Below are 57,172 nucleotides of genomic sequence, written 5' to 3' on the forward strand. Positions count from 1 at the left end.
TTGCAGGTCGACCAGGCCGTAGCTGATTTCCCGCAGCCAGTGGTCGACGGAAGCGGCGGCGGCGCCGAGGTCTTCGCTGAGGAGGGTGTCGAGGGGGGCGATGGCGATCTGGATTTCGCGCTCGCTGGGCGCGGGAACGGCGGGTGCGGCAGACATCGTGAAAGGGCCTTCCTAGGCGGGGGACGTTGAGGTCCCGGGTGGTCCGTGAGGGCGAAATGATACTAAGGCAGGGGCGGTCCGGCCATGGGGGAAACCCTGAGGCCTCTGTAGGAGCGGCTTCAGCCGCGATGCAGGCGACGCGGTGCCAGGCACCCGCTTTGCGGGTGATCGCGGCTGAAGCCGCTCCTACAGAGGTCGCGCCGAATCTTGGTTCGGCGCGGGGCTGTGGGGCGGCCTTCGCCAGCAAGGCTGGCTCCTATCGGTGAGTGGGTCGAATCCTCAATGCCCTCAACTGCCTTTCACCTCCTGCGCCAACACCGCGGTTCCCGGCATCTGTGCACGCGCCTCGCGCGTCTGCCGGTTGACGATCAACTCCATCCCCAGGTACATCGCGAAGGTAGCCGCCGCCAAACCAATGGCCAGGCCGGCCCAGATGTAGCGCGGCCCCAGCTCCAGGTGGATGCCGAGCACATAGGCGGCCGGCAGGGCGATGGCCCAGTAGAAGATCGCCACCAGCGCCAGTGAGGTCTTCAGCGCCTTCAACCCCCTGAGCGCGCCCAGCAGGATGTTCTGCGCACCGTCGAACAACAGGAACCACACCGCCACGGCCAGCAGGCTGGCCACCGTGCTCTTGAGCAGCACGCTGTCGGCGGTGCCAGCGTGCACGAACAGGCTGGCGATCTCGGTGGGGAACACCAGGAACAGCGGGGCGAAGATCAACGAGGCGACCGCGCCGCAGGCCAGGCCGATGCGCGCCACGCGCTTGGTCTCGGCCACGCGGCCGGCGCCCACTAGCTGGCCGACCCGGTAGGAGGTGGCGCTGGACAGGCTGATGGGCACCACGAAGGCGATCAGCACCGCCTGCATCGCCACATGGTGGGCGGCCTGCACCACCACGCCGAAGTGCCCCATCATCAGCGCCGCGCAGGTGAACAGGCTCAGCTCGATGGCGAACGACAGGCCCACCGGTATGCCGAAGCGCAAAGCCTGGCGCAGGATGCCCCAGTCGATATCGAGGATGCCCTCGAAGATGCGGTACGGCTGATAGCGCGGCGTCATGGCGATATAGCCGGCCAGCGAAACCGCCATCAGCAGCGACACGCTCGCAGTGACCGCGCCGATACCGCGAAGGCCGAGGAAGGGGATGCCGAACCACTGGTTGATGATCACCAGGTTGAGGGCCAGGTTAAGCACCGCGCCGGCCATGCTGATGACCATCACCGGCTTGGTGTCGCCCAGGGCGCTGACGAAGTTGCGCAGGGCCATGAACACCAGGTAGCCCGGCAGTGCGAAGGCCACCGCGTGGGTGAAGGCGATGAACGCATCGATGCTTTGCGGTGGCTGGCCGAGGCTGCGCAGCAGTGGTGCGGCCAGCCACAGCACCAGCATGCCCAGGGCCGCCAGCAGCAGGGCGATGAGCAGGCCGCTCTGGCAGGAGCGCCGCACGCCGGTGATGTCCCGCGAGCCGTGGGCGATGGCGATCAGCGTGCCGATGCCGGAGATCACCCCGGAAAACGAAAAGGTCAGGAACGAATAGATCGACGCGCCGACACCGCCGCCGGCCAGGGCCTCGGCGCCCAGGCGGCCCATCATGTAGGTGTCGGTGAAGACCATGACCACCTTGGACAGCTGGGCAGCCATCAAGGGCCCTGCCATGGCCAGCAGGATCATCAGCTCGCCCGTGGGGCGGCGGGTCGGGGATTTGTGTTCAAGCATGCAACGGCCTCCGATGCCGGGTGAAGCAGTCCATTTGATGACTCAAGCGAAGCTCGGGTTCAGATTCAAGTCCCTTTTTCCTGTACGGGAATTCAGGGTCACAACCTCATGAAGAATCATGATATCACGCGATGTTTTAATTTCTTATGGTTATATGACGGAGTCATAAATAAAGAAATCGATATTTTGCACGGCTCGGTTATCTGGTCTAGTTTGTTTTACCGCACGTATATATCGATCTCCCCAAGCATAACATCCTGTGCGTGGCGAGATGATCCAAGTCAATTAAACAGGCGCTGTCGCTCAGGATCGGGTGATGGCCAATTGATCGCAATTAGTGTGTTCATTTTTATATAGTCGCTGCAGGGAAGCGAACTGGCCAGGGATCAGGCTGTCGAGGAAATAACTATTGAGCGTGAATAGTTTTGCTCAAGTTTTCTATCCGCTTGCATCTGTTTATCTGGAAACTTCCCTGCCTGCTGACGCTTTATCAGCGTGCGCCTCTTCATTGTCGGAGGGCGTATTGCAGTCAACAGGGAGTGGGTATGTTTGGCGAGAACCCCATAAGAAAGAAAGCGCCTGACAGCGACACCCTTTGGGTGGAAGAGGTGTTCAGGACCTTGCAAGGCGAGGGCCCCTATTCGGGGGTGCCGTCGACCTTCGTCCGGCTGTCGGGATGCAACCTGCAATGCTACTGGTGCGACACCCAGTTCGAGGCGTTTCGCTGGTCGATGACCCCGCAGGCCATCGTCGAGATGATCCGCGGCCTAGAAGCACCGGTGCCCGAGCTGGTCGTGCTGACAGGCGGCGAACCCTTTCGCCAGAGCATCGCGCCACTGATCCAGGTGTTTCTCGACGAGGGCTTCAAGGTCCAGATCGAGACCAACGGCACGATCTACCAGGCCATCCCCACGGGCCAGGACGTCACCGTGGTGTGCAGCCCGAAGACGCCGGTGCTGGACCTGCGCATGATCGAGATCATCACCCACTACAAATATGTACTGGCCCATGGCGAAGTCGACGAAACCGATGGCCTGCCGGGCACTTCCACGCAACGGGCCGGTAAAAAGGCCAAGCTGTTCCGCCCGCCCCAGGGCAAACCGGTCTATGTCATGCCGCGCGATGACTACGACGAGCAACGCAACAAGGACAACCTCAAGGCTTGTATCGATGTGGCCACCCGCCAGGGTTACACATTGAATATGCAATTGCACAAGCTGCTGAATCTTCCATAAGGATATGACCATGCAAAACGATAAAGAACGTTCCCACGCCAAAGCCCGCCAAGGCGTTATCGATATTCTCGATTACCTGGGTGAAGACACCACTCGCCAGGGCCTGCATGAAACCCCGGAGCGCTTCTTGAAATCGATGGTCGCGCAGACCGTGGGTTATTCCCAGGACCCGTATCGGGTACTGGAGAAGTTCTTCGAGGAAGTGGCCGGCTACAAGAACCTGATCATGTTGCAGAACATCCACTTCGAATCGATGTGCGAGCACCACCTGGCGCCCATCGTCGGTAACGCCACCGTCGGCTACATCCCCAATGGCCGTGTGGTGGGCCTGTCCAAGCTGGCCCGGGTGGTGGACATCTTCGCCAAGCGCCTGCAGATCCAGGAGCGCCTGACCTCGGAGATCGGCCTGGCCCTCGATGAAGTGCTGCGCCCCAAAGGCGTGGGAGTGATCATCCGCGCCAAGCACAACTGCCTGTGCACCCGCGGCGCCTACAAGCCCAACGCCAACATGACCACCACCTACTTCTCCGGCGTGCTGGACAGCGACTCGGTCAAGCGCGGCGAGTTCTACACCGCCGCCGCGTTGCCATGGGGCAATGGCGTTCACCACTCTCAGTAAGGGAAGACTGTCATGTTCAAGATCGACCGCAAGATCGAAATCGACGCCGGCCACCGGATCCGCTCCCATGGCTCCAAGTGCCGCAACCTGCACGGCCACCGCTATTCGGTGCACATGACCCTCAGCGCCGACGAGCTCGCCACCCATGGCTCGGAAACCGGCATGGTGCTGGACTTCAGCTTTGCCAAGGACGCCATGGTGCAGTGCATCGACGAGCTCTGCGACCACGCGCTGATCGTCGACGCCGAAGACGAGTACCTGCTGCAGGTGCTGGATATCCATGGCCCGGCCCGTGATGTGCGCACCTCCGGCGTGGCGTTGCCGTTGACCAACGGCGAAGGGATGAAGATCTACCTGGTGCCGTTCTCGCCCACCGCCGAGGCGCTGGCCAAGCACTGGTACGAGCTGCTCAGCGACAAGGTTGCCACCCTCGGCCACGGCGCCGCCCAGGTGCGCGTGGACACTATCCGCGTGTACGAAACCCCCAACTGCTGGGCCGAGTACCCGGCCGGCAATCTGGGAGGCGCGCAGCATGTTTAGAAAGGGCTATGTGTTCGACGATGTGCTCTTGGTGCCCAAGAAGACCCACCTGGCCAGCCGCAAGGAGGCCGATATCGGCGTCGAGCTCAAGGGCCTCGGTCGCCTGAGCGTACCCATCATCTCGGCCAACACCCAGTGGTGCACCGAAGACCGCATGGCCATGGAGATGGCGCGGATGGGCGGGCTAGGCATCGTCCACCGCATGTGCAGCATCGAGGACCAGGTGGCTTTCGTGCATGCGGTGAAGAGCGCACCGGTGACCCAGCGCGAGCCTGACTTCGCGCCGACCCTGGACAGCCAGGGCCGGCTCAAGGTCGGCGGCTCGATCGGCATCGTCGACGACTACCTGCAGCGCGCCGCCGGCCTTGCCGCCTGCGATGTCGACTTCCTCACCCTGGACATCGCCCACGGCCATTCCACCCACGCCATCGCCGCGATCGCCAACGTCAAGGAGCGCCTGGGCGATATCCCGATCGTCGCCGGCAACGTCGCCACCCCCGAAGGCGTGCTCGACCTGGCGAAGGCTGGGGCCAGCGTGATCAAGGTTGGCATCGGCCCGGGCAGCGTCTGCACCACGCGCTCGGTCACCGGCGCCGGGGTGCCGCAGCTCACCGCCATCCTCGAATGCGCCGCGGCGGCGAAGGAGGCGGGCGTCAGCGTGATCGCCGACGGCGGCATCCGCAGTTCCGGGGATATCGTCAAGGCCCTGGCCGCCGGCGCCCAGGCGGTGATGCTCGGGCGCATGCTCGCCGGCACCGACGAAAGCGCCGCGCAGCTGCTGGAGGTGTCCGGCAAGCGCTTCAAGCTGACCCGCGGCTTCGTCACCTTTGGCACCAACCTCGAGCTCAAGCGCCTGCAAGGCCAGAAGATCACCGAGGAACAACTGCTGCGCTATGTGCCTGAGGGTATCGAAGCCTGCTTCGAGTACGCCGGCCCCTTGCGCGCCTACCTGTACCAGCTGATCGGCGGCGTGCAGTCGGGCTTCAGCTACTGCGGCGCCAGCGACTACCCGCAGTTGCTGGAACGCCATGAGTTCATCGAGGTGTCGGTGCAGACCAGCCAGGAAAGCCGCCCCCATGCCCTGGACGCGGCCAAGCACCCCATCGACTACAAGGCCGAGGTGCTCAGCCATGATTAACCTGACCTGGAACGATGTGGAGCAACTGTCGCTGGCCATCGCCGAGGCGGTGCGCGAGTCGGGCTACGCCTTCGACACCATCGTCGGTGTGGCGCGCTCCGGCTGGGTGCCGGCAGTGATCGTCGCCCATGAGCTGGGCGTGCGCGAAGTGGCCACGCTGTCGATCCGGCGCAACCTGTCCGATGGCGTCGACTCGCGCAAGGCCGCCCCGCAGCTGGTGGATATCAGCCCCCTGGCGCAGGCCGGCAAGAAATGGCTGGTGATCGAAGACATCGTCGGCAGCGGCGAGACCGTGCGCTTCATCCGCGAGCAGTACGGCGTGGACGGGCGCGACATCTACGTCGCCAGCCTGGTGTTCAACGCCGCCAACGGCGACCGCGCCCAGGTCAACGAAATGGTCGAGTTCCATGCCCGGGAAGTCACCGAGTGGGTGCGCTTCCCCTGGGAAAGAAGGATCGACGCCTGATGAGAAGCTTACTCAGCGCGGCCCGCGTCGACGAAGTCGCGGACCTGTTCGAGACCGACCTCGAGATCTCGCGCTACCTGCACCAGCACTACGACCTCAAGGCCTACCCGGTGGTTAAGTTCAGCAATGTCGCCTGCGCTTCCGGGGTGCCCTATGTCGACAACGCCTTCAAGCGCGAGGCGATGCTGCGCGGGCTGGGCCTGAACGAAGAGAACGTGCAGCCGGAATTCGCCCGGCGCGCGCGCGGGGTGCACGCCGACCAGCGCGCACCCGTGCAAGCGCCCTGGGCGTTGCAGCGGATGGACTGGTCGCTGCTCGACCTGCCGTTTCTCAAGTACCAGCCAGGTGACGGCGGCCGCTACCTGACCTCGTTCGTGTTCTGCGTGCAGGACAAGGCCGGGCGCTACAACCTGGGCTTCTACCGCGGCGAGATCAAGGACGGGCGCACCATCGCGGTGTTCATCGACCCCCGCACCGACGCCCACGCGATCATCCACGAGCGGCTGCGCGAGGAGGGCGAGGTCAAGGTCAGCCTGTTCAACGGCGGGCCGATCTCGGCCTATATCGGTGGGGCAAGCAAGATCCCGGCGGACGTGGACAGCTACGTGTTTTCCTCGGCCATCGCCGACGCGCCCATCGACTTGTGCCGCCTGGGCGACTACCCGGCGGTGCCGGCCGAGAGCGAGCTGGTGCTGCACGCCAGCCTGAACGGCAAGATGATCGACGAAGGGCCGTTCTGCGAGTTCAAGGGCTACTACAGCGAGAAGACCGTGGGCTTCGAGCTGACCGTCGAGGCGATCCACGCACGGGACAATCCGCTGTTCTTCGGGATTTTCTGCGGCAAGGAGTCGGGCCTGGACCTGATGCGCCTGCAGAACGAGACGTTCATGTATGGCTTCCTCGAAAGCAAGGGCATCCCTGTGCGACGGGTGGTGTATCCGACAGCGTACTTCGGCGAGTTCGGGGTGATCGTCGAGTGCGACACGGTGAACGAAGCGACCCTGCGGCTGGTCATGGAATACGACCTGCGCAGCAAGCTGTTCTTCCTGGTCAGGAATGCCGACACCCTGTTCGCCGACCTGTCGACCTTCGCCTTCGAGACGGTGACCGACGACTACCGCAAGCGCGGGGTGCGTATGGGCGGGCGGCTGGGGTTGCTGTGCGACAATGCCAACGACTTCAACTGGAAGACTTACTGATGGATCGATCGATGAGCCCCAGGCTCAGCACCCTGGTGTACTGCACCTACGAGGGGCAGGTACTGCTGCTGGACCGGCAGACCGCGCCTTACCGCGGTTTCCTGCTGCCGCCGGGCGGCAAGTGCGAGTTCGGTGAAATCCCCATCGACTGCGCACGCCGCGAGTTCGCCGAGGAGACGGGCTACGAAATCACCGAGCCGCTGCGCCCGCGTGGGCTGGTATACGACTATTCGCAGTCGCCGGACTGGAACTGGCTGATCTTCGTCTACAGCTTCGAAGCCAAGGCCCGGCCCACGCTGGTCGAGGAGAAGCACCCGCTGGTGTGGGCGGACCTGGACAACCTCGATGCCTACCGGATTCCGGAATCGGACCGGTTCCTGATGGGGCGGCTGTTCGACGAGGGGTGCAGCTACCTGGAGCTGGCCATGGAGTATCGGCAGGCCGAGGCGTTCGTGCGCTGCAGCGCGCATTTCGAAGGGCAGGGCGGGCTGTTCAAGTAAGGGAAGCGGGCTCGCGTAGGAGCGGATTCATCCGCGATTGCCCGCATCGCGGCTGAAGCCGCTCCTACAGAAGCCTCCTGCGTGCGCTTTCACACAATTGCGTCAGAACGCATAGACCAACGTGGCCGTGGCGCTACGCGGGGTGCCATACCAGCCCCGCGAACCGATCGCGGTGTAGTACTTCTCGTCGAACACGTTATTCAGGTTCAGGGCGACGCTGGTTTGCGGCGTGAACGCGTATTGCGCCATCAGGTCGACCACACTGTAGGCGCCCTGGTTGAACGTTTCGCCGTCGGGCCCTGCGTTCTTGGTGTACTCCGCACCTTGCCAGCGCACGCCACCGCCCACTTTCAACTGCGGCAGGGACTGCAGGCGATAACTGGTGAACAGCTTGAGGGTGTCGCGCGGCACGTCCGTGAGCAGGCGCTTGCCATCGGCGTCCTTGGCCACGGCATAGGTGTAGCCGGCGGAGACTTGCCAGCCCGGCAGGATTTCGCCCGCCATTTCCATCTCGAAACCACGGGTCTTGGTGCCGGACTCGGCGCGGTAGGCCTGATTGCCATCGGGGGCGAGCTTGCTGCCGTCCGCCACGGCCAGGTTGTCCTGGTGCACTTCGAAGACACTGAACGCAGTGGTCAGGCGTTTGTCCCAGAACTCGCTCTTGAGCCCCAGCTCGTAGTTCACGCCTTCTTCCGGTTCGATGTAGCCGCCACTGACATCCTGCTTGCTCTGCGGCTTGAAGATGGTGGTGTAGCTGGCATACGCCGACCAGTTTTCGTTGAGGTCGTAGACCAGCCCCATGTAAGGCGTGACGACCCCGGTCTCGCTGCGCGAGGTGTGGCTGGTTTCGCCGGTGGCCAGGGTGGTGTTGGCTTCGTCGCGTTTCCAGTCGATCACCCGCGCCCCGGTAATCAGCGACAGGTCGTCGGCCAGGCTCCAGCGCACCGATGCCACCAGGCCGTCCTGGGTTTCGTCCAGCGCGTCTTTGGTGGACTTGGTGTGGATGGCGTCCGGGATCGCCAGCGAACCGTCCCAGGTGTGGATGTTGTCGATGCTCTGCAGCGACCACAGCGGGTAGCCGTTGTTGCGGTAGTAGGCCCGGTAGTGACTGGCACCGAGGTACGCCTGGTGCTCACGGGTAAACAGCTCGAACGGGCCATTGGCCGAGAGATCGAACGAGGTCTGCCGGGGCTCGCCCGCCCAACGCCCGGTCCAGGTGCTGATACCGCTGCCGTCGGGGTTGACGGTGCCGCTGGCGGCGGTAGCGAAGGCATCGTCGTAGCTGCGGCGGCTGTGCTCGGCATTGAGCTTCAACTGCCAGTCGTTGTCCAACTGGTGCTCCAGGGTGGTGAACAGCGTCTTGGCGCGGCGCTTGTGGTAGCTCCAGTCCGAGGCCGAGTTGAACGAGCGCGAAGGCTTGAAGTGGCTGCCATCGGTGTTGTACATCGGGAAGCCATGGTTGCCGGCTCCGTCGCTGTCCAGCTCCTGGTATTCCGCGCCCACGGTCAGCATGGTGCTGTCGGTGACGTCCCATTCCACCACCCCGTAGGCCACTTCTTTTTTCAGCGACTGGCGGTCGATATGGCTTTGGCTGTCGGTGGTCGATGCCACGAAACGCCCGCGTACATGGCCGCTTTCCGACAACTTGCCGGACACATCCAGCTCGGTGCGGTAGTTGTCCCACGAGCCCGCCTTGAGCGTCAGCTTGCGTTGGGTTTCGAGGGTCGGCTTCTTGCGAATCAGGTTGATGGTGGCGCCGGGGTCGCCGGTTCCCGACATCAGGCCCGTGGCCCCGCGCACCACCTCCACCCGGTCGTACGAGACCATGTCGGCCAGATCGTCGCGAAACCCATATGTGTCGGGGCGGTTGACGCCGTCGACCTGGATGCTGCCGACCTCGAAGCCACGCACATAGATATGGTTACCGTCGCTCCCGGCCGGCCCCATGCTGTTGACCACCACGCCCGGGGTTTGCTCAAGCACCTGGGCAACGTCCGTGAGGTTCTGGTCTTCGATCTGCTGGCGGGTGACCACGCTGACCGACTGCGGCGTCTCGCGGGCGGAGAGGCGCAGCCCGGTCGCGGTGTTGGCCGAGCCGGTGGTGTAGCTGCCCGTGCCTTCAGTGGTGCTGCCCAGGCCCATGGCATCGATGCTGGTCGCGCCCAGCTCGACGGCACCGTCGGTGGGCGCCTTGCTCAGCACATAGCGTTTTTCGCCCATCGGTTGCACCCGCAACCCGGAACCCTGCAGCAACGCGGCGAAGCCTTGCTCCAGTTCGAAGCTGCCGTGCAGCCCCGACGACTGCAGCCCGGTGGTTTCGTCGTGGCTGAAGCTGATGGTCACGCCGCTGGCGGCGGCGAACTGGCTGATCGCCGAAGCCAGGCTGCCGGCCGGAATGTCGTAGCGCTGCGGGGCGGCCCAGGCGGTCGAGGTCGCCAGCGCGGCACCGCAAAGGCTCAGCGCGAGGGTCGCCTGGCGAATGCTGCAGGCTAGCGAGGTACGGCGTGCGGACATGAAAGGGGGTTCCTGTGCTGATTGGCTTGGGCGCGGCTGATGCGCGCGTCCTCAAGAGCCGAAGCAGTGAAAGAAATCTGTCACCCCTGAATGCGAAAAATTCTCAGGTGTGTGAAGGGGGGAGGGTAGTCGCCTTAACCCATGCCGAGGGGTTCCAGGCGCACCCAGTAGCGGGTCATGCGCCGGGCGCGGACGGGCAGGGCGTCTTCCAGGCTGGCCAGGGCGACGTCGGTATCGTCGAGGTTGAAGGCGCCGGACAGGCACAGCCCGGCGACTTCGCCCGCGCAGCCGAGATAACCGAGGCGGTAGCGGGCCAGTTCATCAATCACATCGCCCAGGCGCCAATCGACGGTCACCAGCATGCCCTGGGCCCATGCCTGGGCGCCGGGGCGCAGGGGACTTAGCGGCCCGACGGCGTCGGCGCTGAAACTCAAGCTGTGCCCGGAATCGATGCGCACAACTTGCGCCGTTCGGGTGGGGCGCACTTCCACGGCATGGGCGGTCACTGCCACACAGCTCACGCCATCAGCCTGGCGAACGCTGAACCGGGTGCCGAGCGCAACAATCTCACCTTCAGTTGTGCGCACGCTGAGTGGGCGCGGGTCCTTGGCGGTTTCCACCAGGATCTCGCCCTGGCGCAGGTGGATCAGGCGCCGGCCGGCGTCGAAGCGAACATCCACACGGCTGTTGGTGTTGAGGTCCAGGCGCGTGCCATCGGCCAGGGTCAGCTGGCGCCGCTCGCCGACCTGCGTCGAGTAATCGGCATGCCACGGCGAGGCCCGATAACCCTGCCAGCCGACCACCCCGACCCCGAGCAACAGCGCCAATGCCTTCACGGCATGGCGTCGATCCCGCCGAGCGATTTCGAGGGTTTGCGCAGCGCCGCTGGGGGCGTTGCCCAGGCGGCATTGCAGCTGTTCCAGCCGCGCCCAGGCGGCGGCGTGGCGAGGGTCGGCGGCGTGCCAGGCTTGCCATGCGGCGCGGGTTGAATCATCGACGTGGCTGTCATGCAAGCGCACGTACCAGTCCACGGCGTCGGCGAGAATGGCCTTCATGCACCCTCGACCAGCAGGCAATGCATCAGCGCGCGCGCCAGGTGCTTGCGCACGGTAGTCACCGAAACGCCGAGCCGCTCGGCGGCTTTTTCGTAGCTCAGGCCGTCGAGCTGCACGGCGAGAAAGATCGCCCGCGTGCGTGGGCCGAGGCCATCGAGCATGCGGTCGATGGCCATCAGGGTATCGAGGATGGCGGCCCGGGTTTCGGCGGAGGGCGCGTAGTGTTCCGGCTGCTGTGCCAGGGCTTCGAGGTAGGCGTTTTCCAGGCTGCGGCGGCGGTACAGGTCGATGACCAGGCCACGGGCGATGGTTGCCAGGTAGTGGCGCGGTTGGTTGAGCGTGCCTGCGGTGCGGGCCAGCAGCACCCGGATGAAGGTGTCCTGGGCCAGGTCGGCGGCATCGTCGGTGTTGTTCAGCCGCTGCCGCAACCAGCCGTGCAGCCAGCCGCTGTGCTCGCGGTAGAGCGTTTCCAGGCCAACGTGTGCAGCTCCGTCGGAAACAACGGTGGACATCGAAGCTCCCCCAACGACATATTTGGATGCAAATAAGAATTTGTCGCAAGTGTACTGGGTGAAGGTGGGATTGGGAATGGTGAGCGGTGAGAGAGGTTGTCGTCCTACGTGGATGGATCAGATTTTCCCTATTTCGAGTAGGGCGTTTCCGAAGCATGCTTTGACCGCTTTTGCGCCTTCGCCGTGAGGTCTAGTCTCGCCGGGTCGTTGCCAAATCAACGACCGGGTCTGCAAGCCTGCGCGGTATTACGAAGGTGCTCACCATGAGCCCCGGCGCTTTGCCGTGGGTCTCGCGCCATGGTGGCTACGTGCGGGTGACCTCTTGGTCAGCCGGGTTTTCGCCTCGTAATGCCCCGGTCTTGCAGGCCTGTACGTAGCTGCCACCCTTCACCTGCAAGTGGAGGGGCGGTGGTCCGACTTCCGCATTGCGAGGTGTTTATGCTCAAGATCGTTCCCGATCCACCCCATTCCACCGAGTCTCCTCACTTCCTCGAAGACACCCTGGTCCATGCCACTGAATACGTCGTGTGTGCGTTGGCGGTGACGCATCAATCGTTGACCCACCTGCCCAAATCGCCTGCCACGTTGGTAATGCTGACGGTAATGCACGAACTCGATGCCACCCGCACGTTACTGGAGTCAGCGTTGGCCCAGCTACAACTGAGTGTCCGACCGCCGTCATACACGCTTCACTGACAGGCTTGCGCAGGGCCCCTGTAGGAGCGGCTTCAGCCGCGATGCAGACACCGCGGTGCCTGGCACCAGCGCTGCTGGTGATCGCGGCTGAAGCCGCTCCTACAGGTAGCTCGGTCACCCCCTTCAAATCCTCAGAGGAACCTCGAATGGACAACGATCTCCCAGCAGACCACGGCCAACTCGGCTGGACCGTCGGCGCGTGCACGTTTATGGAAGGCGCCACCAAAGGCACGCGCCTGTTTCGCGTGGAACCCGGCAACTGCGCCAACCACGCCATGGAACAAGCCTCCGTGTTACTCGACAGCGCCCGCCGCGCATCATTCATCGGTGTGATGGACAACGAACCGGTGTTGGTCTGGGCGTCGCATTACCTCAGTGATATGGCCAAGGCACTGATTGACGATGCGCATATGGGCATTTTGAAGAAGGTTTGAACTGACGACACCCAACACATGCTGGCCTGTGGCAAACCCTGTCAGAATCACGACAAGGTAAATGTCACTCGGCCAGCCAGATTGACTGCTTGCGATCAGAGGTAGCGGCCAGAGCTCAAGGTAATGCGATGAACAAAAAAGCAAGAAGAATGGCTGCACTGCTGGCCGCTACAGCCGCCTATCAGGCTGAGCCTGACTGGGTGTTCGATCCCAGCTGCATGACCCGAATCCCCGATTGTCATAGCCTCATCGAAGTGCTTCGCCACATCAAGCACGGCGGGCCGGAGTGGAGGAATCGCACTGTCACCGTGGTGTTTTCCTGTCCGTTGAATGCCTGGATTCGGCTGTATTCGATGTACGACACCGATGCCCCGTACTTTGATTTCATGTACCCCCGTGAAGAGCCGCCTCGGCAAGCCCTCTGCGACGTGCTTCGGCAGTATTCGCAGTGTGCCTTTCTTGATTGGTCGCCCGGGCGCCTGGCCTGCATCGAGGCGCAGGGGGCAGATATTGAGTTGCTGGCGGACATCATTCGCGATGTTGCTGAAGTTGCGTGGGGGGAGTGCGGCACGGCTGTGGTTGCCTGGTATCAGGAAATGGGGAGAGCCTGAGGTAGGGGAGCGCGTCCTACAGGGATGAATCAGATTTTCCCTATTTCGAGTAGGTCGTTTCCGAAGCATGCTTTAGCCGCTTTTGCGCCTTCGCCGTGAGGTCTAGTCTCGCCGGGTCGTTGCCAAATCAACGACCGGGCCTGCAAGCCCGACCGCAAAAGGTTTACTGCCAAGGCATCAACAACATGTAAGCGTGTTGTTTGATGCGTCATGGCGGCTGCGTATGGGAGGCCCTCGGGCCTGCCGGTTTTCTCTTTTGCGCCGGTCTTGCAGACCTGTACGTAGCTGCCACCCTATCCACTGCAAGGGTGGCGTGGTGGCTGAAATCCAATGCAAAAGAGGATTTACCATGCTCAAGATCGTTCCCGATCCACCCCATTCCACCGAGTCTCCTCACTTCCTCGAAGACACCCTGGTTCACGCCACTGAGTACGTGATGTGCGCGTTGGCGGTGACGCATCAATCGTTGACCCACCTGCCCAAATCGCCTGCCACGTTGGTAATGCTGACGGTAATGCACGAACTCGATGCCACCCGCACGTTACTGGAGTCAGCGTTAGCCCAGCTACAGCTGAGTGTCCGACCGCCGTCATACACGCTGCACTGACAGGCTTGCGCAGGGCCCCTGTAGGAGCGGCTTCAGCCGCGATGCAGGCACCGCGGTGCCTGGCACCAGCGCTGCTGGTGATCGCGGCTGAAGCCGCTCCTACAGGTAGCTCGGTCACCCCCTTCAAATCCTCAGAGGAACCTCGAATGGACAACGATCTCCCAGCAGACCACGGCCAACTCGGCTGGACCGTCGGCGCGTGCACGTTTATGGAAGGCGCCACCAAAGGCACGCGCCTGTTCCGCGTGGAACCCGGCAACTGTGCCAACCACGCCATGGAACAGGCCTCCGTACTGCTCGACAGCGCCCGCCGTGCGTCATTCATCGGTGTGATGGACAACGAACCGGTGCTGGTGTGGGCGTCGCACTACCTCAGCGATATGGCCAAGGCGTTGATGGACGATGCGCATATGGGCATTTTGAAGAGGGTCTGAAACGACAATCGAGGGGGAGGGCCGCTTTGCTTCAGGACTCCATGCAGAGCAACCTCCTCTTCTCTGTACCTGGCATGCTGATTGACGTAGGTATGTCGGATTGGCTGTTGAGTTACCCCGTGAAAGCACATTTGCCATGGATTGTCGTGAACATTGGTTTTCTGGGTGCTGCCTGGGGATTCATGGTCGCCCAAATGAGTCTGTGCAACACCCTGATGTATTGCGGTGTGCTGTCAGTTGAGATGTAACGCTAGAACCGAGCTCTCGCTCCTTGCTGAAGGGAGCCGTTCGTGAACGGCAGCTTTCGACCCATAGCTGCCAGTGGCCAATAATTCCAATTGGCTAACCACCACCTGCCAGTAACCAATCAGTTACTCCTTATTGGACTGTTCCGCCCAATAGCCTCCAGACTGTCCTTTTACTTCCACGCCCTTTGCTGCGAGCATTTATTGCACTGACCCAGCCCTATGGATCTGAATATGATGGACCTTGCTGTCGAATTTCCCGAGTTCTTCCTGCCCAGCTGCACGTTGCGGCGGATTCATTGCAATGATGTTGAGGCGATTTTTGCCGGGCTTTCCAACCCGCAGGTGGTTGCCCACTACGGCGTGTCTTACGACAGCCTCGAAGCGACGGACGAACAGATGCGCTGGTATGACGCACTGCTGGAAGAGCACCGGGGCATTTGGTGGGGCGTTACCTTGCCGGGGCGGGACGAACTGGTAGGCGCCTGTGGTTTCAATGATTGGTCTCACTCTGATCGCAGCCTGGATATCGGCTATTGGTTGATACCGGAACACTGGGGCCGGGGGCTGATGCAAGACTGCCTGCCTACCATCCTCCGCTTCGCCCTGGGCACCCTCGGCGTACACCGCATCCACGCAGAAGTTGAGCCGGAGAACCCCGCCAGCACTCGTTTGCTGGAGCGGCTCGGCTTCGTGCTTGAGGGAACCTTGCGGGATGTGGAATACAAGAACGGACGCTTCCTCAACCTGCACCAGTACAGCCTGCTGGCCACTGACCCGGCGGGGCGAGCTTTGCTGGAGGACGACACGCCGATCCTTCGCCCATCCCGAGGATCTGATGCACAGGCGCTCAGTGCTTTGGCTCAGCGCAGCAAGGCCCATTGGGGATACCCCGCAGCCTGGATGAAGGCATGGGAGGCCGCGCTGACTTTCGACCCCGGGCAAATGACCCAGCAGTACGCGGTGCTGGTAGCAGCGGATGGCCAACTACTGGGCTTTTATGGGCTTGAGAGCGGCGAGGACGGCTGGCAGTTGGAGCATTGCTGGGTAGACCCACAGTCAATGGGAAGTGGTCACGGACGGCGCCTGGTGGGGCATGCTCTGGCCGTAGCGCGCGGGCTTGGCGTGAACAATTTAGCGGTGGAGTCAGACCCGTCGGCTCGTGGCTTCTACGAGCTACTCGGTGCACAGCATGTGCGCGATGTACCGCGCCCAGTATGTGGCGAGCCCCGTCATCTACCGATACTTAAGTGGGAGTTCAGTGACTAGACCTTATTGAAGAGTAACGTGTGTAGATCGATGGGCTGCTGGCAGGCTACTCACCGTTTGCTGCACCTTATGAAAGACAGCTATGGGTCGAAAGCCGCCGTTCGCGATTACCTGTTGTTAGCCCATAGCTCCCGTTTGCGGAGTGCAGACAAGAGGTAGGGGATTGCGTGCTGGTTATCTGTCAGCTCTATAAGCCCCCGGATTACCCCGTCGGCCAAACGGTCATGCCGAATTGCCTAGCGGGGGCTATCGTTGCTTCTCCGGGCAACGACTACCGACCGAGGGCGCTGCAATGAACACCAGTGATCTACTCGAACAGTTACTTCGGGCCGGCCAGGCCTCGCAATCGCAACAAGGGAGCGGCGGCCTGTCATCGCAAGACGGCCTGGGCGGTTTGGGCGGGTTGCTGGGTGGTCTGCTTGGCGGCAGTAGTGCAGCGGGTGGCGGTGGTGGCCTTGGTGGTTTACTCGGCGGCCTGTTAGGTGGCGGCAGCGCAGGCGGCGCTAACCAGGGGCGCCCCGCGGGTGGCACCAATTACGCGGCCCTGGCGTCGTTGGGCATGCTGGCGTTCCAGGCCTATCAAAGCTGGCAGCGCAGTCAGGCGGCAGCCCCGCAACAGGCCCTGCGCACTGTCGATCAATTGTCCGGCGCCGAGGCCGACGATCACAGCCATGCCATCTTGCGCGCGCTGATTGCGGCAGCCAAGGCTGACGGTCGCATCGACCAGAGAGAAGAACAGTTGATCTACGCCGAAATCAAACGTCACACCAACGACCCGCAGCTGCAGCAATGGCTGGATGAGGAAGTCGCCAAGCCACTCGATGCTGCCGAGGTGGCACAGTCGGCACTGGACCCGGCCATGGCCGCGGAAATGTACCTGGCCAGCGTGATGCTGGTGGATGACCAGCAGACCGCAGAGCGGGCCTACCTGGACGAGTTGGCCAGCGCACTGCAAATCGACCCGACATTGCAGGTGCACTTGGAGCAGCAGGCCAAGGGCGCCGCTTGACCGGGCTGGGGTGGCCAACTTCCGACCCAACTATCCTAAAAACCTGAGCGTCATGAGAAGGTCTGGAATGGCCGCTGGGCGGGCAGGGGCGCCGCCCGGTTTTATCTCGGAGAGTTGAGTGTCCGTTAATGTTTCGTACAGATGTTATGGCAAGGTGACTGCTGGGTAATAGCAAGGTGTAGTGGTCAACATGCTCTATGGCTAAGCACGTGCTCTGCTTGCCAAGCGACGTTTGATCGCCTCTACTGTAGATGACTGGGCCTACGTTTTACCCATATCCATAGGGGGCGTTATGACGGCGGATAACAGCGAGCATTCGCTTCATAATTTCTTGGGCGCTGCGCGATCTATAAAAAAATGCTTTGTTGATCCGCGGCGTGAGTGGTATGCAAAGCACCAGTCTTACCCTTTCTATATGTTCAGGGTGTGTGGTGTCGTCACAATACTGCTTGGCGTTATCCTTCCAGTTGTTGCTGTGACCTATTTCCAGTATAAAACCGAGGTTATGTCGGTGATGAGCTTAACAATCGCGGCACTGACAGGGTTGAGTAATTTTTTTCGTTGGGAAAGAAGCTGGCGCGGGCGGGAGCAATCAAAATTTGCAATCGATGCACTCGAAGCCAAGTGGGAATTGGAGCTAGCAAAAGCCAGTCATGTACTTTCGGAAGAAAAGCGGCTGGAACACGTGTATATCGCGACCAATGATTTTTTTACCAATGTTCGAATCATCTCTGCTGCCGAGACTGACGAATTTTTTAGTGGTATGCAATTTCCTCAAGTAGAAAAACCAGGTAAATCCAAGGCGCCATGAGGTTTTGTTGACGCTCGATAATGAATGCGTATTTGCAGTGTGGGAGGCTGAGTGTCATACCCTCAGCTAATAAAAATAATCTTAGAAACCAACTCCGCACTGTTCTTCGCCTGCAACTTCTTCATCAACCGCGCCCGATGCACCTCTACCGTCCGGTGCGAGATCCCTAGCTGCCGCGCCACCTCCTTGCACGTCAACCCATTCACGATATGCAACGAAATCTCCCGCTCCCGCGGCGTCAACTGCACCGTCGGCGCCGGTTGCCGATCCAGCCGTTCAAAGTGCCATATCATCAGCTCGAACGGATCCTCCGTCGTCAACGTGAACCCATGCGCTCGCGCCCAGAACACCTCGCCATTACGGTGCTGCATGAAACGCTCATCGGTATAGAAAGCCCCCAGCCCATTGCGCAGCCAGTGCTCGCTACGTTCGCCGATGGCCTGGTAATCCGCATGGGAGGGGTACAACAACAGGGTCAGGTGCCCTTGCAGTTCTTCACGGGTATACCCGAACAGCCGCGCAAACGCCTGGTTGCAATCGAGCATCCGCCGATGCCCGGTAATCAGCTGCGGCGCGGGCGACACCTGGAACGCCAGGCGCTCGAGGTCGGGGTAGGGTGGGGTGTGTACGGTCATTCAGGCGTCCTGCCTCGGTGTCATGGTCATGCCCCGTAGCGCTCACTACTTACTCACGTACGTAGTTGCCCCAACTAGCGTGGGATTCGGGTGCTGACACATTGTATGGATTACCCGCTTCAAGGACAGAAGAAAATCACCATGTTTCACGATTCCGTTTCCATCGTCGCTGCCGCGCACAGTCCTTTTGGTCGCCTGGATGGCCTGAACCTCGAGGATTTGATCGTCAAGGTCACCCGTGACGCCCTGGCCGATGCCGCCATCGAGGCGGCCGAGATCGACGCGTTGTTCCTCGGCCACTTCAACTCGGGGCTGGTGGCCGATGGCTTTCCCGCCTCGCTGATGTTGCAGGCCGACCCGCAACTGCGCTTCAAGCCCGCCACCCGCTGCGAGAACGCTTGTGCCTCGGGGGCGGCGGCGATTCAGGCGGGGATCCACGCCATCCGCAGCGGCGCCGCCGAGCTGGTGCTGGTGGTGGGGGCCGAGAAGATGACCGGCAACAGCACGGTCGAGGTCACCCGGGCGCTGGCCGGCGCCGGTTACCAGAACGCGATGTCGGAAGCTGGGTTGAGCTTCGCCCAGCTGTTCGGCCAGGTGGCGCAGCAGTACACAGAGCGCTATCACAGCCCGCTGGCGTCCATGGCGGCGATCGCGGTGAAGAACCACGCCAACGCCATGGCCAACCCGCTGGCGCAGATGCACCGGGTGATGGACTTCGAGCACTGCAACAACCCGTCGCCGAGCAACCCGCTGATCGCGCCGCCGCTGCGCCTGACCGACTGCTCGCTGATCAGCGATGGCGCGGCGGCGATCATCCTGGCGTCGCCGCGCCGGGCGCGGTCGATGCGGCGCCAGGTGGCGATCCGTTCGATGGTGCAGGTCAACGACTTCCTGCCGTTGTCGCGCCGCGACATGCTGGCCTTCGAGGGGCCGCAACGGGCGATCCACGGGGCACTGCGCGAAACCGGCGTGACCCTGAACGACCTGAGCTTCGCCGAGGTCCACGACTGCTTCACCATCGCCGAACTGCTGATCTACGAAGCCATGGGCCTGGCCCCCAGAGGGGAAGGGCACCGCGCCATCGACGATGGCACCGTGCGCCCGGGCGGGCGCCTGCCGGTGAACCTGTCTGGCGGGCTCAAGGCCAAGGGGCACCCGGTGGGCGCCACCGGGGTGTCGATGCATGCCCTGGGCTTCGCCCAGCTGGTTGGCGAGCCCATTGGGCTGGGCGTGCCAGGTGCCGAGTTCGGGCTGCTGTTCAACATGGGCGGCATGGCGGTGGCCAACTACGCCAGTGTCCTGCAGGCGGTGCGGGTGTGACATGAACATCGCCAACTGGCTGTGCGACACGGCCCAGCGCTGGCCGCAACGCGCGGCGCTGTTCGAGGGCGCGCGCCAGGTGGCCGATTACCAGGCGTTCGCCGCGCGGGCCCGTGCTCGGGCCCTGCAACTGCGTCACGAATACGGCATCTCACCGGGCGACCGGGTGGCGCTGCTGATGAAGAACAGCTGCGGCTACCTGGAACTGCTGTACGCCATCTGGTGGAGCGGGGCGGTGGCGGTGCCGATCAACAGCAAGCTGCACGCCCTGGAAGCCGCCTGGATTGCCGGCAATGCCGGGGCCTGGCTGATCTATACCGATGACGGCCAGGTGTTCGATGGTATCGCCTTGCCGCTCGGTTGCCGGGAACTGGCCGCGTCCGGGCTGGGCGAACTTCAGCAGGTGGCGGGTGAGGAACTGCTGCGGCCGCACCCGCGCACAGACGCCGACCTGGCCTGGCTGTTCTACACCTCTGGCACCACCGGGCGCTCCAAGGGGGTGAAGCTGTCCCATGGCAACCTGGTCGCCATGTCCCTGTGCTACCCGCTGGATGTGGACACGGTGGGCGCGGACGATGCGGTGGTGTATGCCGCGCCGATCTCCCACGGCGCCGGGCTCTACAACTTCATCCATGTGCGCTGCGGCGCCCGGCATGTGGTGCCCGCGTCGCGCGGGTTCCAGGCGGCGGAGCTGTTCGAGTTGGCCCAGGCGCTGGGCAATGTCAGCCTGTTCGCCGCGCCAACCATGGTCAAGCGCATGGTCGAGCAGGCCCGGCAGCAGGGCTATGGCGGCGAAGGGCTGAAGACCATCGTCTACGGCGGCGGGCCGATGTACCTGGCCGACCTCGAACAGGCTTTGGACACCTTCGGCCCGCGCCTGGTGCAGATCTACGGCCAGGGCGAGTGCCCCATGACCATCAGCGCGCTGTCCCGCGAAGCCATCGCCGACCGTGCCAACCCCGATTGGCCGCGCATCGCCGCCTCGGTGGGGCGTGCCCAGGCCTGTGTCGAGGTGCAGGTGCTGGGGGCTGACGGACGCCCCTTGCCGCCTGGGGAAGCCGGCGAGATCGCCGTGCGCGGCGCGCCGGTGATGCAGGGCTATTGGGACAATCCGCAGGCCACCCGCGCCGCCCTGGTGGACGGCTGGCTGCTGACCGGCGACATTGGCCAGCTCGACGAGCAGGGCTACCTGACCCTCACCGACCGCAGCAAGGATGTGATCATCTCCGGTGGCAGCAACATCTACCCCCGGGAAGTGGAAGAGGTGCTGATGCAGCACCCCGGCGTATTCGAAGTGTGCGTGGTGGGTGAGGCCGACCCCGAATGGGGCGAGTCGGTGGTAGCCTTCGTGGTGCCGCGCAAGCCGGGTTGCCTACAGGCCCAGGCGCTCAACGACTGGTTCCTGGCGCGCATGGCCTCGTTCAAGAAACCGAAAAAATACCAGTTCTGCACAGAGCTGCCGAAAAACAGCTATGGCAAGATTCTCAAGACCCGCGTGCGCCAGTGGCTGCAAGACCCGAAAGGGGCCTTGAGCAGCCCCTGAAACACGCTATTCATGGACAGCAACACGACAGGAGTTCCCTTGATGGGCATGTCACCCAGCACCCCCCAGCGCCAGCGGCGCCGGGCGTTTCTCGGCGCCACCACCGGCCACTTGATCGAGTGGTATGACTACGGCGTCTACGGCTTCCTGGCCTTGTATATCGGCAAGGCCTTCTTCGTCTCCGACGACCCCACCAGCAGCCTGCTGGCCAGCTTCGCAGCCTTTGCCCTGAGCTTCTTCATCCGCCCCCTGGGCGGTTTGTTCTTCGGCCCCCTGGCAGACCGCATCGGCCGCCGCCGCACACTGATCACGGTGCTGGTGCTGATGGCCGGCTCCACTTTCCTGCTCGGCCTGTTGCCAACCTACGCCAGCATCGGCATCGCCGCGCCGGTGATCTTGGTGCTGATCCGCTGTGTGCAGGGCTTCTCCGCTGGCGGCGAGATCGGCACCATCACCAGCTTCATTTCCGAATACGCCGGCCCCGGGCGCCGTGGCTTCGCCACCTGCTGGCTGATGGTCACCGCAGTGCTTGGCCTGCTGCTGGGCGGCGCCGTGGCCAACGGCATGACCTGGGCCCTGGGCGCCGAGCTGATGCAGGACTGGGGCTGGCGGATTCCGTTCCTGCTTGCCGGGCCCCTGGGCTTCATTTCGCTGTATATCCGCCTGAAGCTGGAAGACAGCCCGGAGTTCATCGCCCTGGTGGAGGCCGGAGAAACCTCCAAGGCGCCGCTGCGCGAGGTGTGGCAGTGGAAGCGCGCGATCGCCCTGGTGTTTTTCATCATCACCCTGCACAGCTCGATCTTCTACCTGGTGCTGACCTTCGCCTCGACCTACATGTCCAATACCCTCAAGTTCGACAGCGGCACCACGTTGCTCTATGTGTTCGTCGCCAGCCTGTCGGCGGCGGTGGTGATGCCGTTTGGCGGCGCCTTCACCGACCGCTACGGGCGCAAGCCGTTCCTGATGGTGATCGGTGTCCTGGCGACCCTGGCCATGTACTGGTTCTTCAAGGCAGCGCCCGGCGCCAAACCGGCCACCTTGTTCTGGCCGCTGATGGCGGTGGCGATCCTGTTCGGGCTGTATGCGTCGTCGACCTATGCGTTGATGAGCGAGCTGTTGCCGACGCGCATTCGCTCCACCGGTATCGCCATGGCCTACAACATTCCTGTGGCGGTGTTCGGCGGCAGCGCGCCATTGATTTCCACCTGGCTGATCAAGGTGACCGGCGACATCACCGCGCCCTGGTATTTCTATGTGGCGACCGGGGTGGCGTCGTTGATTGCGCTGGTGGTGCTGCGCAAGGAAGATTTCGTGGCGTGTGCCCATGACGCGTCGCAGTCGGGCAATGTTGAACCGAGCCCTTTGAACCTGCGTTCGGTTTGATCCCGTGTAGGCGCCGGCCTTGCCTGCTTCGCCAGCAAGCTGGCTCCTACAGGAGAAATTCATCCGTCTTGACAGGAACTTGATAAACCCTGAAAGGAACGTTGAACGTCCCTCGCTAGCATGTTCCCCATACACACTAGCGAGTCATGAACATGTTCGAATCGAAATCCATCAGAAAAGTCCTCGGCGCCTCGTTCGCCTTCAACGCGATCCTGGCATCGACCCAGGCCGGCGCGACTGAAAAAAACGCGCAGGACAGCATCTGGGGTGACGAAACCAAAGTGACCGCAGGCTTCGCCCTGCACACCGCGCCGCGCTACTTCGGCGCCAAGGGCAGCCAGGGTCACTTGCTGCCATCGGTCACCGTCGAGCGCGGCATCTTCTTCGCCGACAGCCTGTCGGGCGTGGGCGTACAGTACCAGTCCGACAATGGCTTCAGCGCCAGCGCCGCCCTGGGCTACGACTTCGGTCGCGCCGACGGCGACAGCAAGTACCGCAATGGCTCGGACAGGCTGAAGGGGATGGGCGCGGTAGGGGGCGCGACAGTGGTCGACATCAACCTGGCCCAGCAGATTCTGCCCTGGCTGGCGGTCACCGCCGAGGCAGAATTGCGTACTGGTGGCTACAAGCGTGGCGACCGCTATCAGTTCGGCTTGCTGAGCACGTTGCACCAGAGCGACCGCGACACCGTCACCTTGAGCCTCAACGGCCATGCGGGGCAGGCGAAGTACAACCAGACCTACTTCGGCGTCACCGCCCAGCAAAGCGAGAACACGGTGTTCGAGCGCTTCAAGGCGGACCAGGGCATCTACGCCTACTCCAGCGAACTGTCGTGGATGCACCAGTTCGACCAGCACTGGTCGACCGTCGCCAGCGTGAATGTCATGCACTACACCGACCAGGTGCGCCAGAGCCCGATCATTCGCCAGGACACGCCGGTGACGTCGACCTTCGGTGTGCAGTACGTGTTCTGATTCCTAAGGCGCGCGGAACGCGTCTTCGATAAAGGCCTCGAGCGCCTGCGCCTCGAGGATCTCGATCGAGAAATGCCCGAAGCGCTTGGGCAGCCAGAGGATGCGCGCACCGGCAGGGGATTGCAGGTGTGCGCGGGCCAGCGGGTTGCCATTCTCGTCTTCGGGCTGCACGCCGTTGGCCATCAGCTGGTCATAGGCCTGCTCGATGTCTGGCGTGGAGTAGCAGTGGCGGTAGATCATGCCTTCGCCGTGGGTATCCAGCAGGTCCTTCAGGTTGCCTGTCAACGGCTGGACCAGCATGAAGCGTTCCTGGCCGAGCAGGGCGATCGCGTAGCGCACGTGCAGGCCGCCGCGTTCCCACACCAGTGTCCTGGAGATGCGAGCGCCCAGCACCTGGGCGTAATAGCCGCAGGCGGCCTCAAGGTCGGTGACCAGCACATCGACATGGCTGAACGTCAGGTCCATCGCATTGCGCTCCAGCTGCGGCTGCGCTCAGGGCTGCGCCGGTGTGTCGGGGGTCGGTTCGGCCTGTTGGCTGGCCTCGGCAGCCAGCTTCGCCCGGTCGGCCTTGGAAATGTAGGTGTTGCGGTTTTTCGGCGCCAGCTTGGCGCTGGCCTTCTTGGCGTGGGCTTTCAACAGCTGGTTGATCTTTTTGCGACGGTTCATGTTCTGTGATCGATAAGAGGCGTTTGAAGACTGTACCCGAGGGCAGCGGAACGCGCGATTATACTTCGCCTTGGCCGCTGGCTGGCCAGCTCGGGCCGACCAGCCACTGACGAATCGTCACATTCGAGGCACACCATCGCCTGGCTGGTACTCAGCACACCCGCGCATGGAGCGCATCGAGCCTGACAAGGAGTTGATCATGGGAAGTCAATCATTGCGTTCGGCCTGGATGAGCGCGCTGTTTTGGGGGGCGCTGGCAGCGTTTGCCAGCCAAGCCAGCGCCGAGCAAGTCTGTGCGTTGCCCGATACCGTGGAACCCGCGCCGCCACGCCCGGTGGACTACGTCAACAAGGACCTGCCCACGGACTACCTGGCCCTGGTGCTGTCCTGGTCGCCGGAGCACTGCGAGGCCCAGCGCAACAAACCCAAGGCGCAACGCGAGAAACACGCCTTCCAGTGTTTCTCTGGCAACCGCTTCGAATGGGTGGTGCATGGCCTGTGGCCGCAGAACGGCTATGCCCGCTCCGACCGGGATCATCCGCGTAACTGCCAGAGCGTCGGCTCGCTGCCGGCCGCGCTGGTCAAGCAGCACCTGTGCATGATGCCGGGCGCGGACCTGATGCAGAACGAATGGCAGGCCCATGGCACTTGCGGCTGGTCGTCCCCCGATCGCTACTTCGCCGATATCCAGCGGGTGTACGACACGCTGCGCCGGCCCACCACGCAAGAGATGCTGGGTACCGACCCAGGCCCGAACCAGCTGGTGGAGACCAAGGCGAGCACGATCAAGCAGGCCTTCCTGTCGCGCAACCCGGCGCTGCCCGCTCAGAGCCTGCGGGTTTCGGTGGGTTCGGGTAACCGCTTGAAGGAGCTCTGGGTCTGCCTCGACAAGCAGCTCGCGCCCATGCCGTGCCCGGCGGGCGGCACCCCTGACAGTCAGGCGATCAAGGTCCGGTCGCCTTATCAGTAGCCGTTGGAGGCCACAGGCAATCTGAGTGGCGTCAGCCCGCCTGGTATCGACGATCGTGTCCCCGCCAGCCTCGGGCACGCCACCGGACATTTCTTTACGCATTCTTTATGCCAGGCATTGTGCGTTGAGCCGATACTGGCGCCGTTTTTTCAAGCCCTCCGCATGCCTGCCTACACTCAGTATTTACGCGATACTGACGAGAAGTGATCTGTGAGCCAATCCGCAATCGTTGAGCATCAATCCCATCCGAACAAGAGCACTGGGGCCGGCCTTCTGATCGCCGCTGTCGGGGTGGTCTATGGCGATATCGGCACCAGCCCCCTGTACACGCTCAAGGAGGTGTTCTCCGGACACTTCGGGGTGCAGGCCAACATCGAAGGGGTGCTGGGCATCCTGTCCCTGGTGTTCTGGTCGCTGATCTGGGTGGTGTCGGTCAAGTACGTCCTGTTCATCCTGCGTGCCAGCAACCAGGGGGAAGGGGGGATCATGGCGCTGACCGCATTGGCCAGGCGGGCGGCACGTCCTTATCCGCGGCTGAGCAGGGTGCTGGTGCTGCTGGGGCTGTTTGGCGCCGCGCTGTTCTATGGTGACAGCATGATTACCCCGGCCATTTCCGTACTATCGGCGGTCGAGGGCTTGCAACTGGGCATCGACGGCATCGACCACTGGGTCGTGCCGTTGTCGGTGGTAGTGCTGGTGGGTCTGTTCGTGATCCAGAAGCACGGCACGGCACGCATCGGCATCCTGTTTGGGCCGGTCATGGTGCTGTGGTTCATGGTACTGGGGGGGCTCGGCGTCTACGGTATCGTGCAGCGGCCCGAGGTGCTGCAGGCACTCAATCCGGCATGGGCGGTACATTTTTTCGTCGCCCACCCAGGTGTCGGCGTCGCGATCCTGGGCGCGGTGGTACTGGCCCTGACCGGTGCCGAAGCGCTCTACGCCGACATGGGCCACTTTGGCCGCAAGCCAATTTCCCGCGCGTGGTTCATCCTGGTACTGCCGGGTCTGGTGCTCAACTATTTTGGCCAGGGCGCGCTGATCCTGAACAATCCGGCTGCCGTGCGCAACCCGTTCTACCTGCTGGCCCCCGAGTGGGCGCTGCTGCCAATGGTCGCCTTGGCCACCCTGGCCACGATCATCGCCTCGCAGGCGGTGATCTCCGGTGCTTTCTCGCTCACCCGCCAGGCCATCCAGCTGGGTTATGTACCGCGCATGTTCATCCAGCACACTTCCAGCGAGGAGCAGGGGCAGATCTACATAGGCATGGTCAACTGGGCGTTGATGGTCGGCGTGGTGCTGCTGGTGGTCGGCTTCGAGTCTTCCAGCGCTCTGGCGGCAGCCTATGGCGTTGCGGTGACCGGTACCATGCTGATCACCACGCTGCTGGCCTCGGCGGTGGTGTTGCTGCTGTGGAAGACCCCACGCTGGTTGGCCATTCCCTTTCTGCTGGGTTTCCTGCTGGTGGACGGCCTGTACTTCGCCGCCAACGCCCCGAAGATCCTCCAGGGCGGCGCCTTCCCGGTGATCGCCGGCCTGGCGCTGTTCATGCTGATGACCACCTGGAAGCGCGGGCGCAGCATCGTCGTCGAGCGGCTGGATGAAACTGCCTTGCCGCTGCCCTTGTTCATCGGCAGTGTGCAGGCGCAGCCACCCCATCGCGTGCAGGGCACGGCGGTGTTCCTCACCGCCCGGTCTGACGCGGTCCCCCATGCGTTGTTGCACAACCTGCTGCACAATCAGGTGCTGCACGAACAAGTGGTGTTGCTGACGGTAGTGTCGGAGGACTCGCCGCGGGTCACGGCCGACAAGCGTTTCGAGGTCGAGGCCTTTGGCCAGGGCTTCTTCCGGGTCAACCTGCACTTCGGTTTCATGGAGGAGCCTGACGTGCCCCTTGCCCTTAGCCAGAACAGCACGACGGAGCTGGACTTCAGCCCCATGCGCACCACCTACTTCCTGAGCCGGGAAACCGTGGTGCCGACCAAGCGGATCGGCATGGCCAAGTGGCGCGAGCACCTGTTCGCCTTTCTGCTGAAGAATGCCAACAGCAACTTGCGGTACTTCAAGCTACCGCTGAACAGGGTGATCGAGCTGGGTACCCAGGTCGAAATGTAAGGCGCGCTCAGGGGATAAACCGGTAGCCCACGCCGGTTTCCGTCACCAGGTGGCGGGGCTGCGAGGGATCGACCTCGACCTTCTTGCGCAACCCGCCCATGAACACCCGCAGGTAGGGGGTGTCGGTGGTGTGCGAGGGCCCCCAGACCGCCTTGAGTAGTTGCATATGGGTCAGCACACGGTTCGGGTGCGAGCACAGGTGCACCAGCAGGCGATATTCCAGCGGGGTCAGGTGCAGGGGCGCGCCTGATCGTTCGACGATGCGTCGTTCCAGGTCGATGCGCACCTCGCCGAATGCCAGCACGGCGGTACTCTCAGTCTCCTTGGTGTGACGACGCAGCAGGGCGCGCACGCGGGCAAGCAGTTCGCCGGTGCCGAAGGGCTTGACCAGGTAGTCGTCGGCACCGGTGTCCAGGGCCAGGATCTTGTCGGCCTCTGCGCCCCGCGCCGACAACACGATGATCGGCACCTGGGACCAGTTGCGCACATCGCGGATCAGGTCGACACCGTCCCCGTCGGGCAGGCCAAGGTCGAGCACGATCAGGTCAGGGCCTCGGGTCCCGGCATCGACCAGGCCACGATGGAAAGTGTCGGCTTCGAACACCACCAGCCCCTCGGTCTGCAGCGCCATGCGCACAAAGCGTCGTATTTCCTTCTCGTCCTCGATGACCAGCACCTGGGATACCGATTCGTTCACGGTACTTCCTCCTCTTGCAACCGGGCATCGAGCTCGGGCGGTTCTTCGCGGGGCAGGCGCAGGGTGAAGCAAGCGCCGCCCTGTGGGCGCGTCTCCCCCGTCAAGGTCGCGCCATGCATGGCGGCGATTGCCCTGCAGATGGCCAGTCCCAGCCCGACGCCAGGGATCGCGCTCTCCTTCTTGCCGCGCACGAATTTGCCGAACAGGGCCTCCTCGTGGCCGCGTGGCAGCCCGGGCCCCTCATCGGCGACCCACAGCTCGATGTACTCGCTGGTCATGCCGGCACCCACCGTAATCGGGGTCTGTGCGGCGGTGTACTTGATGGCGTTTTCCAAAAGGTTGATCAAGATGCGTTCGATCAACACCGCGTCGACATGGACCGGCGGCAGGTCGGCTGCCAGCTCGACGCGGACCGGATGGCCGCCCAGCGCCGGCTGCAAGGCGCGAAGTGCGCTGCCGACCACATCCTCGATGGGTTGCCACTGGCGGTTAAGCACCACTTTGCCGGCGTCCAGGCGGGCCATGTCCAGCAGGTTGTTGACCAGGGTGTTCATGCGCAACGCTGACTCACCGATGGCCGTGGCGATCTCGATCGCTTCGGTACCGAGCGCTGGGCGCGTGAGCTTCAGCGCCTCGGCCAGGCCCACCAACACCGACAAAGGGGTGCGCAGGTCGTGGGAGATCGCTGACAGCAGGGAGTTGCGCAGACGCTCGGACTCCATCTGCACGGTGGTGTCCTGGGCAATGTGGATGTAGTGGATGCGCTCCAACGAAATCGCCAGCAGCGAGGCGCAGGTGTCGAGCAGGCGACGCTGCTCCGGCTCCACCAGTCGGTTGCTGTCACGCGGTTGCACCGCCAGCACGCCACGGGCGCGCATGGGCGCCGACAGCGGCAGGTACAGGACCGGGCTGGAGGGCAGGGTATCGGTGCCATAGCCGGCGGCTTCGACCTTGTCGAATGACCATTGGGCGATGGCCGGGTCGATCTGTGGGGCGTCGCCGCTGCTCAGCGGCGCCTGTAGCCTGTTGTCGTCGTCCGCCACCAGCAGCGCGGAACGGGCGGTGAATTCGGACACCAGGAAATGCGCGGCGATCTCTGCCACCTGTTCAGCCATCAACGAACCGGACAGCTGTCGCGCCATGTCGTAGAGCGCGCGCATGCGCTGCTCGCGACGCTGTGCCACACGTGCCTGATAGGTCAGGCCGGCCGTCATCTGGCCGATGACCAGGGCCACGATGAGCATGACGCTGAAGGTCACCAGGTACTGGACGTCGGCAAAGGCGAAGGAGAATCGTGGCTCCACGAAGAAGAAGTCGAAGGCGGCCACCGACAGGAAGGCGGCAAGCACCGCCGGGCCGCGACCGAACCTGACGGCGATGGCGACCACCACCAGCAGGAACACCATGACGATGTTGGCCAGCTCCAGCACATGCACCAGCGGCATGGTCAGCAGCGCCGTCGCCGCGCACAGGACGGCGCTCCAGACATAGCCTGTCCAGGACACGCCCTGGCCAGGCCTGGCCAGGCTGTCGTCATCGTTTCTTGCCGGTTGGAGCGCCTGCAGGGACACCTGGATCACGTCCAGGTCGGCCCCGAGCCTGCCCACCTGGTCCGCCAGCCGGTGCGGGCGGTACCACGGCCTGCGCCGGTCGTCGCGGCCAAGGATGAGCTTGGACAGGTTGTGTTGGCGGGCGTACTTGACCAGCGTTTCGCCGACATCGTGGCCCGATAGCGTCGAAATCTGCGCCCCCAGTTCCTGGGCCAGCTTCAAGGTCGCCAGCACCCGCCGGTGGCGATCATCGGGCAGGCGTTGCAGGGCCGGGGTCTCGACAAACACCGCATGCCACGGTACATCCAGCTGGGCGGCCAGGCGTGCCGTCGAGCGCACGATCTTCTCGCCTTGATCGTAGGGGCCGATGCAGGCGAGCAGCGAATCCCGGGTACCCCAGACCGGCTTGACCGCACTGCTGTTGCGAAAGTTGAGCATCTCGCTGTCGACACGGTCAGCGGTGCGCCGCAAGGCCAGCTCACGCAAGGCGATCAGGTTGCCTTTGCGAAAGAAGTTCTGCACCGCCCGTTCGGCCTGGTGCGCCAGGTAGACCTTACCTTCCTTCAGACGCTGGAGCAGATCGTCCGGCGGCAGGTCGACGATGACCACTTCGTCGGCGGTGTCGAACACATGGTCGGGGACCGTTTCCCGGACACGGATCCCGGTAATGCCGCCGACGATGTCGTTCAGGCTCTCCAGGTGCTGCACGTTCATGGTCGACCAGACGTCGATGCCGGCGCCGAGCAGCTCCTCCACGTCCTGCCAGCGTTTCGGGTGGCGCGAGCCGGTGACGTTGGAGTGCGCCAGCTCGTCGATCAGGATCAGTTGCGGCTTGCGCTGCAGGGCGGCGTCCAGGTCGAACTCGCTGAGGGTGCGCTGCTTGTCGACCACCTGCCGCAGCGGCAGGCTGTCGAGCCCTTGGGTCAGGGCCACGGTCTCGGCGCGGCCATGGGTCTCGATCACGCCGATCAGCACATCGACCTGCTGCTGTTTCGCGGTCTGGGCCGCGGCCAGCATGGCGTAGGTCTTGCCGACGCCGGCGCTTGCGCCGAAAAAGATCTTCAATCGCCCGCGCGCTGCCAGCTTCTCGGTTTCTTTGAGCTGCGCCAGCAGCTGGTCCGGGTCCGGACGTTGTTCGGCCATCGAGCCCACCCTGTGTGCGTTGGCGCTCAGCGCAAGGCGTCGAGTGCCAGGTTCAAGGCCAGGACATTGACCCGAGGTTCGCCCAGCAGGCCCAGCAGTGCACCTTCGGCGTGCTCCCGGACCAGCTGCTCGACACGCGCCACCGGCACATTGCGCGCCTGGGCGATACGGTCGGCCTGGTAGAGCGCGGCGGCGACGCTGATGTGCGGATCAAGGCCACTGGCGGAACTGTAGACCAGGTCGGCGGGTACCGTCTGGCCGCCGCCCGGGTTGGTGGCACGCTGTATTTCGACGCGGTCCTTGATAGCCTGGGCCAGCGCCGGATTCAGCGGGCCCAGGTTCGAACCCGAGGAGGCGGCGGCGTTGTAGGGCATCGGGCTGGTCGCTGACGGCCGGCTCCAGAAATGCCCAGGGTCACTGAAAGACTGGCCGATCAGGGTCGAGCCAACGACCTTACCGTTCCGTTCCACCAGGCTGCCCGCCGCTTGGTCGGGAAACACCAGGCTGGTCACGGCCACGGTCACCAGCGGGTATGCCAGGCCAGTGAGCAGCGAGAGGGCAATGAATAGAATCAGGGCAGGGCGCAGCAAGGCGAACATGATGGCTCTCCTTCAGGCGAAACCGACGGCGTACAACGCCATGTCGATGAGCTTGATACCAAGGAACGGTACGACCATTCCCCCCAGCCCGTAGATCAGCAGATTGCGCCGCAGCAGCAGGGCGGCGCCGACCGGGCGGTACTTCACGCCTTTGAGTGCCAGGGGTATGAGGAACACGATGATCAGCGCATTGAAGATGACCGCCGACAGCACTGCTGAGTTCGGGCTGGTCAGCCCCATCACATTGAGTGCGGCGGCCTGCGGGTAGGTGGTGACGAACGCAGCCGGCACAATGGCGAAGTACTTGGCGATGTCGTTGGCGATCGAGAAGGTGGTCAGTGAGCCGCGGGTCATCAGCATCTGCTTGCCGGTTTCGACCACTTCGATCAGCTTGGTCGGATTGCTGTCCAGGTCGACCATGTTCCCGGCTTCCTTGGCCGCCTGGGTGCCCGAGTTCATCGCCACAGCCACGTCGGCCTGGGCCAGGGCCGGCGCGTCGTTGGTGCCGTCGCCGGTCATCGCCACCAGGCGACCTTCGGCCTGGTACTGGCGGATCAGCTGCAACTTCTGTTCCGGCGTGGCTTCGGCGAGGAAGTCGTCGACGCCCGCTTCGGCGGCGATGGCGGCGGCGGTGATGCGGTTGTCGCCGGTGACCATCACCGTCTTGATCCCCATGCGCCGTAGTTCGACGAAGCGTTCGCGGATGCCGCCCTTGACGATATCCTTGAGTTCGATCACCCCCAGCACCCGGGCGCCGTCGGCCACCACCAGTGGTGTGCTACCGCGCCGCGCAACGCTGTCGATCTGTGCTTGCACCGCGTCAGGAAAATTGCCGCCCAGGGCCTGTACATGGGCGAGCAGCGCGTCACCGGCACCCTTGCGTAGCTGGCGATCACCCAGGTTGACTCCGCTCATGCGGGTCTGTGCGCAGAAGTGCACGAAGTGCGCGTCCAGCGCCGCGATGTCGCGTTGGCGCAGGTTGAAGCGCTCCTTGGCCAGGACCACGATGCTGCGCCCCTCCGGCGTTTCATCGGCCAGCGAGGCCAGTTGCGCGGCATCGGCCAGTTCCGCTTCCTTGACTCCTGGTGCCGGCAGGAACGCCGAGGCATGGCGATTACCCAAAGTGATGGTGCCGGTCTTGTCCAGCAGCAGCACGTCCACGTCACCGGCGGCCTCTACGGCGCGGCCGGAAGTGGCGATCACGTTCGCCTCCATCATGCGGCTCATGCCGGCCACGCCGACCGCCGAGAGCAGGCCGGCGATGGTGGTGGGGATCAGGCATACCAGCAGTGAAATCAGCACGGTGATCGACACTGGCGTGCCGGCCTGCGCTGCCTGAACACCGAACAGCGAGTAGGGCAGCAGGGTCACGGTGACGCCGAGAAAGACGATGGTCAGGGCCACCAGCAGGATAGTCAGGGCGATCTCGTTCGGGGTCTTCTGCCGCTTGGCGTTCTCGACCATGGCGATCATGCGGTCGACGAAGGTCTCACCGGGGTTGGTGGTGATGCGGATGACGATCCAGTCCGAGAGCACGCGGGTACCGCCGGTCACCGCCGAGAAGTCGCCGCCGGACTCACGGATCACCGGCGCCGACTCGCCGGTGATGGCCGATTCGTCCACCGAGGCCGCGCCCTCGATCACCTCGCCATCGGCCGGGATGATCGAGTCGGCCAGGTCGCCGGCCTCGACCACCACCACATCGCCTTTGCACAGGCCGCTGGACTGCGCCAGTTGCCACTCGGCACCGTAGCGCGGCTCACGCAACTTCTTCGCCCAGGTCTCTTTCTTCAGGCTGCGCAGCGAAGCCGCCTGGGCCTTGCTGCGGCCTTCGGCCAATGCCTCGGCGAAATTGGCGAACAGCACGGTGAACCACAGCCACAGGGCGATGGCGAGGATGAAGCCGGTGCCGGCCTCGCCATGGCCGGCCAGCGCCTGGGCCCATAGCCCGGTGGTGATCAGCGCGCCGACATAGACGACGAACATCACCGGGTTGCGCCACTGCACCTGCGGGTCGAGCTTGCGCAGGGCGTCGAGCAGGGCCGGGCGGATGAGCCTGGCATCGAACAGGGAGAACGCTTTGCGTGTCATGTCCGGTCTCTCACTGGATCATCATGATGAGGTGCTCGACCACTGGCCCCAGGGCCAATGCCGGGACGTAGTTCAGCAGGCCGACCAAAAGCACCGTGCCGATCAGCAGTACGACGAACAGCGGCCCGTGGGTGGGCATGGTGCCGGCGGTGACGCCGAGGCGCTTCTTCGCCGCCAGGCTGCCGGCCACCGCGAGCACGGGGACGATCACGCCGAAGCGGCCGAACCAGGTCATCAGGCCCAGCAGGGTGTTGTAGAAGGGCGTGTTGGCCGACAACCCGGCGAAGGCGCTGCCGTTGTTGTTGGCGGCGGAGGTGAAGGCGTACAGCACTTCGCTGAAGCCATGGCCGCCGGGGTTGGCGATACCGGCGCGGCCGGCTTCGGCCATCACCGCGATGGCGGTACCGAACAGCACCAGTAGCGGCGTCACCAGGATGGCGATGGCGACCATCTTCATCTCGTAGGCTTCGATCTTCTTGCCCAGATATTCCGGGGTGCGGCCGATCATCAGGCCGGCGATGAACACGGCGAGGATGGCGAACACCAGCATGCCGTAGAGGCCCGAGCCTGTGCCGCCGAACACCACTTCGCCCAGCTGCATCAGCACCAGCGGCACGGCGCCACCCAGCGGCGTGAAGGAGTCATGCATGGCGTTGACGGCGCCGCAGGAGGCCGCGGTGGTCACCGCCGCGAACAGGCTGGAGGCGTTGATGCCGAAACGGACCTCCTTGCCCTCAAGGTTGCCGGCCGTGGTGTCCAGGCCCAGCCCGGCGAACTGAGGGTTGCCCAATTGTTCGTAGTGGGTGACGGTGACCACGGCGATCACGAAGATCACCACCATCGTCGCCAGCAGCGCCCAGCCCTGGCGAATGTCGCCGACGATGTGCCCGAACACGAAACACAGCGCCGTGGGGATGAGGAAGATCACCAGCATCTGCACGAAGTTGCTCAGGGGCGTGGGGTTTTCGTACGGGTGCGCCGAGTTGGCGTTGAAGAAGCCGCCGCCGTTGGTACCGAGTATCTTGATGGCCTCCTGCGAGGCCACCGGGCCCATGGCGAGGGTCTGTGTATGGGTGGTAACGGTCTTCAGGACCGGACTGCCCTGGGCATCGAGCGTCGGCTGGCCGGCCTCATTGGTGACCGGAACCTGATACTGGACGGACTCCAGTGTAGAGACCTCCTTGTACGGCTCGAGGTTCTGGATCACGCCTTGGCTGACGAAGAACAGGGCGAGGATCAGCGATAGCGGCAGCAGCACCCACACCGTGACGCGGGTCAGGTCGATCCAGGCGTTGCCGATGCTGTCCGCGTTGTGGCGGGCGAACCCGCGGATCAAGGCGATGGCCACGACGATGCCAGTTGCCGCAGAGAAGAAGTTCTGCACCGTTAGCGCCAGCATCTGGGTGAGGTAGCTCATCGTCGTCTCGCCGCTGTAGCCCTGCCAGTTTGTATTGGTGACGAAGCTGGCGGCCGTGTTGAAGGCTGAGTCGGGCGTTACCGCTGGCATGCCTTGCGGGTTGAACGGCAACCAGCCCTGCAGGCGTTGCAGGGCATAGACGGCGATCAGCCCCAGGGCGTTGAACAGCACCAGCGCGAGAGCGTACTGCAGCCAGGTCATCTGCGCGTCCAGGCGCACACCAGCCAGGCGATAGAGTGGCGATTCGATGCGCGTACAGAGGTTGAACCGGCCTTCCATCACGGCCGTGAGGTAGCGCCCCAGGGGCCAGGCGAGTAGGCCGAGGACGAGCAGGAAGGTTACCAGGAGGATCCAGGCTTGACCGTTCACAGGAAGTCCTCCGCAAACAGCAGGGCCGCGACAAGGTAGACCAGCAAACCGAAGGCAATCAGGCCGCCCAGCAGGTAAAGGCCGCTCATGATGGCCTCCGGTTCAGTGCCGCGCATCCCTTGGCCAGGCCGACGATGCTGAGCACGAAGAAGGCACCAAGTGCGATGAAGATCAGGTCCATGGCGTTTCCTCCAGTGATGGGGGAAGGCTAGTAGTCCTCGGCGCAAGATGTCAGAAGGATTGTGGCCATGGGGATAAAAATCCCATAAAGGCCTTGTGTCTGGATTGACCGTGCCTGGTCAGACACTCAGTTGCAGGAACTCACGCTCCCAGGCACTGATCACTTGCCGGTAGTTCCGGTGTTCGGCGCGCTTCACCGCGACATAGCCTTGCACGAATCGGCTGCCGAGATGCTCCTTAAGGGCGTCGCAATGCTCCATCCGGGCCAGCGCCTCTTCGAGCGTGTTTGGCAGGCGCAGGTCACCCTGGTCGTAGGCACGCCCTTGCGCGGGGACGGTGGGCTGGATCTGTTCAAGCATGCCGAGGTAGCCGCACAACAGGCTGGCGGCCAGCGCCAGGTAAGGGTTGGCGTCGGCGCCGGGCAGGCGGTTTTCCACGCGCATCGCTGCTGGCGTGGAGGCGGGTACACGCAGGCCGACGGTACGGTTCTCGGTGCCCCAGGCGACGTTCACCGGCGCGCAGTTTTCCGGCAGGAAACGGCGGAACGAATTCACATTGGGCGCGAACAGCGCCAGCACGTCCGGAATGTAATGCTGCAGGCCGCCGATATAGTGGAGGAAGCGCTCGCTCATGGCGCCGTCGTCATGGGCGAACAAGTTCTTGCCGGTAGTCATGTCCAGCACACTCTGGTGGATGTGCATGGCGCTGCCGGCTTCATTGGCGATGGGCTTGGCCATGAAGGTGGCGCTGACGCCATGCCTGATCGCGGCCTCGTGCAGCGAGCGCTTGAACACGATGAGCTGGTCGGCCAGGCGCAGCGGGTCACCGTGACGGAAGTTGATTTCCATCTGTGCGGGGCCACTTTCATGGACCAGGGTGTCGAGGTCCAGGCCCTGCGCCTCGCACCAGAGGTAGAGGTCCTCGAACAGGGGCGCGAATTCGTTGGTGGCATCGATGGAGAAACTCTGCCGGCCTCGCTCCGGGCGGCCCGAACGGCCGTCGGGTGCCTCGAGGGGCAGGTCGGGGTCGAGGCAGCGCTTGGTCAGGTAGAACTCGAGCTCAGGAGCGACCACCGGCTTCCAACCGTTGTTGGCATACAGGCCCAGGACGCGTTTGAGCACATTGCGTGGCGACAGTTCGATGGGATTGCCGAATTTATCGAAGGTGTCGTGGATGACCAGGGCGGTCGGCTCTTTCAGCCAGGGCATGACGTAGATGGCCTCAGGGGCAGGGCGGCAGAACATGTCGACCCCCGCCTCATCGAGCAACGCATAGAAGGCCTGGTCGTCGACGAAGTCGCCGGTCACGGTCTGCAGCAGGACGCTCTCCGGCAAGCGCATGCCACCTTCCTCGAGGAAGCGGCCGGTGGAGGCGATCTTGCCACGGGCGATGCCGGTTAAGTCGCTGATCATGCATTCGACTTCGCTGATGCCCTGTTGCTTGAGCGGGCGTTCCAGTGATAGGTCGGGAATGTTCATGCAAGCCTCGGGCTGTTTCATCGTTCATCCTTGAAGGGGGCAAGGATCAGGGCGCCCATCGGTGCCCTGATCGCTTGCAGTGCAGCGCATCAGAACATCAGGCCGGTTTCCACGAGGGCGCGGACCTGGTCCCGCTGGTTTCCGTTGTCACCGAACGCCGATCCCTCGGCGGTGCTTTCGGCCTTGACGTAGGCCAACTCGGCCCGGGCGAAGAAGGGCCCGCTGCGGTAACTGGGCGTGGCGGTCAGTGACCACGCGCCCGAGCCCGGCCCATAGAGTAGGTTGGTCGGCGCGCAGGTGTCGTCCAACCCGCATTCCCCGCCTTTGCTGTCGATGTACTCGGCACGCAAGCCCAGGGCCCAGTGTTCATCGAAGCTGTACTTGCCCAGGATCGCGGCGCCGTAGGTTTCTGCGGCGGCGTCGATGCCGATGTCGCGGTCCTTGTCGACGCGGGTGTACTGCAGGTACGGGCTCAGGCTGAAGTCGCCGTCGGTGTGGGTGTAGATCAGGTTGTAGATCTGGCTGTTGTTCTGCGCCGTGGGGGTGGCGATCGATGATTTGGAGTGGCTGGAAAGGCTGCCTCCACCGACGAATGTCAGGGTGTTGCTGGCATCGAAGGCATAGGCCAGGCTGGTGCTGACCCAGTTGTACTTGTCGGAATAGAAGCCATCGTTGACCGAAAGGCTGCCACTGAGCTGGTCACCGGCATAGTTCAACTGGATGCCACGGCTGATCGCCGGCTCTTGGTTCCACAGCAGGCCACGCTGGATATTGATGTTCTGGAAGGTGAAGGTCGACTCCGCGCCGATCAGTGTCGGCAGCGAACCGGCCATGATCGAGAAGCGCTCGCCGATGGGGGCTTTCAGGTAGCCAACGGGCAGGTTCCCGTAGAGCTCATCGGTGGCCTTGCTCGCCTTCATGTAGGCGCTGCCCAGCGAGGGCAGCGCGTAGCTGCCAGCCTGAAGGTAGAACTGCAGCGGCCCTTCGACGGTCTGGATCTCGACCTGGGCGTTGCTCAGGTCGGTACGGAAGGTGTCATTGCCGTTGCCGGGGGCATCGACCACATGGTTCTGCCAGATACCAAGCCCCGACAACTGGCCGCTGACATAGACCTTGCCCAGCAGCTTGGTATCCAGGGCGAAGGGATTGTCGTTCACCGGCAGGGTGCTGGCGGTCGACGGCGAGGCCAGCGGGGCGGCGAGTGCCGGCCCAGCCATGAGCAGCATCACGAACCCCAGGCGGGCAGGGAGCCAGACCAGGAGCCCTGGCTTGCAGGTGTGAGCGAAGGGGGGGGTTGGGTTCACGCGATGGAAGGTGTGGACGTGCAGCTTCATGTAGCTCTCTCGATACTCCGAAGACGTGGCGAAAGGTTATTGATTCGCGTGTCAAGTTGCTGTCGCTTTCCAGAGTGGCCCCGTAAATTCTTGATAAAGCGCTCTGGCCTGGCACTCTTCGAGGTATGGTCGCCAGCGGACATGTGCCGCCTGTGTGTGTAGGACTTCACCTTCAGGAAGAGTGAGAGAATCAAGGTTGTACTGGATGAATATCCAGTGCTTGTTGGCTTTTCCGCTCCCAGCTTGTCTCAACGCTGAAAATGGCCCCGTGGACAGAAAATCCAGCTCCGTTAGTTTGAAGGCCTCTCCGCTGGAAACGGAGAGTTCTCAAACCAAATGGAGCTACAACGATGAACCAACCACAATCGCAATCCCCACTTCGCCACGGCCGCGTCATGTCCCCGGCCTCCCGCGGCGCCGTCGCCATCGACCTCGGCCTGCTCGGTGGCTGGCAGGTCAACGAAATGGAAGGCGGCAAGAACTTCCCGGCCCTGGCCGCCGGCCCGTTCCCGGCGCCGTTCGAGACCGACAGCCCAAGCGTCGCGCCACCCGCCGATGGCTACATCCTCAGCGGTGGCAAGGCCGATGCCCGTGACTGCGTCAACTTCACCGACGAGGAGATGAGCAAGAAGCTCAACCGCGCCTTCACCTGGCCGCTGCTCAACGTCGACCCAGGCCAGCTGTTCAAGGTGAACTGGGTGTACACCGCGCCGCACACCACCCGTGGCTACCGCTGGCTGATCACCAAGGATGGCTGGGACCCGAAACAGCGCATCACCCGCGCCCAGTTGGAGGCCAAGCCGTTCGCCGAGGACTTCTACCCGCAGGTGCCGTACTACAGCCATGCCGGCGAGTTGAAGGCCAAGATCGATCACGAAGTGAAGCTGCCTTCGAACAAGAAGGGCCGTCACGTCATCGTGCTGATGTGGATCGTGGCCAACACCGGCAACGCCTTCTACCAGGCCTTCGACGTCGACTTCCAGTAAGCCGGCGGATATTCCACACGTTCTGAAGGACTAGAACATGTCTACGTTTGACTTCACCCAACTGAAAACGGCGGAGGATGCCGCTTCGAAAATGCCGAGCCTGGCCGGCAAGAAAATCCTCATGGGCTACTGGCACAACTGGCCGGCCGGCCCCGCCGATGGCTACCAGCGCGGGCAGTTCGCCAACATGAGCCTGGAGGATGTGCCGCGGGACTACAACGTGGTGGCCGTGGCGTTCATGAAGGGCAGCGGTATTCCAACCTTCAAGCCCTACAACCTGTCCGACGCCGAGTTCCGTCGCCAGGTGGGCGTGCTGAACAGCCAGGGCAGGGCGGTGCTGATGTCCCTGGGCGGTGCCGATGCGCATATCGCACTGAACCCAGGCCATGAACAGCCACTGGCCAATGAGATCATCCGCCTGGTGGAAACCTACGGCTTCGATGGGTTGGACATCGACCTTGAACAGAGCGCGATTGACTTCGCTGCCAACAAGACTGTCCTGCCCGCCGCGCTGAAACTGGTCAAGGACCACTACGCCGCCGAGGGCAAGCACTTCATCATCAGCATGGCGCCGGAGTTCCCCTACCTGACCGCCGCTGGCCGCTACGTGCCCTACCTCCAGGCACTGGAAGGCTACTACGACTTCATCGCGCCGCAGTTCTACAACCAGGGCGGCGACGGGCTCTGGGTCGAGGAGGCCAACAACGGGCGCGGCGCGTGGATTGCCCAGAACAACGACGCGATGAAAGAGGACTTCCTCTACTACATGACCGAAAGCCTGGTCAGTGGTACCCGCGGTTTCACCAAGATCCCGGCCGACAAGTTCGTCATCGGCCTGCCGGCCAACGTCGATGCCGCGGCCACCGGCTACGTGATCAACCCGACGGCGGTGTCCAACGTGTTCAAGCGGCTTTATGCCAAGGGCATTTCGATCAAGGGCCTGATGACCTGGTCGGTCAACTGGGACAGCGGGGTGAACAAGAACCACGTGCCCTACAACCAGGAGTTCAGCCGACGCTACGGGCCGTTGACCAGCGGCAGCAACCAGGCTGTGTCGGCGCAGGACGCGCCGTAAGTGCAGACGGCTGAGTAACACGCGATCAAGGCAACATCCGGCAGACGTGCCGGATGTGCCACGGATTTGATTGTCGAGGCCAATCAATCGGAATCCGATGCCGCAAGGCATCGGATTTTTGCCGTGACTCGCCGAGGTATCGAAGCGCCAGACCAGATGTCCGAAAATGGCGAGCCTCATCGCTGCCCAAGGCATAGGATGTCCTCCATGCCAAACATCATCGATCCCCCCGAAAGCGATGCCTGCTACCTGGCCGTGAAGGCGCATGATGCCCGTTTCGACGGTGCCTTCTTCGCGGCGGTGACCAGCACGGGCATCTATTGCCGGCCGGTGTGCCGGGTGAAGACGCCACGGCGCGAGAATATCCGTTTCTACCGCCACGCCGCCCAGGCTGAGGCCGCGGGGTTCAGGCCCTGTCTGCGCTGCCGGCCGGAGCTGGCGCCGCGCGCGGCCGCGTGGAGTACCGAGGACGCGTCGCGCATCCTGGCGCTGCAGGCGGCGCGGCTGATGGATGAACCGGAAGCCTTGCCGGGCGTGACGGGGACGGGCTCGATGGTCGCCATCGCCAACCATTTGGGCGTGAGCGACCGCCACCTACGGCGCATCTTCGAGACACATTTCGGTGTTTCGCCCCTCCAGTACCTCCAGACGCGACGGTTGCTGGCGGCCAAGCAATTGATCGCCGACACGCAATTGCCAATGACCCAGGTGGCCTTGTCCAGCGGGTTTGGCAGCGTGCGTCGGTTCAACGATGCGTTTTACCAGCACTACGGCCTGAACCCGAGTGCGCTGCGCCGCGCCAAGGCCTCGCCGGGCGGGCAGGGCGTCAGCGTGCGCTTGGGCTGGCGCCCACCTTATGACGTGGAGGCCATGCTAGGCTTCCTGCGCCTGCGCGCGATACCCGGTGTGGAATGCGTGGAGGGACTGCAGTACTCGCGCACCCTTCGCTTCGGCAAGGGCAAGCACGAACACAGCGGCTGGTTACAGGTGCACTTCGACGAGGCACATGCCCAGGTGCTGGTCACGATCAGCGAGTCTCTGGCAATCGTGCTGCCCACGCTGATCAATCGCGTGCGCTGCGCCTTTGACCTGGATGCTGATCCGGGCGCCATTCACTGTGTCTTGCACGCCACGTTCCCGTCGGGCGAGGGCGTGCGCGTCCCCGGGGCGATGGACGGATTCGAACTGGCGGTGCGCGCCGTGCTCGGTCAGCAAGTCACCGTGGCCGCCGCGCGCACGCTGGGTTCGCGCCTTGCCAGCGCATTCGGTGCACCTGTTGAAACCCCCGTTCCAGGCCTTGGCCGCCTGTTCCCCACGCCGGCCGCGCTGGTAGCGTCCAGCGGCGATGCGCTTGGCCGGCTGGGCATCACCCGCCAGCGTCAGGCCGCGCTCAAGGCCTTGGCCGAGGCCGTGGAGGAGGGGCGCCTCGTCTTGAGCCCCGGTGTGGATGTTGCCGCGACGTGTGCCCAGTTGCGGGCATTGCCCGGCATCGGCGACTGGACGGCCCAGTACATCGCCTTGCGCGCGCTGCGCTGGCCCGATGCCTTCCCGGCCGGCGATGTGGCGTTGCAAAAAGCGTTGGGTGTGAGCACTGCCCGCGCTGCCACTCAGGCGGCGGAGGGCTGGCGGCCCTGGCGTGGTTATGCGGTGTTGCGCGCCTGGTTGGGGTTGGCGGACACAACACGATGACGTGCGAGGCGATCCACTCATGCGCAGGTTCGATCACTCATTGACGCGAGAGCGCGTTCAACACCGCCATGGCGTTCTGGGCATCATTCACGCCGACGAAGATATGGTCATGGTAATAGGCGGCCATCACATTGCAACTGATGCCAGCCTTGCCCAGCGCATTGGCGAACGCCGCAGTGAGCCCCACGGCTTCGAGCGAGGAGTGTACGGTCAGGGTGATCCAGGCACACACGTAGGTGTAGGGCAGCTTCAGCCTATCTGCCGTACTTCGACCCAGAATGACTGTCCATCCTTCGCGCTCCTTGAAACTACCAACAACCTCCACGTCTCGCAGCGTCATTGGGTCAGCGCCCGTGACGAACACATATTCGCCGTCGTTGAGTTCGGGCTTCATGGACTGGAGCAGTGTTTCAAGCGAGGTTTCGCCGTTCATCGCGGGGATCCTGTGCGGGTGAGCGGGCAGTCTAGGGTGTTCACCAGGTGAGATTGAAATTAGCTTTGCAGACAGGGTATTAGGGCGAGTCATGAAGCATTGGCCAGCCCAGGATGCGATGCCATTCGACTGGCGAATATTCCATGTGCGGATTGTCGATTTTCATTCGAAGCCTGGATGGACCAAGCTGGTCGTCCACATCGGTACACATCACCGAAGCCCGGCAGGTACCGCACCCGAGCACGCGGACCTGCACATGGAGAGGGCGGAGGACTGACCCAGGAGGTGACAAGGTGACGGTTTTCACTATCCAGCAAATCGACCACATTGTGCTGCGCGTGCAGGACATGCAGCGGAGTGTGGATTTCTATACCCAGGTACTGGGTTGCTCGATCAGCAAGCACAACGAAGAGCTCGCCATGATCCATCTGGCGGCGGGCGGTTCCATGATCGACCTGGTGGATATCCTAGGCCCGTTGGGGGCCAAGGGCGGTGGAGCACCTGGCAAGGAGCGACGCAACGTCGATCACTTCTGCCTGCGCGTGGAGCCGTTCGATGAGCAGGCAATCATTGCCCACCTGCAAGGGCACGGCATCTCGGTCGAGAAGGCCGCCAGCCGATACGGGGCAGAGGGTGTGGGCTTGTCGCTCTACTGCTTCGATCCTGATGGCAATCAAGTCGAGCTCAAGGGGCCGGCGGAAGTCGCCAGTGCGTGATTCGACCGTCAGGTGCCCTGGCTGCAAGCCAGGATCGCGTCCCTGATCCAGCGGTTCGCCGGGTCTGCGTCATTGCGCGAGTGCCAGGCTTGTTGGTACGACAGCACCGGCAGGTCCAGCGGGGCATCGAAGGTGCGCAGCGTCGGGTACCGGTCCAGATCCCGAACCGGCCAACTCGCCACCGTCAGGATGAGGTCGGTACCGGCGATGAGTTCGATGGCGGCGCTCCAGTGCGGCAGTGCCATGGCGATTCGGCGCCGTACCCCCATTCGCGCCAGCACCCGCTCGATTTCGTCATTGGCATCGGGGCGCAGGGCGAGCATGACGTGCGGGCGCTCCAGCCACGCCTCGAGCGACAGGCAACCGCACGCCGGCAGGGCGCTTTCATCGGCGAGGCTGACGAAGTGCTCGGGGAACAGCTCCTGCACCAGGACACCTTGGGGGTATTCCGGGAAAATGCCCAGCGCCACGTCGAGTTCGCCATCCGCCAGCTGGGCCATCATGGTCTCCCGGCTGGCCTGGCTGACCGCCAGGTCCACCCCGGGTGCGACGCGGCGAACATGACGAACCAGCCTGGGTAGCACACGGCGCGCGGCGTAGTCGGAAAGTGACAAGCGGAAGCGCGCCTGGGATTGGCCCGGGTCGAATTCGGATGCCCCCAGCAGATCATTGAGATGCCTCAGGGACTGCTCGAGCGGCCCCAGCAAGCTTTGCGCTCGGGCGGTAAGCACCAACTGGCCGTCACGGCGTATCAGCAAGGGGTCGTCGAAGTGCAGGCGAAGTTGAGCCAGGGCATGGCTGACGGCGGGCTGGCTTTTGTGCAGGCGCACCGACGCACGTGTCACGTGCCGCTCCAGCAACAGCGCGTGGAGGGTCAGCAGGAGGTTGAGGTCGATCCGTCGTAGTGCTTCCAGCATGTGCTCAATTCTGTCCGATGCATCGGGGCAGGGTAGCAACATGTCGAAAGGGATGACAGCCACGTTGTGTCGAACAGCGTCCAGACGTGGGCAATGTCGTCGCAATGTTTTGCCGTAAAAAGTCAGGGGCAGCTCCGCCGGCTCGACAGACCTGCACAACCAATGCCGAGACCTCACTTTGTGGTAGGTGAGGTTTAGGGATCGCTTACCTTGTACCTGGTTGTCCCGGCAGTCTGTTTTAAAACTTTTTGGAAGACAGGGGGCGCATACTCGAGGTAGCTCAGGGCTTCTGAGCATTGAGAGGTGCGTATGACCAGAGACAGGGATAACGGCCAGGGTGGTAAGTCAGCCGGTAATGGCGGTTGGCCGACCGAGCGAGGCGAGGATGCCAAGAGAGCCCGTCCAGAGGACCGCGACGATTACATCGAAATCCGGCCCTTTCGAGGCGGTCAGAGACAAGGCCCGCCGGATCCATCGAGGGCATCCAATGCCGAGCGCTATAGCTATCACAAGCGCCCATTGGAGTAACAGCCAAGCGTAGACTCGCTGAAATCTGCCATGGGTCGATAGCCGCCACTCGCGACCGTCCGCTATCGCCCCAAAGTAGCCCTTCACGAAGGATTTCTAAGGACCCATTGCAACCGGTCGCGTACGACTGCAATCGATCAAATCAAATGCATCTGCTTTTTCGCGGGTTTGCGGGGCAGGTAAAATTCAGACGCCTTGAAGGCCGATGACTCAGCGCTTGTAGCGTAACGCTTCAACTACAACGCCAAACGCCGATGAATGTTCTCGGCGATTGGGGTAGTAGAGATGGTAACCGGCAAAGGGCTGGCACCAATCTTCCAACACCCGTACAAGGCTACCGTCAGCTAGCTCCTTCGCCACCATGTCCTCCGGCAGGAAACCCAAGCCACATCCCGCCACGGCCGCACGCAGAATCGGCAGGCTGCTGTTGAACGTCCATTGTCCTTCGACACGGGCCTTCAGTTCGTGACCATCCTTTTCAAAATCCCATTGCATCAGGTTGCCATGGGTGGGGAGGCGCAGATTGATGCAATTTTGCGCCGCAAGATCACCGGGCACCTTCGGCACTGGCCGCTGTTTGAAATACTCGGGTGAGCCCACGACCGCGATGCGCAAGGGTGGCCCGATAGGAACGGCGATCATGTCCTTGGCCACCTGCTCTCCCAGGCGTACACCGGCGTCATAGCGTTGCGCGACGATGTCGGAAAGGGCGTAGTCGACGGTGATTTCGACTTTGATGTCTGGATAGTCGGGAAGCACCTTTGAAAGCTTGGGCCACAGAATATTGTTGGCGGCATGTTCGGATGCTTGAATCCGCACATTGCCTGCCGGGGTGTCACGAAACTCGCTGACCGCAGCCAGTTCGAGTTCGATCTCATCGAATCGCGGCGCCATCGATTGATACAGCCGCTGACCCGCCTCGGTCGGCGAAACACTGCGTGTGGTACGCGTCAGCAGGCGCACGCCCAATCGGCTTTCCAGTGCGCGCATGGTGTGACTCAGCGCCGACTGCGAGACGCCAAGCTGAGCGGCCGCGCGGGTGAAACTGCCTTCGCGGGTGATGACCACGAAGGCTTGCAGGTCGTTTAGATTGGCGCGGGACATTGATGAGAACCTCTCATAAGGGGCGCGGGATTAATCCATAAAAGCAGGTTGCACACGAATGCGCGACCCCAAGAGAGTTGATTACAAGGTGCGGGCGTAAAACGCGGTCAGTTTGCCAATTGCGGCATCGACATAACGCGGCACCCAATAGGTTTCGATGTGCGTCGCGCCGTCGAGGATAAACACTTCCTTGTCGGTGGTGCCGGTGGCTTTGGGAAAGGCGTCCTGCGTCATATACAGGCTGTCGGCTTTGCTGCCAGCGATCATCAGCAACGGTTGGTTGATCAGCTCGATAGAGTCAGTGGCGTCGAAACGCATCAAGTCGATCAGGCTGCTGGTGGTGTATTTGAAGGTCGAGTTCGGGTGCGCGTGGGTCTTCCAGTAGTACTCATAACCTTGGCGATACAGCTCGAAGGGCAGCTTGGCAATCTGCTCGTCGGTGAGGTTGGCATCGCCCGAATACAGCACCGTGCCACCGGACGCTTCTTGCGCGCGGGCTGCTGATGCCTGTTGCAGGCGTTGCTGAATGCTGTCCATTTGCGAGTCGTTGTAGCCGTTGCGACGTACCCGCCCCGAATTGAACATGCTCACGGTTGCTAGCGACTTGAAGCGTTTGTCGGTTTGCGCTGCCGCCAACGAGTAACCACCGCCACCACAGATGCCGAGCAAGCCCAGACGCTTGTCATCGACACCGGCAAACTGGCTGATGAAGTCGGCCATCCCGTGAATGTCTTCGATGCGATACGCCGGTTTATCGATGCTGCGCGGCTGACCACCGCTTGCGCCCTGAAACGCCGCATCGGCAGTGATGGTGATGTAGCCCTGTTCGGCCAGGCGTTGAGAATACAGACCGGCGACTTGTTCTTTCACGCCGCCATTGGGGTGTGCAACGACCACGGTCGGGTAGGTCTTCTTCGCGTCATAGTTGGCCGGGGTGTATACGTTGGCGGCGATATCCAGACCGTTGAGCTTGTAGCTGACCGGATGAATGTTGACCTTGCCCGGTTCGTTCTTGCTGATCGCGCCGTCGTAGGCGAGGGTGAACGGGTTCTTTTTGTAATCGGCGGCTAAGGCTTCGCCCGCCGAGAGGCCGACCAATGCCGACATGAACGTGGCCTTGAGGGTTTTTTTCACGTGAAGCTCCTGAGCAATCAAAAGGGCGGCAGTTGCAAACGTGTCAGGTTCAGTCCAGCTGGTTTTCTTTGAGGAATTGCCCGACCAGATCCGCGATCTGCGCGTTGTTCAGATCCGACATGGGGAAGTGGGTATTGCCGTGAATGCCGATCTCCGGCAGGTGGATCAGTCGCACATCCCCGCCGTGGCGATTGACCGCGTCACGCCAGAGCCGGGCCATTTCCAGGCGTGCGCGCCAACTGTCCTGGGCGGGCAGGTCGACCGCTTGCTCCGGGATGTTGTCGCCGTAAAGGATCAGAATCGGAATGCGCGTGAGGGCCATGAATTGCTCCATCGGCACCGCCGCGCCTTGCACCGTGTCGAACGCACTGGGAATAGGCGCAGGCACTTCACCATCAGCGAACACGAAGCTGCTGCCCGGTTCGAACGTCACGATGGCTTTGACCTTGTCGTTCTTGATCGCTGTCAACCAGCCTGGCCCGCCACCTTGCGAGTGGGTGAATAAAATCCCCGGGCCGATTCTATCGAACAGCGCTGACACGCCATCAGAGACCACGCCCATGTCGAACGGCCCGGTGTTCGGTGTCATCGCCCGGAAAAACTGCTCGCGGGTCTGGTCATCCTGAGCAAATTGCACACCGTTGAAGTAGTTGGGCCACAGCCCGATGCGGAACTGGTTGAACCACAGTTGTTCGTCAGGCACAGGCTTGATTGTGGTCTCGACCATGCTGCGTCCGGCATCGCCACGCCGGGGCTGATCGATCAGATAGACGCCGTAATGGCGGCGCAGAAAGATGTTCTGAAAGCCTTCGCGACCATCGGCGGTGGTCTCCCAGGTCTTGGAAAACTGGCCTGCACCGTGCCACATGACGATGGGCAGTTTTCGCGCATCCACCGGGATTTGATAGAAGGCGTAGACGTGGTCACCGTGGTACGTCTGGCCGTTGGGCATCATTGGTTGGCGCGGGTTGAAGGTGCCCGGTGCAGTGGTCACCGATCCGCCGGCGGCGAAGCTGCCTTGTTGTTGAATCAGCAACGAACCATCGGGGTGGTTCGCGCAGGCCGCCAACAGGCTCAACAGCGTGATGCTCAGCAGGTACTTTGCAGATTTCATGTCATTTCCCCGAAGCCGCGAGGGCTTGGGTCAACGCGGTGTTGGCACGTTCAGCCGTCTGTGTATCACCGTGTTTTTTCAGCAGTTCCGTGACCTCATGCAACTGTGCCGTGCTCAGACCGACGCGCAGGCTCGCCGCCATGTGCGAGCGCAATTGCGGCTCGACTCCTGGCGTCGCCGCCAGCGCCCCGACGGTCGCCAGTTCGCGACTTTGCCAGTCGAGGTTGTCGCGCTCGAAGATGTCACCGAACAGGTGGGTTTGCAGGAACCGGTTGATCACCGGAGCGAACTCGAACACCGGGCCTTTGACCGGGGCGCCGGAGATCCTGGTTTGATTCGCGGTGCCGGCGGCCAGCAGCTCATCCCCGATCGGAATCACCCGGCTCGGCTCATGCCCCGGCGCGTCTTCGATACCGCGCTGTTTGCGCGCCTGCACCACTGTCATCAGTTCGTTCAAGGCGTTGAGGCTACGGGGGAAGCCCACATAGGCGTACAGCTGCACCAGAATTTCCCGGGTTTCGCTGATGGTCAGGCCGGCATCGAGCCCTTGATTGAGCGCGGTGTTGAGGTTGGGCATGTCGCTGGTCGCCATGAACGCGGCGATCAGAGGGATCGTTTGTTGTTGGCGCGACAAGCTGGCTGCGCTGGCGGGCGTGCTGGCCATGGTCTGCGATGCCTCGGCTGCTTGAGTGGTAACGCTGAACATCGCCCCAATACCCAGACCAAGCGCCATGAGTGCGGGGAGAGCAGTGCTGTTACGTGCGTCAGTGGTCATCGTGAAAGGCTCCATCCATTGCGGGTCACTGCGGTGTCGCTGGATCGTACGGAGGATGGTTGTGTCGATTAACCCCGAAATTGCGCATGGACTTCTGAACAGAATTCATGAGTCGACATTGCCATAACCGCTGCAATTCCGGCGCGACCCCGCTGATGCAGGGCCTGTAGGGCGGATGGCGGTTTGCAACAAAGGTGCCGGGTGAGCAGCTTCGACACATTCCGTAACTTCATTGGCCGGCGTACTGCGCCTCCGAGACCTGTTCCGCCCAGGTGACGGTCTTGCCGTCCTTGGCTTCAGCGATGGCGATGTGGGTCATGCCGTTGCTGGTCGTGGCGCCATGCCAGTGACGGATGTGCGGCGCAATCCAGACAGTGTCGCCCGGCCGTATTTCCTGTCGTGGGCCGCCCTCTTGCTGCACGTAGCCGACGCCTGCGGTGACGATTAGCGTTTGCCCCAGCGGGTGGGTGTGCCAAGCCGTGCGTGCGCCAGGCTCGAAGGTCACCGTGCCGCCGCCGATGCGCGCCGGCGCATCACCGTTGAACAGGCCATCAACGCGCACCGAGCCGGTAAAGTTTTGAGCCGCGCCCTTGACCGAGGGCTGCGAGCCGTTCGGCGTAACGCGTATTTCGCCGGCGGCCTGTGATTCTGCCGCCATGAATGACAAAGCAACGAGTGGTGCGATCAATCGGTTCATCGGGTCAACTCCGGTCAGACGTGAAAGTGGCGGCGTACAGCGCGCCGCGTTTGGGCAGACTCAGAGTCCGGTCATCTTCAGTGCAGATTCCGGCAGGCGTTCACCGTGCACTTGAATCTGCGCCATCTGTTCGTTGATCTCGCGCAGATCGTCAACGGTCAATTGCAGTTCGACTGCGCCCAGGTTCTCTTCCAGTCGATGGGGTTTGGTCGTGCCTGGGATCGGCACAATCCACGGTTTTTGTGCTAGCAACCAGGCCAGCGCCACTTGCGCCGGCGTGGCGTGTTTGCGTTGCGCGACGGCTTTCACCACATCGACCAACGCCAGATTGGCCTTGCGCGCTTCGGGGGAAAATCGCGGGACGAAGTTGCGGAAATCGCTCGCGTCGAACTGCGTGTGCTCATCGATCTGACCGGTGAGGAAACCGGCTCCGAGGGGGCTGAACGGTACGAAACCGATTCCCAGTTCTTCCAGTACTGCCAGCAGCTCCAACTCCGGGCCTCGCCAGAACAGCGAATATTCGCTCTGCACTGCCGTGACCGCTTGCACCGCGTGAGCCCGGCGAATAGTGTCCACACCCGCCTCAGACAGGCCGAAATGCTTGACCTTGCCCTCGGCGATCAGATCCTTGACGGTGCCGGCGACGTCTTCGATGGGCACCTGCGGATCAACGCGGTGCTGATAAAACAGGTCGATGCAATCGGTGCGCAAACGCTGCAACGACGCCTCGGCAACGGCGCGTATATGTTCCGGGCGGCTGTTGGTTCCGCCGCCGCGTGCGCCGGTAATCAGGTCGATATCGAAGCCGAACTTGGTGGCGATGACGACCCGCTCGCGAATCGGCTGCAAGGCCTCGCCCAGCAGTTCTTCATTGGCAAACGGGCCATACGCTTCAGCGGTGTCGAACAGGGTGATGCCTTGCTCGTGAGCCGAACGAATCAGCTTGATCATGCTGGCTTTGTCGGCAGCGGGCCCATAGGCCGAGGTCATGCTCATGCAGCCCAGGCCCAGTGTAGAAACTTCCAGGCCATTGCCCAACGTGCGGATCTTCATGAGGTTACTCCGTACAGAATTCAATTCACGCGTGCGGAGGTGATCGCTCAACCAGCCGTTTACGCGTTCCATGGTCTTGCGCTCCTGCTCACTCTTCATCACAAAGCCTCCCAAAACCTTTGCCTTCGGCGCGTGCTTGACCAGCACGCTGCGGCTGTTGCCCAAGCCATAACCGCCGTGGGTGTTGAAGGGGATTAGGGTCTTGCCGGTCAGGTCGTGGGCGTTGAGAAAGGCGCGCACGATGGGCGGGGCGGTTTCACCCCAGATCGGAAAGCCGAGATAGATCGTGTCGTAATCGCGCAGAGCGTGAACCTGGTTGTTTCACTGGCGCCTCGCGTGTCGGCGAGCGACAGCAGCGGGGCACTGGCCAGTGCGGCGATCACCGTGCGCCGCAGTGGATCGTGATGGTTGCTCATCGACCTACACGCGCCCTTAGGGCCTCGGGATAACGCTCGCCTTCGACGTGGATCTGCGCCAGCGCTGTATCAATTGCCTTCAGTTCGAAGGGGTCGAGCGTGATGTCCGCGCCGCCGAGGTTTTCTTCCAGGCGATGCAGTTTGGTCGTCCCCGGAATCGGCACAATCCACGGCGCCTGCGCGAGCAGCCATGCCAGCGCGATCTGTGCGGGTGTCGCTTGTTTCTGCGCGGCGATCTGGCGGATCTCCACCACCAATCCCTGATTGGCTTGCAGCGCCGACTGGCTGAAACGCGGGACGATGCTGCGGAAATCGTCGCTGCCGTAAGTGGCCTGTGCCGACACCGTGCCGGTGAGAAAACCTTTGCCCAATGGGCTGAACGGCACGAGGCCGATGCCTAACTCCCAAAGCGTGGGCAGAACTTCCTGCTCAGGCTCGCGCCACCACAGTGAGTATTCACTTTGCAGTGCTGTGATTGGCTGCACCGCGTGCGCACGGCGAATGGTCTGCGCGCCGGCCTCCGACAGGCCGAAGTGCTTGACCTTGCCTTCGCCAATCAAGTCCTTCACCACCCCGGCGACGTCCTCGATCGGCACATCCGGATCGACGCGGTGCTGGTACAGCAGATCGATGTAATCAGTCTTCAGTCGACGCAACGAACCCTCGACCGCGACCCGGATGTGCTCGGGGCGGCTGTTGAGAATCTGCTGTTTATTATCGTCGCCAAAGGTGAAACCGAACTTGGTGGCGATGACCACTTGATCGCGCACCGGTGCCAGGGCTTCGCCCACCACTTGTTCGTTCAGGTAAGGGCCGTAAACCTCGGCGGTATCGAAGAACGTTACGCCCCGGTCAAACGCCGATCGAATCAGCGCAATGGCCTGTTGTGTGTCAGTCGCTGGGCCGTAGCCATGGCTCAAGCCCATGCAACCCAAGCCCAGGGCTGACACTTCAAGTGAACTGTTCCCGAGTGTGCGCTTGTGCATTTGGATCTCCCGGCATTTGGCGTTGGGAGAACAGTAAGCGAGCTAACGAGTGGGGACTAGACGGTTAAATCGGCAAGGGTTCATGAGGTTTGTTCATCAGTCCCAGTACACGAGAGGTGTCGACGATGTCCTCGTGGACGGCTAGACGCCCTGAGCAAGTGCTCAGAAACCGACCTAACATTCGCGTTTGGTAGTAACTAATCGAGCTACCGCTCCCGGCCGAAAGCTGCCGGCCGTGGATGGCTGATTTCGGCCCATAGGATCGGTCACGGTCTATCTTTCAAGACTTGACTCAGATTGATCGGAGCCCTGATGCATGAACGCTATCTGGATCGCACTGGCCATTTTTGGGTGCTTAGTTGCCGCCTCGCTTCTCATGATGCAGTGGTACCCGAAGCTGGCATCCCACCACAGGGATGAAGACACGAACACAGTAATTCGCCTGGTAGCTAACATTTTTGTGGTTATGACATCGCTGGTCTTTGGCTTGATGATCAATGCTGCCAAAAATACCTTCGAGTCCATTGATGCTAACTTCCATGGGTATGCAACCAGCATGATCATTTTTGATCGGACCCTGCGGGGCTATGGCGACTCGGCCCAAGACACGCGCAACCGATTGATCACATATCTTGAGCACGCTATCGAGACTCCGTATCGAGGGGACGAGGCGCTGCAACATCGTAACAGCGAGGCGGCTAAATACTTGGATGACATAGGCTAGTCGTTGGCCGTAATTAAGCCGCCGGACCGCTATCATGAAACGATGCTTCAGGATATTCGTCAGCAATATCATTCGCTCATTGAGCAACGCTGGAGGATCGTCGAGCAGTCAGAGGGAGCAATTCCTGGACCACTTATTGGGATGCTTGCTGCTTGGTTGACGCTGATTTTCGCCAGTTTTGGATACCGAGCGCCCCGTAATTCGATGGTAATAGGTATGTTCATCATTTCTTCATTGCTTATTGCGGCTTCCGTGTACCTCATACTGGACATGGACGTGCCATTCCACGGTCCTATCCAGATATCCGACGAGCCTCTGCGCAGAGCGCTCGCCATAATGCAGCTTTAAGGGAGGAGGGCACGTTTGCATCCCGGGTCGTGGCCTCGTAGCGCACCACATCGAAGTCCGCTACTGGCCGAAAGCCACCCCTGACGAATGTCTGCAATGGGTCGGTAGCCGCCACTCGCGACCGACTGCTTCCGACCCTTTGCAGCCGTTCGAGGTGCTTAAGAAACCTGTGGCGATTCAGACGCCAGCCACTATGAGTCCCTTCCGGCCAATTCGGCCATCAGATACGTAGGGGTAACAAAGGCGACTCGAGGCGACTTAATAGCTGTCCCCGAGTCGCAAAGAATTAAGCGGAGAAACCACCATCAATCGTCAAGCTGGCGCCGGTGATGTAGCCGGCTTCCGGACCGGCCAGGTAAGCAACAAAGCCGGCAATTTCCTCAGCCTTGCCGTAGCGATCCAATGCCATCAGACTTTTCAGGTACTCGGCGCCATCTCCATCGGCCGGGTTCATCTCTGTGTCCACCGGACCGGGTTGCACATTATTTACAGTGATGTGGCGCGGACCTAGATCGCGAGCCATGCCTTTGGCCAAGCCAACCAGCGCCGATTTGCTCATAGCGTACACTGCACCGCCGGCTATCGGGATACGCTCAGCGTTGGTGCTGCCGATGTTGATTATGCGCCCGCCGTTGACCATGTGCTTGGCAGCTTCCTGGCTGGCGACGAAAACGCTGCGCACATTCACCGCTAGGGTATGGTCAAGCTGCTCCAGGGTGAGCTCTTCGGTGCTACCCCAAGCCAGTACACCGGCGTTGTTGACTAAAATATCCAGGCCGCCGAACTGCTCAACTGCCGCGCGAACAGCTTGCTGCACGGCTGCAGCATCAGTGCTGTCGGCCTTGATAGCAAAAGCCTTACCACTAGCTGCAATCACTTCACTGGCCAAAGCACTGGCTCGCTCGGCTGACGATGCATAGGTGAAAGCCACTGCTGCGCCTTCGCGGGCCAGGCGTTTTACGATGGCCGCACCGATACCGCGAGAGCCGCCTTGTACGAAAGCCACTTTCCCTTGCAGGGTTCGGGTAGAGGTCATGCTGTATCTCCATTACAGAAAATTTAGGTCAGTCTGCCCATGGTGTGAGCAATCTAGCGACTTTTGCTAGGTTTCATTTTTGTCTAGGTAGAGATCATCACGGTTGGCGGTTAAGTCAGGATTATGGGAGCTCGATTTGGGTCGGCAGCGGTCTGAAGCCACAGGCAGCTAACGACCCAAAGCGGTCATTGTGTGTCTAGGAAACGCAGGCTGACTGCCCATCGGCGGAAGTGCGGGCCTGCGTCGCAAATGCTCGAGGAGAGATCTTTGATGCAGCCGAACACTGGCGGCCTAGGCAGAAATTATATTGAACGATGCAGGCATCCTGCGCGATGTCGATACGGACGGCGCGTTGCTCTGAGTTCTAGTTAGTCTGCGCGACTACAGGCTCTGCGACGGAGCTGGTAGAAAGCAACGCCGTCAGCAGGCACCCCAAGCCACACAGGCCGATGATCCAGCCCATGGTCCAGGGGGTGCCGTCGGCCAGCCAGCCGACCAGCGCGGCGCTGAGAATGCCGCTGCCGTAGTGCATGGCGCCGAGCATGGCAGACGCGGCGCCAGCACGATGGGGGAACTCGGTCAGCGCGGCAGCCACCGAGTTGGCCACGATCAACCCGTTCATCGACATATAGAAGAACACCGGCAGCGCCAGCCCGCCCAACCCTCCCCAGCCAAAGCGGGTATCCAAGGCCAGCAACACACCAGTGACGGCAGCGATACCGGCGCCGATGCGGAACAGGGCGTCGCTGCCCAGACGCATGACCAGGCGGGTGTTCAGGTAGTTGGCGGCCATGATGCCGAGGATGTTGACGCCGAACAGCAAGCCATAGGCCTGGGTCGGCACATGGTAGTAGTCGATGTAGGCGAACGGGGTGCCGGCGATGAAGGCGTAGGCGCCGCCATAGAAGAAGCCGCCGGACAGCGCGTAGCCGAGTAGACGCCGTGAGCACAGCACTTCGCTATAGGCACGCAGCATGCCACTGAGCGGCTCCTTGCTGCGGCGGGCAGCGGGCAGGGTTTCCGGCAAGGCCAGCAGGGCGAGCATGGTCAGCACGCCAATCACAGCCAGCGACCAGAAGATGGCATGCCAGGACCAGAGCTTGAGCATCTGCCCGCCGAGCAGCGGGCCCAGCAGCGGTGCCACCGCCATGATCAGGATCAGCGTCGACAGCATGCGTGCCGAATGCTCGCGGACATACAGATCACGCACCATGGACCGCGCCAGTACCGGGCCGGCGCAGGCACCGAGGGCCTGGACCACGCGCCAGCCCATCATCTGCCAGACCGTCTCCGACAGCGCGCAGCCCACCGAGCCGAGGATGAACAGCACTAGGCCGGCAGCGATTGGCAGGCGCCGGCCGTGGCGGTCGCCGATCGGCCCCCAGAGCAACTGCCCCAGGCTGAAGCCGATCAGGAAGCTGGAGATGGTCAACTCCACACGCCCGGCCTGGGCGTGCAGTTCCGCCGCCAGGGTCGGCAGGGCGGGCAAGTACAGGTCAGTGGAAATCGAGGCAAAGGACATCAGCGCACTGAGGATGATCAGGATGCGCAGTTCCTTGGGATGCCTGGCCTCGTGGGTGGTGAGGTCAGGGGTGGAGAGTCGGGCCATTGTGTGGCGCCTCCGTGAGAGGGAGGAAGGAGTAGGCCTATGGTACGGGTTGGCGCGGGTCTGATTAAGGTGGGCAGGACGCATGGACTCATGAGTCGCGCTCACTAATCCCGCGTGCGTCAGTGCCTGAGTACCCGTACCGAATCGAGTATTCATGAGCGATCCTCATATCGGCATGCGTGCCAGGACCGCTAATCATTTGCATTGGGCGCGGTTAGATTTTTGCTGCTACTGCTGTGCGTTCGTTGCGCCAGCCAGTGGTGAATCCCTGCCGCCACCTACCTGACCGGAACCGAGCCATGTTGATGCGCGTCGTCCTCATCGCCCTGCGTCGCCCCTACACCTTCGTCGTCATGGCGTTGCTGCTGCTAATTGGCGGCGTGCTGTCCATGACCCGTACCCCGACGGATATCTTTCCCGAGATCCGTATCCCGGTGATCGCCATCGCCTGGCAGTTCACCGGCCTGCCTCCGGATGACATGGCCGGGCGCATCTCCACGGTGTTCCAGCGCACGCTAACCTCGACGGTCAACGACATCGAGCACATCGAGGCCAACACCTATCCGGGCATTAGCATCGTCAAGATCTTCTTCCAGCCGGAGGTGAACATCGCCGTGGCCAACGCCCAGGTCACTGCGGTATCGCAGGTGGCGCTGCGGCAGATGCCGGCCGGTATCCAGCCGCCACTGATCCTCAACTACAACGCAGCCACGGTGCCCATCGTGCAGCTGGCGCTGGCCGGCAAGGGCCTGAGCGAGCAGAACCTGTTCGACCTGGCGATGAACACCGTGCGTACCCAACTGATCACCGTGCCCGGTGCGGTGATCCCGTATCCCTACGGCGGCAAGCAGCGCCAGGTACAGATAGACGTGCGCCCGGAGGCGCTGCAGGCCCGTGGTCTGTCCGCCCAGGACATCTCTGCGGCGCTGGCGGCGCACAACGTGCTGACGCCGATCGGCACGCAGAAGATCGATGAGTTGGAGTACACCCTCAAGCTCAACAGCGCGCCGTCGCTGATCGACGACATCGCCCGGCTGCCGGTCAAGGTGGTCGATGGCGCCACCATCTACCTCGGCGACGTGGCGGACGTGCGCGACGGCAGCGCGCCGCAGAGCAACATCGTGCACGTCGATGGCGGTCGTTCGGTGCTGATGTCGGTGCTGAAGAATGGCTCGGCTTCGACCCTGGCCATCGTCGACGGCATCCGTCAGAAGCTCGACGACATGCGCGATGCACTGCCAGAGGCGCTCAACGTGGTGCCGATCAACGACCAGTCGGTGTTCGTCCGCGCTGCGGTCAAGGGCGTGGTGCTGGAGGGGGCCATCGCCGCTGTGCTGACCAGCGTGATGATCCTGCTGTTCCTCGGTAGCTGGCGCTCGACGGTGATCATCGCGGTGTCGATTCCGCTGTCGATCATGGGCTCGATCATCGCCCTGGCGGCCATCGGCGAAACCCTCAACCTGATGACCCTGGGTGGCCTGGCGCTGGCCATCGGCATCCTGGTGGACGACGCCACGGTGACCATCGAGAACGTCAACTGGCACCTGGAGCAGGGCAAGGACGTGGAGTCGGCGATCATCGACGGCGCCCAGCAGATCGTCG

At 62.6% G+C, this 57,172-nt stretch carries 54 protein-coding genes and 1 pseudogene (2 of these 55 only partly in view); 28 read left to right on the forward strand and 27 right to left on the reverse strand.

The genetic code is table 11. The features are described from left to right. On the reverse strand, window positions 1-156 hold the 5' portion of the coding sequence (locus IM733_RS05595; RefSeq protein ID WP_248919920.1) for an RHS repeat-associated core domain-containing protein. It extends 4,509 nt beyond the left edge of the window; only the first 156 of its 4,665 coding nucleotides appear in the window; it begins with the start codon at window positions 154-156; the stop codon falls past the left edge of the window. 291 nt (window positions 157-447) lie between these two features. Next, window positions 448-1,875, reverse strand: a complete 1,428-nt coding sequence (locus tag IM733_RS05600; protein WP_248919921.1) for a NorM family multidrug efflux MATE transporter — start codon at window positions 1,873-1,875, stop codon at window positions 448-450. Between the two features lie 545 nt (window positions 1,876-2,420). Between IM733_RS05600 and IM733_RS05605 the strand changes: the two genes are divergently transcribed. The 7 genes from IM733_RS05605 to IM733_RS05635 are packed head-to-tail and all read left to right on the forward strand — an operon-like array spanning window position 2,421 to window position 7,572. After that, window positions 2,421-3,110, forward strand: a complete 690-nt coding sequence (locus IM733_RS05605) for a 7-carboxy-7-deazaguanine synthase QueE (protein ID WP_248919922.1) — start codon at window positions 2,421-2,423, stop codon at window positions 3,108-3,110. Window positions 3,111-3,120: 10 nt separating this feature from the next. Next, window positions 3,121-3,729, forward strand: coding sequence for a GTP cyclohydrolase I FolE (gene folE / locus IM733_RS05610; RefSeq protein ID WP_248919923.1), 609 nt, complete (start codon window positions 3,121-3,123; stop codon window positions 3,727-3,729). 12 nt (window positions 3,730-3,741) lie between these two features. Continuing rightward, a complete protein-coding gene (locus tag IM733_RS05615) occupies window positions 3,742-4,269 on the forward strand; it encodes a 6-pyruvoyl trahydropterin synthase family protein (protein WP_248919924.1) in 528 nt (175 codons plus the stop codon). Beyond that, entirely contained in the window at window positions 4,262-5,407 is a 1,146-nt protein-coding gene (gene guaB, locus IM733_RS05620) for an IMP dehydrogenase (protein ID WP_248919925.1), read from the forward strand. The genes IM733_RS05615 and guaB overlap by 8 nt, the downstream gene beginning before the upstream one ends. Next, window positions 5,400-5,873, forward strand: coding sequence for a phosphoribosyltransferase (locus tag IM733_RS05625; RefSeq protein WP_248919926.1), 474 nt, complete (start codon window positions 5,400-5,402; stop codon window positions 5,871-5,873). Before guaB ends, IM733_RS05625 begins: the two co-directional genes overlap by 8 nt. Further along, the gene (locus tag IM733_RS05630; RefSeq protein ID WP_248919927.1) at window positions 5,873-7,072 is read left to right on the forward strand and encodes a UbiD family decarboxylase; all 1,200 of its coding nucleotides are present in this window, start codon (window positions 5,873-5,875) and stop codon (window positions 7,070-7,072) included. The genes IM733_RS05625 and IM733_RS05630 overlap by 1 nt, the downstream gene beginning before the upstream one ends. An 11-nt stretch (window positions 7,073-7,083) precedes the next feature. Then, entirely contained in the window at window positions 7,084-7,572 is a 489-nt protein-coding gene (locus tag IM733_RS05635) for an NUDIX domain-containing protein (protein ID WP_248919928.1), read from the forward strand. A 102-nt stretch (window positions 7,573-7,674) separates the two neighbouring features. Here IM733_RS05635 and IM733_RS05640 read toward each other — a convergent pair whose 3' ends face one another. The 3 genes from IM733_RS05640 to IM733_RS05650 form a co-directional block, all read right to left on the reverse strand. Next, window positions 7,675-10,086: a TonB-dependent siderophore receptor gene (locus IM733_RS05640; protein ID WP_248919929.1), complete on the reverse strand. Its 2,412-nt coding sequence runs from the start codon at window positions 10,084-10,086 to the stop codon at window positions 7,675-7,677. A gap of 134 nt (window positions 10,087-10,220) precedes the next feature. After that, entirely contained in the window at window positions 10,221-11,141 is a 921-nt protein-coding gene (locus tag IM733_RS05645) for a FecR domain-containing protein (protein ID WP_248919930.1), read from the reverse strand. After that, the gene (locus IM733_RS05650) at window positions 11,138-11,653 is read right to left on the reverse strand and encodes a sigma-70 family RNA polymerase sigma factor (protein WP_248919931.1); all 516 of its coding nucleotides are present in this window, start codon (window positions 11,651-11,653) and stop codon (window positions 11,138-11,140) included. The genes IM733_RS05645 and IM733_RS05650 overlap by 4 nt, the downstream gene beginning before the upstream one ends. Window positions 11,654-12,091: 438 nt before the next feature. On the opposite strand from IM733_RS05650, the gene IM733_RS05655 reads away from it, so the two are divergent. From IM733_RS05655 to IM733_RS05695, 9 genes are all read left to right on the forward strand, one after another. Next, window positions 12,092-12,349, forward strand: a complete 258-nt coding sequence (locus IM733_RS05655) for a hypothetical protein (RefSeq protein ID WP_248919932.1) — start codon at window positions 12,092-12,094, stop codon at window positions 12,347-12,349. Window positions 12,350-12,495: 146 nt separating this feature from the next. Further along, window positions 12,496-12,783 carry a DUF3077 domain-containing protein gene (locus tag IM733_RS05660; protein ID WP_248919933.1) on the forward strand — a complete coding sequence of 96 codons (288 nt, stop codon included), beginning with the start codon at window positions 12,496-12,498 and terminating at the stop codon, window positions 12,781-12,783. Window positions 12,784-12,911: 128 nt separating this feature from the next. Further along, entirely contained in the window at window positions 12,912-13,394 is a 483-nt protein-coding gene (locus tag IM733_RS05665) for a hypothetical protein (RefSeq protein WP_248919934.1), read from the forward strand. 349 nt (window positions 13,395-13,743) lie between these two features. Further along, window positions 13,744-14,001 (forward strand): hypothetical protein, encoded by a 258-nt coding sequence (locus IM733_RS05670; protein ID WP_248919935.1) that lies wholly within the window; start codon window positions 13,744-13,746, stop codon window positions 13,999-14,001. Window positions 14,002-14,147: 146 nt separating this feature from the next. Then, on the forward strand, window positions 14,148-14,435 hold the full coding sequence (locus IM733_RS05675) for a DUF3077 domain-containing protein (RefSeq protein WP_248919936.1): 288 nt from the start codon (window positions 14,148-14,150) through the stop codon (window positions 14,433-14,435). A gap of 41 nt (window positions 14,436-14,476) precedes the next feature. After that, on the forward strand, window positions 14,477-14,683 hold the full coding sequence (locus IM733_RS05680; protein ID WP_248919937.1) for a hypothetical protein: 207 nt from the start codon (window positions 14,477-14,479) through the stop codon (window positions 14,681-14,683). Between the two features lie 231 nt (window positions 14,684-14,914). Next, window positions 14,915-15,949, forward strand: coding sequence for a GNAT family N-acetyltransferase (locus tag IM733_RS05685; protein ID WP_248919938.1), 1,035 nt, complete (start codon window positions 14,915-14,917; stop codon window positions 15,947-15,949). A 292-nt stretch (window positions 15,950-16,241) separates the two neighbouring features. Beyond that, window positions 16,242-16,958 carry a tellurite resistance TerB family protein gene (locus IM733_RS05690; RefSeq protein ID WP_248919939.1) on the forward strand — a complete coding sequence of 239 codons (717 nt, stop codon included), beginning with the start codon at window positions 16,242-16,244 and terminating at the stop codon, window positions 16,956-16,958. A gap of 292 nt (window positions 16,959-17,250) precedes the next feature. Beyond that, window positions 17,251-17,769, forward strand: a complete 519-nt coding sequence (locus IM733_RS05695; protein WP_248919940.1) for a DUF4231 domain-containing protein — start codon at window positions 17,251-17,253, stop codon at window positions 17,767-17,769. A gap of 62 nt (window positions 17,770-17,831) precedes the next feature. On the opposite strand, the gene IM733_RS05700 is transcribed toward IM733_RS05695, so the two are convergent. Next, window positions 17,832-18,404, reverse strand: coding sequence for a LuxR C-terminal-related transcriptional regulator (locus IM733_RS05700; RefSeq protein WP_011533741.1), 573 nt, complete (start codon window positions 18,402-18,404; stop codon window positions 17,832-17,834). A gap of 141 nt (window positions 18,405-18,545) precedes the next feature. On the opposite strand from IM733_RS05700, the gene IM733_RS05705 reads away from it, so the two are divergent. From IM733_RS05705 to IM733_RS05720, 4 genes are all read left to right on the forward strand, one after another. Next, on the forward strand, window positions 18,546-19,724 hold the full coding sequence (locus tag IM733_RS05705) for an acetyl-CoA acetyltransferase (RefSeq protein WP_011533742.1): 1,179 nt from the start codon (window positions 18,546-18,548) through the stop codon (window positions 19,722-19,724). A gap of 1 nt (window position 19,725) precedes the next feature. Then, a complete protein-coding gene (locus tag IM733_RS05710; RefSeq protein WP_248919941.1) occupies window positions 19,726-21,267 on the forward strand; it encodes a class I adenylate-forming enzyme family protein in 1,542 nt (513 codons plus the stop codon). Between the two features lie 42 nt (window positions 21,268-21,309). After that, window positions 21,310-22,650, forward strand: coding sequence for an MFS transporter (locus IM733_RS05715; RefSeq protein ID WP_248919942.1), 1,341 nt, complete (start codon window positions 21,310-21,312; stop codon window positions 22,648-22,650). Window positions 22,651-22,802: 152 nt separating this feature from the next. Beyond that, entirely contained in the window at window positions 22,803-23,624 is an 822-nt protein-coding gene (locus IM733_RS05720; protein ID WP_248919943.1) for a MipA/OmpV family protein, read from the forward strand. Window positions 23,625-23,627: 3 nt separating this feature from the next. On the opposite strand, the gene IM733_RS05725 is transcribed toward IM733_RS05720, so the two are convergent. Together IM733_RS05725 and IM733_RS05730 are read right to left on the reverse strand one after the other, a co-directional pair. After that, complete coding sequence (locus tag IM733_RS05725; RefSeq protein ID WP_248919944.1) at window positions 23,628-24,089, reverse strand: VOC family protein; 462 nt, start codon at window positions 24,087-24,089, stop codon at window positions 23,628-23,630. Between the two features lie 27 nt (window positions 24,090-24,116). Next, window positions 24,117-24,290: a DUF2986 domain-containing protein gene (locus IM733_RS05730; protein ID WP_213660948.1), complete on the reverse strand. Its 174-nt coding sequence runs from the start codon at window positions 24,288-24,290 to the stop codon at window positions 24,117-24,119. 199 nt (window positions 24,291-24,489) lie between these two features. On the opposite strand from IM733_RS05730, the gene IM733_RS05735 reads away from it, so the two are divergent. Both IM733_RS05735 and IM733_RS05740 read left to right on the forward strand, forming a co-directional pair. Continuing rightward, a complete protein-coding gene (locus IM733_RS05735; protein ID WP_248919945.1) occupies window positions 24,490-25,260 on the forward strand; it encodes a ribonuclease T2 family protein in 771 nt (256 codons plus the stop codon). A gap of 210 nt (window positions 25,261-25,470) precedes the next feature. Next, window positions 25,471-27,372, forward strand: coding sequence for a potassium transporter Kup (locus IM733_RS05740; protein WP_248919946.1), 1,902 nt, complete (start codon window positions 25,471-25,473; stop codon window positions 27,370-27,372). A 7-nt stretch (window positions 27,373-27,379) separates the two neighbouring features. On the opposite strand, the gene IM733_RS05745 is transcribed toward IM733_RS05740, so the two are convergent. The 8 genes from IM733_RS05745 to IM733_RS05780 form a co-directional block, all read right to left on the reverse strand. Further along, window positions 27,380-28,069, reverse strand: a complete 690-nt coding sequence (locus IM733_RS05745; RefSeq protein WP_248919947.1) for a response regulator — start codon at window positions 28,067-28,069, stop codon at window positions 27,380-27,382. Beyond that, window positions 28,066-30,762 carry a two-component system sensor histidine kinase KdpD gene (kdpD, locus tag IM733_RS05750; protein WP_248919948.1) on the reverse strand — a complete coding sequence of 899 codons (2,697 nt, stop codon included), beginning with the start codon at window positions 30,760-30,762 and terminating at the stop codon, window positions 28,066-28,068. Before kdpD ends, IM733_RS05745 begins: the two co-directional genes overlap by 4 nt. A gap of 26 nt (window positions 30,763-30,788) precedes the next feature. After that, complete coding sequence (kdpC, locus tag IM733_RS05755) at window positions 30,789-31,361, reverse strand: potassium-transporting ATPase subunit KdpC (protein ID WP_248919949.1); 573 nt, start codon at window positions 31,359-31,361, stop codon at window positions 30,789-30,791. Window positions 31,362-31,373: 12 nt separating this feature from the next. Continuing rightward, complete coding sequence (gene kdpB / locus IM733_RS05760; protein WP_248919950.1) at window positions 31,374-33,452, reverse strand: potassium-transporting ATPase subunit KdpB; 2,079 nt, start codon at window positions 33,450-33,452, stop codon at window positions 31,374-31,376. Between the two features lie 10 nt (window positions 33,453-33,462). After that, window positions 33,463-35,238 carry a potassium-transporting ATPase subunit KdpA gene (gene kdpA / locus IM733_RS05765; RefSeq protein ID WP_248919951.1) on the reverse strand — a complete coding sequence of 592 codons (1,776 nt, stop codon included), beginning with the start codon at window positions 35,236-35,238 and terminating at the stop codon, window positions 33,463-33,465. After that, a complete protein-coding gene (kdpF, locus tag IM733_RS05770; RefSeq protein WP_248919952.1) occupies window positions 35,235-35,327 on the reverse strand; it encodes a K(+)-transporting ATPase subunit F in 93 nt (30 codons plus the stop codon). The genes kdpA and kdpF overlap by 4 nt, the downstream gene beginning before the upstream one ends. 210 nt (window positions 35,328-35,537) lie before the next feature. Next, a complete protein-coding gene (locus tag IM733_RS05775) occupies window positions 35,538-36,896 on the reverse strand; it encodes a glutamine synthetase family protein (RefSeq protein ID WP_248921121.1) in 1,359 nt (452 codons plus the stop codon). A gap of 89 nt (window positions 36,897-36,985) precedes the next feature. Next, on the reverse strand, window positions 36,986-38,230 hold the full coding sequence (locus tag IM733_RS05780) for a porin (protein ID WP_248919953.1): 1,245 nt from the start codon (window positions 38,228-38,230) through the stop codon (window positions 36,986-36,988). Between the two features lie 350 nt (window positions 38,231-38,580). Between IM733_RS05780 and IM733_RS05785 the strand changes: the two genes are divergently transcribed. From IM733_RS05785 to IM733_RS05795, 3 genes and pseudogenes are all read left to right on the forward strand, one after another. After that, the gene (locus IM733_RS05785; RefSeq protein WP_248919954.1) at window positions 38,581-39,216 is read left to right on the forward strand and encodes a lytic polysaccharide monooxygenase auxiliary activity family 9 protein; all 636 of its coding nucleotides are present in this window, start codon (window positions 38,581-38,583) and stop codon (window positions 39,214-39,216) included. Window positions 39,217-39,253: 37 nt separating this feature from the next. Then, window positions 39,254-40,246: pseudogene (locus tag IM733_RS05790) on the forward strand (chitinase); the annotation flags it as partial. Window positions 40,247-40,498: 252 nt separating this feature from the next. Beyond that, window positions 40,499-41,980, forward strand: a complete 1,482-nt coding sequence (locus IM733_RS05795) for an AlkA N-terminal domain-containing protein (RefSeq protein WP_248919955.1) — start codon at window positions 40,499-40,501, stop codon at window positions 41,978-41,980. 37 nt (window positions 41,981-42,017) lie between these two features. On the opposite strand, the gene IM733_RS05800 is transcribed toward IM733_RS05795, so the two are convergent. Next, on the reverse strand, window positions 42,018-42,413 hold the full coding sequence (locus IM733_RS05800) for an ACT domain-containing protein (RefSeq protein ID WP_248919956.1): 396 nt from the start codon (window positions 42,411-42,413) through the stop codon (window positions 42,018-42,020). A gap of 293 nt (window positions 42,414-42,706) precedes the next feature. Here IM733_RS05800 and IM733_RS05805 point away from each other — a divergent pair, with 293 nt between their 5' ends. Beyond that, entirely contained in the window at window positions 42,707-43,129 is a 423-nt protein-coding gene (locus IM733_RS05805) for a VOC family protein (RefSeq protein ID WP_248919957.1), read from the forward strand. A gap of 8 nt (window positions 43,130-43,137) precedes the next feature. Here the strand turns inward: IM733_RS05805 and IM733_RS05810 are convergent, their stop codons facing one another. The 8 genes from IM733_RS05810 to IM733_RS05845 all read right to left on the reverse strand — a co-directional run bounded on the left by IM733_RS05810 (window position 43,138) and on the right by IM733_RS05845 (window position 51,853). Continuing rightward, window positions 43,138-44,043, reverse strand: a complete 906-nt coding sequence (locus IM733_RS05810; protein WP_248921122.1) for a LysR family transcriptional regulator — start codon at window positions 44,041-44,043, stop codon at window positions 43,138-43,140. Window positions 44,044-44,784: 741 nt separating this feature from the next. Further along, a complete protein-coding gene (locus tag IM733_RS05815) occupies window positions 44,785-45,678 on the reverse strand; it encodes a LysR family transcriptional regulator (RefSeq protein ID WP_248919958.1) in 894 nt (297 codons plus the stop codon). An 81-nt stretch (window positions 45,679-45,759) separates the two neighbouring features. Further along, window positions 45,760-46,812: an alpha/beta hydrolase gene (locus IM733_RS05820; RefSeq protein ID WP_248919959.1), complete on the reverse strand. Its 1,053-nt coding sequence runs from the start codon at window positions 46,810-46,812 to the stop codon at window positions 45,760-45,762. A gap of 49 nt (window positions 46,813-46,861) precedes the next feature. After that, window positions 46,862-47,806 (reverse strand): alpha/beta hydrolase, encoded by a 945-nt coding sequence (locus tag IM733_RS05825; protein WP_248921123.1) that lies wholly within the window; start codon window positions 47,804-47,806, stop codon window positions 46,862-46,864. Window positions 47,807-47,927: 121 nt separating this feature from the next. Beyond that, complete coding sequence (locus IM733_RS05830) at window positions 47,928-48,701, reverse strand: carboxymuconolactone decarboxylase family protein (RefSeq protein WP_248919960.1); 774 nt, start codon at window positions 48,699-48,701, stop codon at window positions 47,928-47,930. Window positions 48,702-48,930: 229 nt separating this feature from the next. Beyond that, the gene (locus IM733_RS05835) at window positions 48,931-49,398 is read right to left on the reverse strand and encodes a (R)-mandelonitrile lyase (RefSeq protein ID WP_248919961.1); all 468 of its coding nucleotides are present in this window, start codon (window positions 49,396-49,398) and stop codon (window positions 48,931-48,933) included. Window positions 49,399-49,458: 60 nt separating this feature from the next. Next, window positions 49,459-50,754 carry an aldo/keto reductase gene (locus IM733_RS05840; protein WP_432760413.1) on the reverse strand — a complete coding sequence of 432 codons (1,296 nt, stop codon included), beginning with the start codon at window positions 50,752-50,754 and terminating at the stop codon, window positions 49,459-49,461. Between the two features lie 109 nt (window positions 50,755-50,863). After that, the gene (locus tag IM733_RS05845; protein ID WP_248919963.1) at window positions 50,864-51,853 is read right to left on the reverse strand and encodes an aldo/keto reductase; all 990 of its coding nucleotides are present in this window, start codon (window positions 51,851-51,853) and stop codon (window positions 50,864-50,866) included. 316 nt (window positions 51,854-52,169) lie between these two features. Between IM733_RS05845 and IM733_RS05850 the strand changes: the two genes are divergently transcribed. Beyond that, a complete protein-coding gene (locus tag IM733_RS05850) occupies window positions 52,170-52,577 on the forward strand; it encodes a hypothetical protein (RefSeq protein WP_248919964.1) in 408 nt (135 codons plus the stop codon). Between the two features lie 634 nt (window positions 52,578-53,211). On the opposite strand, the gene IM733_RS05855 is transcribed toward IM733_RS05850, so the two are convergent. Both IM733_RS05855 and IM733_RS05860 read right to left on the reverse strand, forming a co-directional pair. After that, window positions 53,212-53,961, reverse strand: coding sequence for a 3-oxoacyl-ACP reductase family protein (locus IM733_RS05855; RefSeq protein WP_248919965.1), 750 nt, complete (start codon window positions 53,959-53,961; stop codon window positions 53,212-53,214). A gap of 364 nt (window positions 53,962-54,325) precedes the next feature. Beyond that, window positions 54,326-55,570 (reverse strand): Bcr/CflA family multidrug efflux MFS transporter, encoded by a 1,245-nt coding sequence (locus IM733_RS05860; RefSeq protein WP_248919966.1) that lies wholly within the window; start codon window positions 55,568-55,570, stop codon window positions 54,326-54,328. Between the two features lie 302 nt (window positions 55,571-55,872). Between IM733_RS05860 and IM733_RS05865 the strand changes: the two genes are divergently transcribed. After that, window positions 55,873-57,172, forward strand: partial view of an efflux RND transporter permease subunit gene (locus IM733_RS05865; protein ID WP_248921124.1) — the 5' end (the start) only. The gene runs 1,880 nt beyond the window's last position; only the first 1,300 of its 3,180 coding nucleotides appear in the window; its start codon is at window positions 55,873-55,875; the stop codon falls past the right edge of the window.

It is taken from the genome of Pseudomonas entomophila (assembly GCF_023277925.1).
Lineage (GTDB): Bacteria > Pseudomonadota > Gammaproteobacteria > Pseudomonadales > Pseudomonadaceae > Aquipseudomonas > Aquipseudomonas entomophila_D.

Coding starts and splice junctions, on each gene's coding strand:
- folE (WP_248919923.1), top strand. CDS start 3,121: ATGCAAAACGATAAAGAACGTTCCCACGCCAAAGCCCGCCAAGGCGTT.
- IM733_RS05665 (WP_248919934.1), top strand. CDS start 12,912: ATGAACAAAAAAGCAAGAAGAATGGCTGCACTGCTGGCCGCTACAGCC.
- IM733_RS05685 (WP_248919938.1), top strand. CDS start 14,915: ATGATGGACCTTGCTGTCGAATTTCCCGAGTTCTTCCTGCCCAGCTGC.
- IM733_RS05695 (WP_248919940.1), top strand. CDS start 17,251: ATGACGGCGGATAACAGCGAGCATTCGCTTCATAATTTCTTGGGCGCT.
- IM733_RS05735 (WP_248919945.1), top strand. CDS start 24,490: ATGGGAAGTCAATCATTGCGTTCGGCCTGGATGAGCGCGCTGTTTTGG.
- IM733_RS05655 (WP_248919932.1), top strand. CDS start 12,092: ATGCTCAAGATCGTTCCCGATCCACCCCATTCCACCGAGTCTCCTCAC.
- IM733_RS05615 (WP_248919924.1), top strand. CDS start 3,742: ATGTTCAAGATCGACCGCAAGATCGAAATCGACGCCGGCCACCGGATC.
- IM733_RS05660 (WP_248919933.1), top strand. CDS start 12,496: ATGGACAACGATCTCCCAGCAGACCACGGCCAACTCGGCTGGACCGTC.
- IM733_RS05700 (WP_011533741.1), bottom strand. CDS start 18,404: ATGACCGTACACACCCCACCCTACCCCGACCTCGAGCGCCTGGCGTTC.
- IM733_RS05860 (WP_248919966.1), bottom strand. CDS start 55,570: ATGGCCCGACTCTCCACCCCTGACCTCACCACCCACGAGGCCAGGCAT.
- IM733_RS05675 (WP_248919936.1), top strand. CDS start 14,148: ATGGACAACGATCTCCCAGCAGACCACGGCCAACTCGGCTGGACCGTC.
- IM733_RS05815 (WP_248919958.1), bottom strand. CDS start 45,678: ATGTCCCGCGCCAATCTAAACGACCTGCAAGCCTTCGTGGTCATCACC.
- IM733_RS05705 (WP_011533742.1), top strand. CDS start 18,546: ATGTTTCACGATTCCGTTTCCATCGTCGCTGCCGCGCACAGTCCTTTT.
- IM733_RS05780 (WP_248919953.1), bottom strand. CDS start 38,230: ATGAAGCTGCACGTCCACACCTTCCATCGCGTGAACCCAACCCCCCCC.
- IM733_RS05785 (WP_248919954.1), top strand. CDS start 38,581: ATGAACCAACCACAATCGCAATCCCCACTTCGCCACGGCCGCGTCATG.
- IM733_RS05690 (WP_248919939.1), top strand. CDS start 16,242: ATGAACACCAGTGATCTACTCGAACAGTTACTTCGGGCCGGCCAGGCC.
- IM733_RS05645 (WP_248919930.1), bottom strand. CDS start 11,141: ATGAAGGCCATTCTCGCCGACGCCGTGGACTGGTACGTGCGCTTGCAT.
- guaB (WP_248919925.1), top strand. CDS start 4,262: ATGTTTAGAAAGGGCTATGTGTTCGACGATGTGCTCTTGGTGCCCAAG.
- kdpB (WP_248919950.1), bottom strand. CDS start 33,452: ATGACACGCAAAGCGTTCTCCCTGTTCGATGCCAGGCTCATCCGCCCG.
- IM733_RS05725 (WP_248919944.1), bottom strand. CDS start 24,089: ATGGACCTGACGTTCAGCCATGTCGATGTGCTGGTCACCGACCTTGAG.
- IM733_RS05710 (WP_248919941.1), top strand. CDS start 19,726: ATGAACATCGCCAACTGGCTGTGCGACACGGCCCAGCGCTGGCCGCAA.
- IM733_RS05680 (WP_248919937.1), top strand. CDS start 14,477: ATGCAGAGCAACCTCCTCTTCTCTGTACCTGGCATGCTGATTGACGTA.
- IM733_RS05835 (WP_248919961.1), bottom strand. CDS start 49,398: ATGAACCGATTGATCGCACCACTCGTTGCTTTGTCATTCATGGCGGCA.
- kdpC (WP_248919949.1), bottom strand. CDS start 31,361: ATGTTCGCCTTGCTGCGCCCTGCCCTGATTCTATTCATTGCCCTCTCG.
- IM733_RS05720 (WP_248919943.1), top strand. CDS start 22,803: ATGTTCGAATCGAAATCCATCAGAAAAGTCCTCGGCGCCTCGTTCGCC.
- IM733_RS05800 (WP_248919956.1), bottom strand. CDS start 42,413: ATGAACGGCGAAACCTCGCTTGAAACACTGCTCCAGTCCATGAAGCCC.
- IM733_RS05635 (WP_248919928.1), top strand. CDS start 7,084: ATGAGCCCCAGGCTCAGCACCCTGGTGTACTGCACCTACGAGGGGCAG.
- IM733_RS05625 (WP_248919926.1), top strand. CDS start 5,400: ATGATTAACCTGACCTGGAACGATGTGGAGCAACTGTCGCTGGCCATC.
- IM733_RS05670 (WP_248919935.1), top strand. CDS start 13,744: ATGCTCAAGATCGTTCCCGATCCACCCCATTCCACCGAGTCTCCTCAC.
- IM733_RS05830 (WP_248919960.1), bottom strand. CDS start 48,701: ATGACCACTGACGCACGTAACAGCACTGCTCTCCCCGCACTCATGGCG.
- IM733_RS05855 (WP_248919965.1), bottom strand. CDS start 53,961: ATGACCTCTACCCGAACCCTGCAAGGGAAAGTGGCTTTCGTACAAGGC.
- IM733_RS05845 (WP_248919963.1), bottom strand. CDS start 51,853: ATGCACAAGCGCACACTCGGGAACAGTTCACTTGAAGTGTCAGCCCTG.
- IM733_RS05630 (WP_248919927.1), top strand. CDS start 5,873: ATGAGAAGCTTACTCAGCGCGGCCCGCGTCGACGAAGTCGCGGACCTG.
- IM733_RS05775 (WP_248921121.1), bottom strand. CDS start 36,896: ATGAACATTCCCGACCTATCACTGGAACGCCCGCTCAAGCAACAGGGC.
- kdpD (WP_248919948.1), bottom strand. CDS start 30,762: ATGGCCGAACAACGTCCGGACCCGGACCAGCTGCTGGCGCAGCTCAAA.
- IM733_RS05850 (WP_248919964.1), top strand. CDS start 52,170: ATGAACGCTATCTGGATCGCACTGGCCATTTTTGGGTGCTTAGTTGCC.
- kdpF (WP_248919952.1), bottom strand. CDS start 35,327: ATGAGCGGCCTTTACCTGCTGGGCGGCCTGATTGCCTTCGGTTTGCTG.
- IM733_RS05730 (WP_213660948.1), bottom strand. CDS start 24,290: ATGAACCGTCGCAAAAAGATCAACCAGCTGTTGAAAGCCCACGCCAAG.
- IM733_RS05650 (WP_248919931.1), bottom strand. CDS start 11,653: ATGTCCACCGTTGTTTCCGACGGAGCTGCACACGTTGGCCTGGAAACG.
- IM733_RS05600 (WP_248919921.1), bottom strand. CDS start 1,875: ATGCTTGAACACAAATCCCCGACCCGCCGCCCCACGGGCGAGCTGATG.
- IM733_RS05715 (WP_248919942.1), top strand. CDS start 21,310: ATGGGCATGTCACCCAGCACCCCCCAGCGCCAGCGGCGCCGGGCGTTT.
- IM733_RS05605 (WP_248919922.1), top strand. CDS start 2,421: ATGTTTGGCGAGAACCCCATAAGAAAGAAAGCGCCTGACAGCGACACC.
- IM733_RS05640 (WP_248919929.1), bottom strand. CDS start 10,086: ATGTCCGCACGCCGTACCTCGCTAGCCTGCAGCATTCGCCAGGCGACC.
- IM733_RS05795 (WP_248919955.1), top strand. CDS start 40,499: ATGCCAAACATCATCGATCCCCCCGAAAGCGATGCCTGCTACCTGGCC.